At 57.3% G+C, this 46,482-nt stretch carries 42 protein-coding genes and 1 other RNA gene (1 of these 43 running past the window's edge); 14 read left to right on the forward strand and 29 right to left on the reverse strand.

What is annotated here, in order from left to right; all coding sequences use genetic code 11:
* The 12 genes from ligA to ccmA form a co-directional block, all read right to left on the reverse strand.
* Nucleotides 1-290, reverse strand: the beginning of a protein-coding gene (gene ligA / locus G565_RS0104395; protein ID WP_028669868.1) for an NAD-dependent DNA ligase LigA. Its footprint begins 1,750 nt before the window's first position; only the first 290 of its 2,040 coding nucleotides appear in the window; its start codon is at nt 288-290; the stop codon falls past the left edge of the window.
* 13 nt (nt 291-303) lie between these two features.
* Nucleotides 304-1,479, reverse strand: coding sequence for a cell division protein ZipA (gene zipA, locus G565_RS25790; RefSeq protein ID WP_051207323.1), 1,176 nt, complete (start codon nt 1,477-1,479; stop codon nt 304-306).
* A gap of 13 nt (nt 1,480-1,492) precedes the next feature.
* Nucleotides 1,493-4,996, reverse strand: coding sequence for a chromosome segregation protein SMC (gene smc, locus G565_RS0104405; protein ID WP_028669869.1), 3,504 nt, complete (start codon nt 4,994-4,996; stop codon nt 1,493-1,495).
* Between the two features lie 198 nt (nt 4,997-5,194).
* Nucleotides 5,195-6,409: a c-type cytochrome biogenesis protein CcmI gene (gene ccmI / locus G565_RS0104410; protein ID WP_028669870.1), complete on the reverse strand. Its 1,215-nt coding sequence runs from the start codon at nt 6,407-6,409 to the stop codon at nt 5,195-5,197.
* Nucleotides 6,410-6,414: 5 nt separating this feature from the next.
* Nucleotides 6,415-6,876 (reverse strand): cytochrome c-type biogenesis protein, encoded by a 462-nt coding sequence (locus tag G565_RS0104415; protein ID WP_028669871.1) that lies wholly within the window; start codon nt 6,874-6,876, stop codon nt 6,415-6,417.
* Nucleotides 6,863-7,396: a DsbE family thiol:disulfide interchange protein gene (locus G565_RS0104420; RefSeq protein WP_028669872.1), complete on the reverse strand. Its 534-nt coding sequence runs from the start codon at nt 7,394-7,396 to the stop codon at nt 6,863-6,865. The genes G565_RS0104415 and G565_RS0104420 overlap by 14 nt, the downstream gene beginning before the upstream one ends.
* On the reverse strand, nt 7,393-9,345 hold the full coding sequence (locus G565_RS0104425; RefSeq protein ID WP_028669873.1) for a heme lyase CcmF/NrfE family subunit: 1,953 nt from the start codon (nt 9,343-9,345) through the stop codon (nt 7,393-7,395). The genes G565_RS0104420 and G565_RS0104425 overlap by 4 nt, the downstream gene beginning before the upstream one ends.
* A gap of 8 nt (nt 9,346-9,353) precedes the next feature.
* Nucleotides 9,354-9,842: a cytochrome c maturation protein CcmE gene (gene ccmE / locus G565_RS0104430; protein ID WP_028669874.1), complete on the reverse strand. Its 489-nt coding sequence runs from the start codon at nt 9,840-9,842 to the stop codon at nt 9,354-9,356.
* On the reverse strand, nt 9,839-10,015 hold the full coding sequence (gene ccmD, locus G565_RS0104435) for a heme exporter protein CcmD (RefSeq protein ID WP_037337654.1): 177 nt from the start codon (nt 10,013-10,015) through the stop codon (nt 9,839-9,841). The genes ccmE and ccmD overlap by 4 nt, the downstream gene beginning before the upstream one ends.
* Nucleotides 10,015-10,716: a heme ABC transporter permease CcmC gene (gene ccmC, locus G565_RS0104440; RefSeq protein ID WP_425413965.1), complete on the reverse strand. Its 702-nt coding sequence runs from the start codon at nt 10,714-10,716 to the stop codon at nt 10,015-10,017. Before ccmC ends, ccmD begins: the two co-directional genes overlap by 1 nt.
* Nucleotides 10,717-10,824: 108 nt before the next feature.
* Nucleotides 10,825-11,502, reverse strand: a complete 678-nt coding sequence (gene ccmB, locus G565_RS0104445) for a heme exporter protein CcmB (RefSeq protein WP_028669877.1) — start codon at nt 11,500-11,502, stop codon at nt 10,825-10,827.
* Nucleotides 11,499-12,134 carry a cytochrome c biogenesis heme-transporting ATPase CcmA gene (gene ccmA / locus G565_RS0104450; protein ID WP_028669878.1) on the reverse strand — a complete coding sequence of 212 codons (636 nt, stop codon included), beginning with the start codon at nt 12,132-12,134 and terminating at the stop codon, nt 11,499-11,501. The genes ccmB and ccmA overlap by 4 nt, the downstream gene beginning before the upstream one ends.
* Before the next feature lie 278 nt (nt 12,135-12,412).
* Here ccmA and G565_RS0104455 point away from each other — a divergent pair, with 278 nt between their 5' ends.
* Together G565_RS0104455 and G565_RS22960 are read left to right on the forward strand one after the other, a co-directional pair.
* Entirely contained in the window at nt 12,413-14,332 is a 1,920-nt protein-coding gene (locus G565_RS0104455; protein WP_028669879.1) for a flagellar hook-length control protein FliK, read from the forward strand.
* Complete coding sequence (locus G565_RS22960) at nt 14,329-14,673, forward strand: EscU/YscU/HrcU family type III secretion system export apparatus switch protein (protein WP_037337657.1); 345 nt, start codon at nt 14,329-14,331, stop codon at nt 14,671-14,673. Before G565_RS0104455 ends, G565_RS22960 begins: the two co-directional genes overlap by 4 nt.
* A 2-nt stretch (nt 14,674-14,675) precedes the next feature.
* Here G565_RS22960 and G565_RS0104465 read toward each other — a convergent pair whose 3' ends face one another.
* The 14 genes from G565_RS0104465 to ffs form a co-directional block, all read right to left on the reverse strand.
* Nucleotides 14,676-15,635: an alpha/beta fold hydrolase gene (locus tag G565_RS0104465; RefSeq protein WP_028669880.1), complete on the reverse strand. Its 960-nt coding sequence runs from the start codon at nt 15,633-15,635 to the stop codon at nt 14,676-14,678.
* A complete protein-coding gene (gene hrpA, locus G565_RS0104470; RefSeq protein ID WP_037337660.1) occupies nt 15,632-19,558 on the reverse strand; it encodes an ATP-dependent RNA helicase HrpA in 3,927 nt (1,308 codons plus the stop codon). Before hrpA ends, G565_RS0104465 begins: the two co-directional genes overlap by 4 nt.
* A gap of 253 nt (nt 19,559-19,811) precedes the next feature.
* Nucleotides 19,812-21,476: an AMP-binding protein gene (locus tag G565_RS0104475; protein ID WP_028669882.1), complete on the reverse strand. Its 1,665-nt coding sequence runs from the start codon at nt 21,474-21,476 to the stop codon at nt 19,812-19,814.
* A 239-nt stretch (nt 21,477-21,715) separates the two neighbouring features.
* Nucleotides 21,716-23,980, reverse strand: a complete 2,265-nt coding sequence (locus G565_RS0104480) for a VWA domain-containing protein (protein ID WP_028669883.1) — start codon at nt 23,978-23,980, stop codon at nt 21,716-21,718.
* A 139-nt stretch (nt 23,981-24,119) separates the two neighbouring features.
* Nucleotides 24,120-24,785: a YEATS-associated helix-containing protein gene (locus tag G565_RS0104485; RefSeq protein WP_028669884.1), complete on the reverse strand. Its 666-nt coding sequence runs from the start codon at nt 24,783-24,785 to the stop codon at nt 24,120-24,122.
* A 160-nt stretch (nt 24,786-24,945) separates the two neighbouring features.
* Nucleotides 24,946-25,314 carry a hypothetical protein gene (locus G565_RS0104490; protein ID WP_028669885.1) on the reverse strand — a complete coding sequence of 123 codons (369 nt, stop codon included), beginning with the start codon at nt 25,312-25,314 and terminating at the stop codon, nt 24,946-24,948.
* A 64-nt stretch (nt 25,315-25,378) separates the two neighbouring features.
* Entirely contained in the window at nt 25,379-25,819 is a 441-nt protein-coding gene (locus G565_RS0104495) for a YcgN family cysteine cluster protein (RefSeq protein ID WP_028669886.1), read from the reverse strand.
* Nucleotides 25,819-26,127, reverse strand: coding sequence for a YcgL domain-containing protein (locus G565_RS0104500; protein ID WP_037337663.1), 309 nt, complete (start codon nt 26,125-26,127; stop codon nt 25,819-25,821). Before G565_RS0104500 ends, G565_RS0104495 begins: the two co-directional genes overlap by 1 nt.
* Nucleotides 26,111-27,250 (reverse strand): ribonuclease D, encoded by a 1,140-nt coding sequence (gene rnd / locus G565_RS0104505; protein WP_028669888.1) that lies wholly within the window; start codon nt 27,248-27,250, stop codon nt 26,111-26,113. Before rnd ends, G565_RS0104500 begins: the two co-directional genes overlap by 17 nt.
* Nucleotides 27,243-27,854: a recombination mediator RecR gene (gene recR, locus G565_RS0104510; RefSeq protein WP_028669889.1), complete on the reverse strand. Its 612-nt coding sequence runs from the start codon at nt 27,852-27,854 to the stop codon at nt 27,243-27,245. The genes rnd and recR overlap by 8 nt, the downstream gene beginning before the upstream one ends.
* A gap of 15 nt (nt 27,855-27,869) precedes the next feature.
* Nucleotides 27,870-28,196 carry a YbaB/EbfC family nucleoid-associated protein gene (locus tag G565_RS0104515; protein ID WP_028669890.1) on the reverse strand — a complete coding sequence of 109 codons (327 nt, stop codon included), beginning with the start codon at nt 28,194-28,196 and terminating at the stop codon, nt 27,870-27,872.
* Nucleotides 28,197-28,317: 121 nt separating this feature from the next.
* The gene (gene dnaX, locus G565_RS0104520) at nt 28,318-30,555 is read right to left on the reverse strand and encodes a DNA polymerase III subunit gamma/tau (protein ID WP_028669891.1); all 2,238 of its coding nucleotides are present in this window, start codon (nt 30,553-30,555) and stop codon (nt 28,318-28,320) included.
* Nucleotides 30,556-30,590: 35 nt separating this feature from the next.
* Entirely contained in the window at nt 30,591-30,758 is a 168-nt protein-coding gene (locus G565_RS26710) for a hypothetical protein (RefSeq protein ID WP_157599999.1), read from the reverse strand.
* Nucleotides 30,753-30,849: signal recognition particle sRNA small type (gene ffs / locus G565_RS26295), an RNA gene on the reverse strand. The genes G565_RS26710 and ffs overlap by 6 nt, the downstream gene beginning before the upstream one ends.
* A 206-nt stretch (nt 30,850-31,055) precedes the next feature.
* On the opposite strand from ffs, the gene G565_RS22965 reads away from it, so the two are divergent.
* The 12 genes from G565_RS22965 to queE all read left to right on the forward strand — a co-directional run bounded on the left by G565_RS22965 (nt 31,056) and on the right by queE (nt 44,077).
* Nucleotides 31,056-32,687, forward strand: a complete 1,632-nt coding sequence (locus tag G565_RS22965) for a methyl-accepting chemotaxis protein (protein ID WP_157600000.1) — start codon at nt 31,056-31,058, stop codon at nt 32,685-32,687.
* An 84-nt stretch (nt 32,688-32,771) separates the two neighbouring features.
* A complete protein-coding gene (locus G565_RS0104535) occupies nt 32,772-33,722 on the forward strand; it encodes a YbgA family protein (RefSeq protein ID WP_028669892.1) in 951 nt (316 codons plus the stop codon).
* A 75-nt stretch (nt 33,723-33,797) separates the two neighbouring features.
* The gene (locus G565_RS0104540) at nt 33,798-35,180 is read left to right on the forward strand and encodes a cryptochrome/photolyase family protein (RefSeq protein WP_028669893.1); all 1,383 of its coding nucleotides are present in this window, start codon (nt 33,798-33,800) and stop codon (nt 35,178-35,180) included.
* 78 nt (nt 35,181-35,258) lie between these two features.
* The gene (locus G565_RS0104545) at nt 35,259-35,675 is read left to right on the forward strand and encodes a nuclear transport factor 2 family protein (protein ID WP_028669894.1); all 417 of its coding nucleotides are present in this window, start codon (nt 35,259-35,261) and stop codon (nt 35,673-35,675) included.
* Nucleotides 35,676-35,842: 167 nt separating this feature from the next.
* A complete protein-coding gene (locus G565_RS0104550; RefSeq protein WP_028669895.1) occupies nt 35,843-37,108 on the forward strand; it encodes an NAD(P)/FAD-dependent oxidoreductase in 1,266 nt (421 codons plus the stop codon).
* Complete coding sequence (locus tag G565_RS22970) at nt 37,099-37,920, forward strand: DUF1365 domain-containing protein (protein ID WP_037337666.1); 822 nt, start codon at nt 37,099-37,101, stop codon at nt 37,918-37,920. The genes G565_RS0104550 and G565_RS22970 overlap by 10 nt, the downstream gene beginning before the upstream one ends.
* Nucleotides 37,917-39,167, forward strand: coding sequence for an SAM-dependent methyltransferase (locus G565_RS22975; protein ID WP_051207327.1), 1,251 nt, complete (start codon nt 37,917-37,919; stop codon nt 39,165-39,167). The genes G565_RS22970 and G565_RS22975 overlap by 4 nt, the downstream gene beginning before the upstream one ends.
* Nucleotides 39,164-39,682, forward strand: coding sequence for a DUF2878 domain-containing protein (locus G565_RS25795; RefSeq protein ID WP_051207329.1), 519 nt, complete (start codon nt 39,164-39,166; stop codon nt 39,680-39,682). Before G565_RS22975 ends, G565_RS25795 begins: the two co-directional genes overlap by 4 nt.
* On the forward strand, nt 39,679-40,470 hold the full coding sequence (locus tag G565_RS0104570) for a hypothetical protein (protein ID WP_028669896.1): 792 nt from the start codon (nt 39,679-39,681) through the stop codon (nt 40,468-40,470). Before G565_RS25795 ends, G565_RS0104570 begins: the two co-directional genes overlap by 4 nt.
* The gene (locus tag G565_RS0104575; protein WP_028669897.1) at nt 40,467-40,814 is read left to right on the forward strand and encodes a hypothetical protein; all 348 of its coding nucleotides are present in this window, start codon (nt 40,467-40,469) and stop codon (nt 40,812-40,814) included. Before G565_RS0104570 ends, G565_RS0104575 begins: the two co-directional genes overlap by 4 nt.
* 70 nt (nt 40,815-40,884) lie before the next feature.
* Nucleotides 40,885-43,347, forward strand: a complete 2,463-nt coding sequence (locus G565_RS22985; RefSeq protein WP_169579613.1) for a bifunctional diguanylate cyclase/phosphodiesterase — start codon at nt 40,885-40,887, stop codon at nt 43,345-43,347.
* 58 nt (nt 43,348-43,405) lie between these two features.
* Nucleotides 43,406-44,077, forward strand: coding sequence for a 7-carboxy-7-deazaguanine synthase (gene queE / locus G565_RS0104585; protein ID WP_028669898.1), 672 nt, complete (start codon nt 43,406-43,408; stop codon nt 44,075-44,077).
* Nucleotides 44,078-44,167: 90 nt separating this feature from the next.
* Here the strand turns inward: queE and G565_RS0104590 are convergent, their stop codons facing one another.
* The 3 genes from G565_RS0104590 to G565_RS0104600 all read right to left on the reverse strand — a co-directional run.
* Nucleotides 44,168-44,941 carry a methyltransferase domain-containing protein gene (locus G565_RS0104590; protein ID WP_028669899.1) on the reverse strand — a complete coding sequence of 258 codons (774 nt, stop codon included), beginning with the start codon at nt 44,939-44,941 and terminating at the stop codon, nt 44,168-44,170.
* A 193-nt stretch (nt 44,942-45,134) separates the two neighbouring features.
* Nucleotides 45,135-46,157 carry a UDP-glucose 4-epimerase GalE gene (galE, locus tag G565_RS0104595; protein WP_028669900.1) on the reverse strand — a complete coding sequence of 341 codons (1,023 nt, stop codon included), beginning with the start codon at nt 46,155-46,157 and terminating at the stop codon, nt 45,135-45,137.
* Between the two features lie 45 nt (nt 46,158-46,202).
* On the reverse strand, nt 46,203-46,482 hold a 280-nt coding region (locus G565_RS0104600), incomplete at its 5' end, for a transposase (protein WP_028669901.1).

The raw sequence follows: 46,482 nt of genomic DNA on the forward strand, positions 1-46,482 counted from the left end.
AGATCCTCGTCACTGAAAGCATTGTCGAGCGACAGCATGGGCACTTCGTGCTGCACCTGGGTAAAACCCGCCTGGGGCTGCCCACCAACACGTTGTGTAGGGGAGTCGTCTCGGACCCACTCCGGATGCGCAGCTTCAATCGAGATCAGCTTCTGCATCAGTCGGTCATACTCCGCATCCGGTAAGCTGGACTCGTTGAGTACGTAATACTCGTAATCCAGCTGCCGTATACGCGTCACCAGGTCGTCGTGGTCATTACGGTTCGGGTCGGTTTGTTGTAAATCGGTCATCCGGTAGTTCTGATCATTCGTGTGCCTGAATCAGTTGTGAGCGAGCAAAGTTACGCAAGCGCTCGCGATAATGTTCGACCCGCTGCGGCGTGACCGTGCTGTGCTCTTCATCCAGCAGATCCGCATCCAGGTTCTTGCTAAGGTAAACCGCCATCTCGTACATATGATCGAACGACGTCATCATGTCGGCATGAAGCGGCAATTGCATAAAAATCGTAACACCGGGTGTCGCCATCTGGTCCATAGCGTCCGGGTTTAACGTGCCGGGTTGAACGCAGTTAGCCAGACTGAACTCCATCTGCCCCTGCGGATTGCGGTAATGGAAAATATCCAGCGGACCGAAACGCAGGCCGGCGCGCAGCAACAGTTCCAACAAATCGCCCCCGGCGATTTCACCCTTGTCACGCGCCATAACATGCATAATGACCAGTTCTTCAACGGGTCGAGTGTCTTCTTTGTATTCCGGTTCCGCGTTCTGTACGGCAGAGTCTGTCGGCTCATTGACCGGCTGTGGCTGCGGTTCGGCAAGCCCCGGATCCGGTGCGTCAACGTCGTCGACGTCATCCCGGGAATCCTCATCCTCTTGCCCGTGGCGGTCAGGGTCTTGCGCATCAATCGATGGCTCGCTGGCTCGCTCTTCCGTTTCATCGCCATGCATTTCCGGCACGGAGCCACCCCGGCTTTCATCCTCATCGACGGCGCTAAAGTGCCAATCGTTGTTCCAGTGCTCCGCCTCGTCTTTCGCTGAGAGTGACGGGTGCTCACTCTGGCGATCCGGTGTTACTGATGCTGCTCCGGTCGGTTCTTTCGGATCTTCTTTGAATTCGGGCTCACGATCAAAATCCAGAGCCTGCTGTTCTGCCCGGTCATTGAACGGCGCCGGGGCACTCCGGTCAGATTCGGGCTCGGCATCCACCGAATCCATCAACATGGGCACGCGTTCGCGCAAGTTCAGTTTTGAACTGATGACGTCGCGCTCCTCCTCGGTCATGTCGCGTATCCGGGCGCCGCCATTGGGCAGTTCACGGGCAAGCTCGGCTTTTTTCTTCTCTTCTTCCGGGTCTGGACCCAGATCCGTCACCGAGCGGCGAGGCTTGGGCTTGCGCAGCTTCATGCGGCGCACGCCGTCCCAAACGATCACGGCAATCAGCACGATGCCCAGTATGATCAGTACGTCACGCAATTCCATTCGCCGGTCCCCGTTACATGGCTGCCAGTTCGGCAGCCTCCTCAACGTTCACAGATACCAGACGCGACACGCCCGGCTCGTTCATGGTCACACCCATCAGCTGGTGTGCCATTTCCATCGCAATCTTATTGTGCGTGATGTAGATAAACTGCACGTGTTCGGCCATAGCCTCCACCAATTTTGCGTAGCGTCCGACGTTGGCGTCATCCAACGGCGCGTCGACCTCATCCAGCATACAGAATGGCGCCGGATTCAGCCGGAAAATACTGAACACCAGGGCAATGGCGGTCAGTGCCTTTTCGCCCCCGGACAACAAATGAATGGTGCTGTTCCGTTTACCCGGTGGCCTGGCCATAATCGCCACGCCAGTATCGAGCAGGTCGTCACCGGTCAGCTCAAGATACGCATGGCCACCGCCGAAGACCTTGGGAAACAGCTCCTGCAACCCCTGGTTCACCCGATCGAAGGTTTCCTTGAATCGGGTTCGGGTTTCACGATCAATCTTGCGAATGGCATTCTCCAGTGTCTCCAGCGCTCGCTGCAAGTCCTGATCCTGCTCATCGAGGTAACGTTTACGCTCACTTTGCGTCTGATACTCTTCAATCGCAGCCAGGTTGATCGGCCCCAGCCGCTGAATTTTCGCGGCCAGTCGCTCAAGCGCCTCTTCCCACTGGGCTTCATTGGCCTCTTCAGGCAGATTGGCGATCACCGTATCGAGATCAAACTGTTGTTCAGCCAGTTGCTCGGCCAACGTGGCACGCCGGGTAATCTGAGTCTGGGCCGCCATCTTGTGCTGTTCAAGCTCGGTACGAACCGACATGGCCTGCTGGTCGGCAACGACACGCTGCTGCTCCAATGAGCGCATTTCAGCGTCTGAGCTCTCCATGGCGGTGCGTTTTTCCTGCAGCGACTCTTCCAGCTCGAGTCGCGCTTCGAGTTTGATCTCTAGTGTCTCGCGCAAATCATCCAGCGGGTCCTGGCGATCGTCCTTCTGCGATTTCAGGCGCTCCAGCCGTTCCTGAGCCCGCTCTTTCTGCTGGCCGGCGCGCTCCAGTGCACCAGTCAGCGAGCTCACTTCTGTCTGCAAGGTCTGCTGCTTCAGTTGCATTTGATGTTGAGCGTCGCGGGCCTGACGCACGGCGTCGCGTTTTTCGTCAAGCGTGATTCGGTGTTCTTCACGCTCGGCCATCAAGGCTTCACGCTCATCCACATCTTCTTCCATGGAATCCAGCGACTGCTGAAGTTCCTCCCGGTCCATGGCCAGCGATTCACGTTCAGCGGCCATCTGGGTTTCAACTTCCTGAATGTCTTCATTCAGGCGCGCCCGTCGCTCACGCATTTGTTCGGCCTGAACACGGCGACCGCTCAGTTCAGACTTGGCATCAGCCAGTTGCCTCGACAATTGCTGGTTATCGCGCTGCACCTGCTCGCGCTCTTCTTCGATGGATTTTTGTTGCATCAGCGCCATGTTCAGGCTGACGTCGAGATCTTCCTCGACGGCCTCCAGTTCATCGAGCTCGTCGACCAGCGTTTCCAGCTCCTGCTGCTGGCTGAGTAACCCGTCTGAACCGCCCTCTCCGCGCTGGATACGCAGCCAGTTATGGCTGATCCAAACGCCATCCGGTGTAATCAGGCTTTCATGTGGGGCCAGGCTGTCACGTCGTGCCAACGCATCGTCAAGACTGGTAGCCGTGTACACGGACGACAGCCAGGGAGACAGATCACGATCGCATTGAACCTTGCCCAACAGTGACTGGCTGGTATCGGCTCCGTCGCGGGCACGCTCGGTCGACAACAGAGTCAGTGTGCCGTCCTGAAAACGGCTGATCGCACCGCTGACTGAATCCAGAGAATCAATGGCAATGGCCTGGAGGCGGTCGCCCAATACGGCTTCGACCGCCGCTTCCCAACCCGGCTCAACACTCAATTCTTGCGCCAGCCGGCGCGCCTCGCGCAGTTGGTGACTGGCCAGCCAGTCGCGCACGCCCTGGGCTTCATCGCCCATGGCCGCTTTAATCAGGGCCTGCAATGTTGCCTGCCTGCCCTGCTTCTGCTGCAGTTGCTGACGCACGCTGTCGTGTTCACGTCGCTTGGTTTCAGCTTGCTCGCGGCTTCGCTGCTGCTGCTCTGCCAGTTCATCCACACGCGTCTGGAATTGCTCGGCGCGCATTTCCAGCTCGTCCGTCTGATCGATCAGTGCTTCAAGGTTCTCGGCGTCAGGGTCGGCTGCGAGTTGGTCGCGCTCCCGATATAAAGTTTCCTGACGACGGTGCAACTGCTCGATGACGCGTTCCAGATGCTGAATGCGAGACTGAGCAACCTCTGCCTGGCGTTTCGGGCCCTGAGCGTTCTGATTAAACTGGTCCCAGCGGCTCTGCCAGTCTTGCTGGCGCTGCTCGAGATCAGCCAGTTCATCGGCCGCGAGCGCTACCTGTTCTTCGGCGGCTTCAAGCTCCGGAGCCAGCATTTCCAGCAGTTCCCGGGCTTCCTCTACCCGGTCGCTGTCGGACTGGCTCGCCTGAGTAGCTTCCTGAAGGGTACGCTCGGCGTCCTGAATATCCTGCACCAGTTGGTGGCTTTGTTCCTGGCGATGCTGCATGGTCTGTTCAAACCGCGCCACTTCGTTGCCAAGCTGGTAATACTGGGCCTGAACGTCATTAAAGGCCTCTGTTGCGGCATGGTGAGCCTCACGCAACGCTTCTATGTCGGCATCAATACGGCGCTGTTCAGTAACGAAGCTTTCATACCGGGTTTCAAACTCGGCAATGCGCATGTCCTGTTCAGACACTTCCCGGTCAAGCCCTTGCCAGCGCAAGGCAGACAGTTGAGCGCGGGTGGTTCGTTCTTCTTGCTTGAATTCTTTGTATTTCTCGGCTGACTGCGCCTGGCGGTGCAAGTGCTGCAACTGACGTTCCAGCTCTTCACGAATATCGGTGAGACGTTCGAGGTTTTCGCGGGTGCGACGCATCCGGTTTTCGGTTTCGCGGCGACGCTCTTTGTAGCGCGAAATGCCTGCTGCTTCTTCGATGGTATTGCGCAGGTCTTCCGGCTTGGCCTCGATCAGGCGTGAAATCATGCCCTGTTCGATGATGGCATAACTGCGCGCGCCCAAACCGGTGCCCAGGAACAGGTCGGTGACGTCCTTGCGACGGCACTTGGTACCGTTCAGGAAATAGGTGGACTGGCCATCCCGGGTAACCCGGCGGCGAATCGAAATTTCATTGAAGGCCGCGTACTCGCCTTTCAGGGAATGATCTGAATTATCGAACACGAGTTCGACTGAGCACTGGCCAACGGGTTTCCGGGCGTTACTGCCGTTGAAAATGACGTCGGTCATCGATTCGCCACGCAAGTGCTTGGCGGACGACTCCCCCATCACCCAGCGCACCGCATCGATGGTATTGGATTTGCCACAGCCGTTCGGCCCAACAATCGCCGACAGATTCGTCGGGAACGGAATGGTGGTCGGATCAACAAAGGATTTGAACCCGGCCATTTTAATACTTTTCAATCGCATAGGGCGATGTCTGTCCAGGGCTAGCGGGCCCGGCATCATGCCAGGCCCCACAATCGAATCAATGCATTCGATTCTAGCGTCAATCGCGGCTGGTTGAAACCGTCACCCGCCGTCGTTTTTTAGTGTCAGATCAAGGACTTAGATTTCCTGCCAAAAATGAGACGCCAGTCAAGCCGGAACCGGACCAAGGTCCCGCTATTAGGGTTGACGAACCTCCAGATCAACCTGGAAGTCACTCTGCTCGGTAAGATCAAGTATCACGTCTTCTGCTTCCCAGTCACCTGCCGCAGGTTCGGCAACCCCCTGAAATGACACCCGGGCGGAAATGACCACCTCGCCCTGGCCACTGAGACCGCCCATCCCGCCCATAGCGTCTGCGTCGGTCAACACGACCCTCATGTCACGGGAAGACACCGGCACACGCCTGACAGCCAGGGGCATTCGACTGCCATCCGGGCGAGCATAGACAAACAAAACAGCGGTTTCCGGCAATCCTTCCCAGGCCGTTGGCAGCGCCAGCCTGACGTCAATGCTGGGACCCAGATCGGCCTCATAGTCGATCCCCTGCTCCGACAGTGCAACCCGGGACCGGCCGATGAACTCATCAATCAGCCGAGTGTCCGCGGTATCGCCTGCCAATCGTTTCAGGCGCGTCCAATAATCAATGGAAGAGCGATAGGATTGGAGTTCAAACGTCAGGCGACCGGCAAAGCCGAGTGCCAGGGTGTTCTGAGCATTGTATTCAAGTGCCTCCTGAAACCGCTCCAGTGCGGGCTCAGCTTGCTCTTGCGCCCACAGGGTCTGGCCCAGATAGGCCAGAATCATCGATTCGTCTTCCGCATTGCGCGGTCCTTCACGCAGCAACGTCAGCACGCGTTCAAGCGTTGGCTGTGCCCGACTGAACTGACCCAGCTCCATTTGCATGTTGGCCAGCCGGAACCAGCCTTCCATATCGTCGGGGTGTTCCTGAAGCAAAGCTTCGTAACCATCAAGCGTTTCCATAAGATCGGCTTCGGTCGGGTCCGGATCAGACGCCAGTGCGATGAAATTATTGCGCACCTCGACTGCATCCGACGCGCCCCAAAACCCATAGAGCCCCCAGGCCGCACCAGACATAACGACGCCGGTGGCAACCACAACAAACAGCGGCACTGCTCGCCCGGGATCGGTATCACCGGCTTTGCGCGTATCTTCGAGCAAGGCGCGCTCGGTTTCTTCCTTGAACTGTTGGTAGTCGGTGTCTTCCAGATCCCCGCGCTGATGCTCTTCATCAAGCGCCTGTAAGCGGCTTTTGTGAATCTGGATGGACTCGGCAACCGAGTCACGCTCTGAGGCATTACCCCGTCGCCGTGCCAGCGTTGCAACAAACATCAACGCCACCAGCAACAGTGCACCAAATATAAAAATGGCCATAAAGGTTAAGAATCCTTTTCCAGCAGTGTCTGTAGACGGGTTCGCTCATCGGCACTGAGTTCATCCGGCGGCTCGCTTCCGGAACGCCTGGCCAGCCAGGTCACCGTGCCTGCACCGAGCAACAGGGCCAATACAGGCCCAAGCCAGAGCCAGACGGTGCCCCAGTCGAGTCGTGGCTGGTAGATCACAAATTCGGTATAGCGATCGATCATATAGCTAACCACCTGTTCATCGCTGTAGCCCAGGTGCAGTAGCTCATAGGTCTTATTACGCATATCGTCGGCAATGGGCGAGTTGGAGCCCGCGATGTTCTGGTTTTCGCATTTCGGACAACGCAGTTGCTGGGTGAGATCCAGATACCGCTCACGCAGTGTGTCGTTATCAAATATCAGAGTTTCTTGCTCGGCAACGGCAAACAGCGACATCATCAGCAAGCCCGCCACAAGCAATCGGTTACTCCATCGCATCGTATACCGCCTTTAACTTGTTCTCCCACAACGCCGAATCAATCGGGCCCTGAAACCGGTGACGAATGATGCCCGAGGAGTCGACGAAAAAGGTTTCCGGCGCTCCGGTCACACCCAGCTCGAACCCGAGGTCACCGTTGGGATCAAAGACGTCAATGTCATAGGGGTTGGCGTAGTCGCGCAACCAGGTGACCGCCAGGTCACGGTCATCTTTGTAATTAACACCGATGATGCGCACGCCCTCACTCGCCAGGCTATTAAGGTAGGGGTGTTCGAACTTGCACGACGGACACCAGGTCGCCCAGAAATTCATCAGGTAGGGGTCACCGTCGAGGTTCTCTTCAGTCAGCGTTCGCTGGCTGTCATTGACATCGGTGAGGCGAAACGCAGGCATTTCCCGGCCTTCCAGTGCTGAGTCCATTTCCTGGGGGTTAACCCCGGTTAACAGGGCAAAACCGAACAGGCTCATCATCACAGCGATGGCGATAAATGGCAGAAAGAAAACCAGTCGCTTACTCACAACGTCACCCCCGACTTTCTCCGGTAGCGCCTATCCAGTACCGCCACTACACCGCCCAATGCCATCAACAGCGCCCCGAGCCAGATCCAGCGGATAAAAGGTTTTACCTGCAACCGCAATGACCAGACCTGGCGGCTGTCATCCAGCGGCTCAGCCAAGGAGGCGTAGAGATCGCGGAACAAGCCCGCATCAATACCCGCTTCAGTCATGGTGTTGGACTGGACGGTATAAAACCGCTTTTCGGGCGTGAGAATAGCCACCTGACGATCATTCTTCAGCACCGCCAGACGACCCTGATCCCCCCTGAAATTTGAACCACTGATGACGTCGGTGCCTGCAAACTCAAAATCATAGTTGCCCATGGTTACCCGGTCTCCCGGACCCATGCGGTAATCACGCGTCACTTCGTAATTCGACACCAGCACCACGCCAATCACGGCAAAAACCAACCCCAGGTGCGCCAGCCACATTCCCCAGAATCCACCACCAGCTCGCGCCAGAGCACGCCAGGGGTTGCTCGCATTGCGGGTCCGGTCAAGCAGCAACCGAACCAGACCAGCCAACAACCAGAACGCCAGCGACAGGCCCAACCAGACTTGCCAGTGAAAGCGGCCAGCAACCAGCAATGGCAGCACCAGGCCGGCTACAACGGCCAGCGGAATACCGACTTTCAATAAGGTGGAAAGGTCCTGGCCCGGGTGTCGCTTCCAGCGCAACAGCTGCCCCACGGCCACCAATGACAGCAGAAACACCATAAAGAAATTGAACATGGCGTTAAAATAAGGGGCTCCGACGGATATTTTGCGCAGGTTCAACGCATCAAATACCAGTGGAAACAAGGTTCCCAGCAACACCATAAAGGTAATAACAACCAGAATGATGTTATTGAACTGCAGGAACGTTTCCCGCGACAACAAGCGGTATTCACCGGCAACGCGTATTTGAGAGGCGCGCACGGCATACAGCAGCAAAGAACCCCCAACGGTCACCAGAAGAATGGCCAGAATAAAGACGCCGCGTTCCGGGTCCGTGGCAAAGGAATGCACGCTGGTCAGAACACCACTACGCACCAGAAAGGTACCCAGCAAACTGAAGGAGAACGCCATAATGGCCAGCAACAGTGTCCAGGACTTGAACAGATTGCGTTTTTCAGTCACCGCCTGGGAATGAATCAGCGCGGTACCTACAAGCCATGGCATAAAAGACGCGTTTTCGACCGGGTCCCAGAACCACCAGCCGCCCCAACCGAGCTCGTAATAGGCCCACCAGCTGCCAAGTGCAATGCCGACGGTCAGAAACGCCCAGGCGACATTAGTCCAGGGGCGGGACCAGCGCACCCAGCCGGCATCAAAGCGACCGGTAATCAGCGCCGCGATGGCAAACGCAAAAGCGACCGAAAAGCCGACATACCCCATGTAGAGTGTCGGTGGATGCAGAATCAGCCCAATGTCCTGCAGCAGCGGGTTCAGGTCAGCACCGTCACCCGGCGGAATCGGTAACAATCGGTCAAACGGATTGGAGGTTTCCAGTAAAAACAATAAAAAGGCAACGGCGATGATGCCCATGACACCCAACACCGCGCTCTTCAATTCGAGTGACAGACTGCGAGCAAACAGACTGACCGCAACGGCCCACCCTGCCAGCATCAGTATCCACAACAGCATGGAGCCTTCGTGGTTACCCCAGGTGGCGGAAATCTTGTAGAACCAGGGCAGTCGCGTGTTCGAGTTTTCGGAAACAATCCGAACGGAAAAATCATCGTTCACGAAGCTGGCAACGAGCAAACCAAAGCCAACACACAGAAACACGAACAACCCCCATGTCCAGGCGGGGGCTGTGCGCTGATAGCCCGGATGCCCGGCAACGACACCGTACAAGGGCATAATGGCCAGACCCAGGGCCATCAGAAACGCCAGGATCAGGGAAAATTGTCCAAATTCCGGTAACATAATACTCCTCAGTAACCGTAGCTGCTGGTGGCATTGGCGCCAGAGGCGTCAGCACCGGTATTGTTGGAGGCCTGCTCTGCTCGCTCCAGCGCATCGGTAATTTCCACCGGCATGTAGGTTTCATCGTGCTTGGCCAGCACTTCACTGGCAACGACGATACCGGCACTGTTCAACTGGCCGATAGCGACAACACCATCACCTTCGCGAAACAGGTCGGGTAAAATGCCGTCGTATTCGACGGTGACGTCGGCGGCGAAATCAGTCACCACAAACTGCACTTTCAAGGTTTCATCTTCACGCGTGACTGACCCTTCGCGCACCATGCCTCCGGCCCGGATCTGACGATCCAGCGGCGCTTCACCGCGAGCGATGTCCGATGGTGAATAGAAGAAATTCATGTTTTGTCCCAGAGCAAACAACACCAGCAATACAGTGACCCCAACGCCACCGGTCCCGAGCAAAATCAGCATCAATCGTTGTTTACGTTTTGGATTCATCGTTGCTCCCGCCGCATCCGGCGCTTGTGATCGGAAATCAGTCGTTGGCGATGCAAACGCGGTGCGACCACGTTGAACGCGATCACCGCTGCACCCACGGCATAGGCAGACCAGACATAGACACCGTGGTCACCCATGGCCAGAAAGGCCGAAAAAGACTCAAAAGCACCCATTATTGGCCCTCTGAAAATCGGTTTAGCTCATCTTCAACCCAGCGTGACTTGCGTTCACGTTGCAGGATTTCGAGCCGGGTACGCATCAGTACCCAAGCCATGCTGGCCAGATAAAACCCCAGTATGGCCATCAAAAAAGGGATCAGCATACTGGTGTGCATGGGCGGCGCTTCCGTGAATTTCAGGGTGGCCGGCTGATGCAGCGTGTTCCACCATTCGACCGAAAACTTAATAATGGGTAAATTGACCACTCCAACCAGGGCCAGAATTGCAGCGGCACGATCACCACTCTCCGGACGTTCCATGGCGTTGTGCAGTGCCCAAAGACCCAAATAGAGTAAAAGCAGCACAAGCATCGAGGTCAGCCGGGCATCCCATTCCCACCAGGTTCCCCAGGTTGGCTTGCCCCAGATGGCACCCGTCACCAGCGCCAGCAGGGCCATACTGGCACCAACAGGAATGCACTGTTTGGCAACGAAAAACGCCAGTTTCATTTTCCAAACCAGACCCACAAGGCCCAAAACCGCAATGGCGGCGTAGATCGCTTGCGACAGAAACGCCGACGGAACATGGATAAAAATGATCCGGTAACTGTTGCCCTGCAGTCGCTCAACCGGTGCGAACAGCAGGCCCCAGACCAGCGCCGTGGCAATGATCAGCGTCGCCGCCCAGCCAAGCCAGAAACTCCAGGGTTGGCTCATGGTGTAAAACCACTTCGGCGACGACCATTTGTGAAACCACCGGACAAAGGCTTGCCACATGCTAGAGATACTCCCACCGTCCGGTCCATCCGGACGGCCTGTTCGAATTCAATCGCCCACCGCAATGCGCAGGGCGGCAACGGTCAGCAGGGGCGCCAGCGCCAGCGACCCGGTGGTCATGGCCGCCAGCATCGCCAATTGTGCCAGCCAGGGCAGACCCGCCACCTGAGCCTGAACTGCGCCCGTTCCAAAGATAATAACCGGCACAAACAACGGCATAATGAGTAGGGTCAATAATAAGCCGCCTTTTTGCAAACCCACCGTCAGTGCAGCGCCAATGCCGCCTATCAGACTCAGACTGAGCGTTCCGAGCGCCAGAGTCAGCATCAACAGCGGCAATGCACTACCGGGCAGCCCCAGCATCACCGATAATAACGGTGCCATAACAGTGAGCGGCAGCCCGGTCACCAGCCAGTGCACCCCAACCTTGCACACAACAAGAGACGTCGGTGGCAGTGCGGCCAGGAGCATCTGCTCCAACGAGCCGTCTTCATAGTCACTTCGAAACAACAGATCGAGTGACAATAAATTGGCCAGCAATGCACCGACCCACAACACTCCGGGGGCCATCTCGGCCAGTTTGGCCATATCCGGTGTTACGCCCAGTGGGAACAACACAACAACAATCAGGAAAAACAACAATGGGTTGGCCAGGTCTGAACGCCGCCGATAAGCCAACTGCATTTCACGACGGAACACGGAGCTGAGCAGGGGCAGAAGCGTCATGACCCGCCTCCCAGCGCCAGTGTTCTCACGGTTTCACTGTCAAGACCGTGGTGGCTGGTCATAATGACACTGCCCCCTGCCCGGGCGAATTCTATGATACGGGCTTTAAGGCGTTCGGTAGCCTCCACGTCGAGTGCCGTCAGAGGTTCATCCAACACCCAGGCGCGCACCCGATCCGGTTCCAGTGGCAAATAGAGCCGGGCCAGGGCCACTCGTCGCTGTTGCCCGGCCGATAACTGATGACTGGGTACATCTTCAAACCCCCGCAAGCCCACTGTGTCCAGCGCATCCCAGACGACCGACTCCGCGACACGAATACCATGCAACGCCAGCGCATAAGCCATATTTTCGAGCGGCGATTGTAACAACGTCACCGCTGGCCTATGGGCGATATACCAAATCTTTTCACAGGGTTCGCCGGTACTTTCCGGGGAATTCGGGAACCAGGTAACGACTCCTTCAACCACCGAACTGATGCCTACCAGGCGTCGCAGCAGGGTCGTCTTTCCGGACCCGTTCGGACCCGTCAGATGCAGGATTTCACCGCCTGATACGTCAAACGACAAATCCCTGAAAAGGTGCCGGTCATCGCGCTCGCAATCCAGTCCAACTGCGGACAACACTTGGGCCATGGTCTGTCTCTGAAAAAAGGTCGCGGGATTATACCCAGTCGGGCCCCGGAATACGAAAGTCTGACCGGTATTCGGTGGTTTCGGCGCTACAGTCTGTGGCCGCTGAGCCGTTAACCATTGTGGTTGAATTGGGTGTTGGCCACCTTAGCGAGTGCAGGCCTGCCCGGTTGCCTGCACGGACTAAAGGCACCGGTCAACCCCGCAAACACCTGGCGCCTGACTGGTATTTCCCGGCGACCGGGGTATGGTTAAATTTCCTTGAATGCACGGACCTGTAAATGGCTGGCATAGATCGCAGTGACGCGATAAAGCGTCCTACAGACAGCACACTGACACCGCGAACACTGGATCGTGGCAGTGAGCCTGTGATTCGCGTTCCGGCCGACGGCATAGAAGCACTTCGGCCTTCCCTGCCCGCGCTTGCTGTTGTCGTGGAACAAACGGTGATGGGCAGTCGTGACAAACCGCTCTACGATCTGGTGTTATCCCTCAATCAGCAGTGGGTGCGCGTGCAGAGTGAGCGCGCTATCCCGCCGGGTACGGTATTGATGGTGGAGGCAACACCAGAGAATCAGTTGAGGGTCCTCCCCCAGGTTGATGCCGCGCAACTGAACCGCATGATGCAAGCTTCCCTGCAATTCTGGCAGGCGCATTCGCTACCACGAGCCCATACCACGCAGATGCCAGCCCCACCCTCGGTCACAGCCTTGCAAACCCTGGCCGGTGGCGCCCCGGAGTTGCAGGCTATGGTGCAATGGCTCAGCCAGAAACCAGCACTCTCAGCCCAATCCATCGCGCAGTGGATGCAAGCATTCAGCCCACTGGCCCGGTTGCAACCGCCCGTTACCAGCCTATCCTCGACACCTCTGTTACCCGCTCAGTCACCGACGGTGACGAACGCCGTGACTGGCCAGCCATCGCCACTGCCCGGTTCTGTTACGACCACCATGGGCGCTCAGCCAATAGCACCCTTACTGCTTGCCAGTGCCTTGGTTCCTGGGGTAAGTACCAGTCCTATTGCCGCAGCTTCAGGGCTTATGAGGCCCGTACCCCACCCCGGCGCAACGGTCATGCTGATTCCACTTCCGGCCGGAGCGCCGTCATTGCCAGCCGGAACGGCCCTGGTGCTGCCAGTCGGAAGCGGTCAGGCTCATCGACCCGCGGCGACTCACCCTGGAATGCCAACGCCGCAGCCGGCCCAACCGGGTTCGCATCAAGTAAACCTGATACCCGCGGCCCTGGTAACCAGGCCGATATCACCGCCAACCTTGCAGTCGGCGATGACTGTACTGAATTCCGGTGCCACTGGAGCGGCTGCTCCGACCGCACTAGGCACTCCCCTCAAAGCACCTCAAAGCGCCTCAACAACGGTGCCACCGGGACAGTCGGGAACCACGCCCGTGAGCCTGAACCCAACCGCCACGCCCGCTGATCCGCTGCTGTCGACGACCCGATTCAGCACGTTACCCGGCCCGGCTGGCGCGCCCGGGCAGGCCAGCGGCGAACAACGCCAGCCCGTCCCGCTGGAAGTCCGGTTATCTCAATGGCTGGCGGTACTCGATAGCCGCATTCAGCAGCACCCGGCAAGCTTGCAACAGGCTCTGGCGCAACAGGCCCAGCGTCTGTTGAATACACCGTCGCCCGGTTACGCGCCTGGCGTCACCGTACAAAACCAGGCCGGGTCAGCCCCAATCAAACAGGATGACCTGCAGCCACTGTTGCAACTGAGAACATTGCTGGAGAGCATGCAAGGCAAGACCCAGAACAATGCTATTCAGCAGGCCCTGGGCAGCCTGGCCAACCCCGATGCACCGCCGGTTCAGCAGCTGAGCATTCCGCTGCTCTGGCTGGGGCCAAATCACTGGCTAAATATGGAATGGTGGCAGGAGAAACCCGACAGCGACGATACTGAGGCGGCCGCAGCGCAAAAGCACCCCTTCCGGTTTCGCCTGTTCTTTGAACTCACACCGCTGGCCCCATTGTGCGCTGACTTGCACTGGACACCCGACCACACCGACGTGATCTTCTGGTCGCAGGACCAGGGCACCCTCGGCATCATCAACAGTCACCTGGACACCCTGGAACAGTGGACCCAAGGGCTGGGCGAGCGCGCACTGCAAACTCGCCACGGCATGCCGCCCAAAAAGACGACCCCCGAACCCGACCAATTCAAACCCCTGGTGGACATTCGTACATGACCGATCAAAAAACCGGAACCAAGGCGGCCGCCCTGGAATACAAAGGCCAGAAAACACCGATCGTCAGCGCCCTGGGCACCGACGAAATGGCCGATGCCATCGTTGCCCTGGCTAAAGAACACGGTGTGCCGATCTATCAGGATGAAGACCTGGTCAACATCCTGACGCGCCTCAACACGGGCCAGGACATCCCCCCTGCCCTGTACGAATGGGTTGCCGGCATTCTGGCGTTCTCGTTCTTTTTGCGCGACAAAGTCCCGGAGGGTTTCTCACCCACAGCGACTCGCTCGGCTTATCAGAAAGTTCGGGAAGCGTATTCTGGATCAGACACTGATTCATGACCCTAACCGGAGCTATCCACCGACACAAGGTGACGGATTCTCAGGCCCTTGGGGAGTTGGCGCAGGCGTTCGTTGATCCAGTCAAGCAGGACCGGAAAGTGATCGACCCAGGCATCGTCGTTAATCAGCATTGATTGGGCGCTGTAATTGCGCAAGTTGCCATCACGTTTGCCCAACACCCAGAGTCGGCCGTTGTGGGTGCCCAACTCGCGCATGAATTCTCGCACGTCGGCAACGTGATCGGTGTAGCCACCATTGCGCCTGGCCAGGTAAAGGCTGGGTGGCCAGTCGAGGTGTTGCGCAGCGGCTGAATAGTCGAAACCACTGTCGTCGTTTGCTACCCAGGGCCCGTTCGACCAGCGCAGAAAATCCCGGTACAGCGTCAGGTATTCGGGCTCGGGCCCTTTGCCAAGCCAGCGCATCGGAACCGCACCTTTTACAGCGCCCAGGGCTGGCAACACAGAGTCTGTGACCAAACGGCCGAGAGTCGAATGGCGGATGCCACCCAGGGTGGCATTGCGGCGTGTACCCAGATGAATCATGCCCAGCACACCGGGACGGACGCCCGGCTCGCGAGCATAAGCCGAGGCCAGCAAAACACCACCAAAGCCCTGACCCACCAGAAAGATCGGCAAGCCATCTGCCTGGCGACGGGCTTCCGCCATCAGCCTGGGCAGGTCTTCGCGAATGATCAGATTGGCGTCATGGTCAAGCCTTCGGCTGAGGTTTGGCCAGCTTTGACCGTGGCCAATCAGATCCGGCACCAGGCAGTGAAAGCCCATATCAGCCAGGTATTGGGCCAGCCCGTGACCCTGGTGGCAAAAAACATCGCCCTTGTTGCCAAGGCCATGCAGCAACACCACCAACGCCTGAGGCTTTTCCGGCAAAAACTGACGAACAAACAATTGGCCGCCCTGCCAGGTCGGCACTTTCAGCCGGTATTCCTTGATACCCTGTTTCATTCAGCGAGAACCTGTTGCCATTGTTTTTCCAGTCGTTTAGCCGAGACCGGCACCCGAGTGCCCAGTGTTTGTGCAAACAACGAGACCCGGTACTCCTCCAGCAACCAGCGAAACTCTGTCAATGCTGGGCTGACCATCTGTTGTTCGGCCAATGTGCGCTGTTTGCTCTGATAGCGCTGCCAGAAACCGGCCAGCTCATCGACCCAGAATTGCTCCCGGGCAGGAATGCCACCCGCCCGGTTCAGGCGTCGATCCGCACCGTCCAGATACCTGGGCAGTTCGGCAAACCACTCGCCCGGTGTCGCACTGACAAAGCCCGGATAAACCAGTTGATCAAGCTGCGTTGCAACGTCAGCGTATAGGAAGGCCGTGGCAAAGGTCACGCGCCCTTTCAATTGTTTACGTACCTGATGGTGGCGATGCAATACGTCGTGTACCTGCCGCGCCAGCTGCTCCCCCTGCTCGACCAGATCACCGCGTCCGGCTTCAAGCCAGAGGGTAAATTCCGCGCGGGTGCGCGGCAGCTTCCCGCCCCGGTCCAGAGTCCGCAACAACGTCGCCCGCAGTATATCCTGGCGCAGTGGCTCGGCTTTGCCATAAGGTGCGAACAGCAAGGCGCTTTCCTTGAATGCAGGTAGCCGTTTGGCCAGGTAGGCCAGAGGTTGTTCGAACTCAAACCAGGCCAGGCGCAACAGGCCCTGACGATGCTGCTGTTCAGCCCAGGGTTGTTGCGTAAAGGACTCGACCGCAACCGCATTCACCTTGTCGACCAGTGCCGGGAACACATCAATGTGAATACCCGCCTGTATGCGGTGCTCTACTTCAGGCAAGTCGGAAAAAGACCAATCGGTGAAGTGCGCCGGGCCTTTCGCTTCCTCGCTGGCTCCCGAGGCCCTCGTCCGGTCTTTGGCAGCCTGGGCATTCGCTGGCGACTTCAGGGCATCAAGATCACGACCCGACGCCACGATCTTGCCTGCATCATCCACCACGTTGAAGCGAAAGCGGTGGTGAGCGTCGAGCTTATCCGGTTGCCATTCGTTCTCTGGCACGCGAATGCCGGTCATACGGAACAGGCGCTCGGTAACGGCTTTGGTCAGCGGCGTATCGTCTGGTGCCAGGCTGTTCATCAGAGCATCGGCAAAATCCGGTACCGGCACAAAGTTCCGCCGGTAAGATTTGGGTAATGCCTTGATCAGCGCAATGATCTTGTCGCGCAGCATGCCTGGCACCAGCCAGTCCAGCCGACCGGCTGGCAACTGAGCCAAAGCACCGGCCGGTACCGTCATGGTCACGCCATCGGCCTCTGTGCCCGGCTCAAACTGGTACTTCAATGGCAACTTCATGCGGCCCACGGTAATGAAATCCGGATATTGCTGAACAGTTACCTGATCCGCAGAATGCTGCATCAGGGCCTCAGGGGTCAGGTCGAGCGCGTCTTTGGGCTGCTGCTTGAGCCAGGCATGAAAACCAGCGGCGTTGACAATATCGCCCGGGATGCGCTGGTCGTAAAACGCCACCAACTGATCATCATCAACCAGGATATCGCGACGGCGTGCCTTATCTTCCAAACCCGTCACTTCAGCCAGCATGGCCCGGTTGCGTTGAAAGAACGCCGCTTTGGTCTGAAACTCACCTTCCACCAGGGCCGAGCGAATGAATATATCGCGCGCCAGTGGCGCGTCGATGGCCCCAAAATGCACCGGCCGTTGCGCCACGATGGGCAGCCCGTAGAGCATCAGCGTCTCTTTGGCGACTACCTGGCCGCGCTTCTTCTCCCAGTGCGGGTCGCTGTAATTGCGCTTGACCAGATGCATCGCCAGCGGCTCCAGCCAGGCCGGTTCTATGCGGGCGACCGTGCGCGCGAACACCTGAGTGGTTTCCACCAGCTCAGCCGCCACCAGCCACTTGGGGCCCTTGCGTGACAACGCCGATGACGGGTGAACCCGGCACTGGCGACCCCGGGCGGCGGTATACAGTTTGTCTTCCTTGTAGTTCGCAATCTGCGACAGCAGCCCTGACGCCAGTGCTTTGTGCACCTGCTCATAACTGGCGGTTTGATCGTTCAGGCGAAAGCCGAGTGATTTGGCCAACAGATGCAACTGACGGTGAATATCACGCCATTCACGCATGCGCAGGTAGTTCAGAAACTGCGCCTTACAGAATTTACGCAACTGCCCCTGGCTGAGTGTCTGACGCTCTTGTTCATAACGCTGCCACAGATTCCAGAAGGCGAGGAAGTCGGAGTCCTTGTCTTTATCCTGAGCGTGCTTTTCTGCAGCGGCCTGTTGCTTTTCCTGCGGGCGTTCGCGCGGGTCGGGAATCGACAGGGCGGCAGCGATCACCAGCACTTCACTCAGCGACTTCTGGCGATTGGCTTCAATCACCATCCGCCCCAGGCGCGGATCAACCGGCAAACGAGCCAGCTCTTTGCCCAACGGCGTCAAATGCCCCTGATCGGTCACCGCAGCCAGCTCGGTCAACAAGGTGTACCCGTCCCGAATCATCCGGCTGTCTGGGGGTTCCAGAAACGGGAAGTCTTCGACCTTGCCCAGGCGCATATGCAACATCTGCAGAATGACCGAGGCCAGGTTAGTGCGCAAAATTTCAGGGTCGGTAAAGGGCGGGCGCTGCTGAAACTCTTCTTCATCAAAAAGCCGAACACAGAGCCCGGGTGCGATACGACCGCACCGCCCTGCCCGCTGATTGGCCGACGCCTGGGAGATGGGTTCGATCGGTAAGCGCTGGATCTTGGAGCGGTAACTGTAGCGGCTGATGCGCACCAGGCCACTGTCGATCACATAATGAATGCCCGGCACCGTCAACGACGTTTCAGCAACGTTGGTCGACAACACGATGCGTCGCCCACTGTGGCTGGCGAAAATGCGTTGTTGCTCGCTGGCGCTTAAACGCGCGTATAAAGGCAATAACTCAGTATGGCGCAGTTGAGCGCGCTTGAGCGTATTGAAGGTCTCGCGGATTTCCCGTTCACCGGGCAAAAACACCAGGACATCACCCCCGCTGTTAGCCGTCTGACCCGCGCGCTCGCGTTGCTCTATTTCCTCGATGGCATTGAGCACAGCCCCGGGCAAGTCTGACGCATAATCGTCTTCATCGGGGCTCATCGGCCGGTACAGATGCTCGACCGGGTAGCTACGCCCGGCAACTTCAATGACCGGGGCCTTGTCAAAATGCGCTGAAAACCGATCGACATCAATGGTCGCTGACGTAATGATCAGCTTCAGGTCCGGGCGACGTGGCAGCAACTGCTTGAGATAGCCCAGCAAAAAATCGATGTTCAGGCTGCGTTCGTGGGCTTCGTCAATGATCAGGGTATCGTACTTATTGAGAAACGGGTCCTGTTGAATGTCATTCAACAGGATGCCATCGGTCATCAGTTTGATCAGCGTGTCGTCATTGGATTGATCGGTAAATCGGACCTGATAGCCTACCTGCTGTCCGAGCTCGACGTTCAATTCTTCCGAAATCCGGTCTGCAACCGAACGTGCAGCCAGTCGACGAGGCTGGGTATGGCCGATCATACCGGCACGGCCCAGGCCTGCTTGCAAACACAACTTGGGAATTTGCGTGGTCTTACCGGAACCGGTTTCACCGGCGATCACCACGACCTGGTGTTTGGCAATAGCGTCACGAATGTCGTCCGCACGTTCGGAGACAGGCAGGGTTTCGTTCAGACGGATCTCGGGGACGCGCCGCTCACGAGCCGCAAACCCTTCACGGGAACGGGCAAAGGCTTTCTCGATGGCGACAACCAGGGAAGGCGACGCCTCCCCTTTTTTGAGTTGCTGACGCCAGGTTTTGCAGCGTTGTATCAGATAATGCCGGTCACGGACAAGACACTGCGACAGGCTCTGAAGAACCAGATCGGGAGTAAGTTCCGTGTTTGATACTGCACTGGACGGCATGCCATGACCTGTCTGCCAAAAGGGACGGCATTATAGGCATCCTGCCGAAGGGATCAAAGGTGGCATCTTAAATTTACCCATCGTTCAACCAGTGAAATGCTCTCTCCCCCAATGGAGGAGAGAGGACTGCTGGGCGCGATGCCGCGAGCGACTGGCGATGGCAAAATTCAACCAACCAATCGCTCCCTCTCCCGTCCCACGGGAGAGGGCTGGGGAGAGGGTTCTACTCCAATTCCTTCATGCAAACTCAGGCTTAACTGTCGCTGTCCCTCAACTCCCGGCGCAGCACCTTGCCCACGTTGGTCTTGGGCAATTCATCGCGGAACACAAACTGCTTGGGTACCTTGTAACCAGTCAGGCTTTCACGACAAAAATCCGACAGCTCTTTTTCCTCAACCGGTCCGTTCGTGACCACAAAGACTTTAACCGCTTCACCGGTTTTCTCGCTCGGCACTCCAACAGCAGCACACTCGACCACTTTCGGATGACGCGTCAGTACGTCTTCGATTTCATTCGGGTAAACGTTAAAACCAGAGACCACAATCATGTCTTTCTTGCGATCAACGATTTTCAAATAGCCATCTTTCTGCAAGACAGCAATATCGCCGGTTTTCAGGAAGCCGTCTTCATCGATGGTTTTGGCAGTGTCGTCCGGACGGTTCCAGTAACCTTTCATCACCTGCGGCCCGCGCACTTGCAGTTCGCCCGCCTCGTCGAAGCCAAGCAACTTGCCATCGTCATTTGCAATCCGAACCTCGGTATTGGGCGCCGGAATACCAATGGTACCCAATTGCTGATAACCCGCCGGGTTAAACGAAATCACCGGAGACGATTCAGTCATGCCATAGCCTTCCGAGATCGGGCAGCCGGTCACTTCCTCCCAGCGCTCAGCTGCTGCTTTCGTCAGCGCCATGCCGCCGGAAATGGTCAGTTTCAGGGCACTGAAATCCACTTTCTTGAAGTCTTCGTTGTTCATCAACGCTACAAACAGCGTGTTCAAGCCGGCGAATCCGGTGAACCGGTGCTTGCCCAGTTCTTTGACGAAGCCGGGAATATCGCGCGGGTTGGGAATCAACAAGTTGTGGTTGCCGGTTAGCATGATGGTCATGCAGTTCACCGTAAACGCATAGATGTGGTACAGCGGCAACGGCGCAACGAAGGTTTCCTGTCCATCTTTCAGCGTCAGCTTGAAGAACTCATAACACTGCAGCATGTTCGCAATCAGGTTGCGGTTAGTCAGCATCGCGCCTTTGGCTACACCGGTGGTGCCACCGGTGTACTGCAGAATAATGGTTTCATCATGGGGCGTGGCCGTGCGCTTGTAAGTTTTGGTGCTGCCTTTTTTTAACGCATCACGGAAGGTGCCTACTTTGCTGGTGTCGTAAGCCGGCACCATTTTCTTGACCTTCTTGACCACGGTATTGACCAGAACCCGCTTCAGACCCGGGTGCAGGTCAGCGATTTCGGTGACAATAATGCGATTGAGTGGCGTCTTGGGTTGTACCCGAATCGCCTGGGCGGCCATACCGGCATACACCACCAGTGCTTTGGCACCAGAGTCATTCATCTGGTGCTCAAGCTCGCGGTCGGTATACAGCGGGTTGGTGTTAACAACAATCAAACCAGCGCGCAGGGCGCCAAATACAGCGATCGGATACTGCAGGATGTTGGGCAATTGCACCGCAATGCGATCACCGGGCTGCAAGTCCGTCTCATTTTGAAGATAGGCGGCAAAGTTACCCGACAAACGATCGATGTCGGCATAGGTAAGCGTCTGACCCATGCAGGTATAAGCGGGCTTGTCGGCAAATTCCTTGGTTTTCTGGTCGAACAGATCGAGCACGGTGTCAAAGGCTTCCGGGTCAACCGTGGCTTTCATACCGCCTGGGTATTGCGTATGGGTGTATACGTCGCTCATGGACACTCCTCTCGTTCTTATTGTAAATCGATGCAGGTAACGTTTGGCCAAGCACACCGTTGCCTGAACTGGAATGGTCTTCAGGCACACTTCATTCAAACGTTTGTTTTATTTCGTGAGCCGATTGTCTCTTTTTTACCGAGCAGAATTCAACTCTTTAATGAATAAAGCGCACAGAGAAAAGGCTATCTGTGAGTAAATAGCCTAGACCGATGTTCAAATTGCAGAGTTGCAGGCGCTCAACGGCTGGGAGGGTCATCATTGTCGTCACTGAACGGGTCGTCTTCATCGAGGTTCAAGTTCTCCAGGTCAGACAGGCCATCTTCCAGATTGCTGATGTCGAACAGGTCGTCGTCATCTCCGGCATCCAGATCGTCCAGCGGGTCGGGTTCGCTGTCCAGCTCTCCCCACACGTCTTCATCCAGTGCTCGGGTGTCCAGACTGTCTTCCATACTGACCCGAGGGGCTTCGGTCCGCTCGGGCGGCGATGGTTCGGGCACGTCATCCTCGAATACATCGTCGACGACCGGTGCATCCTGCTCATCCGCCTGGCCATCGCGACCATCGCCGACTCCCGAATCAAGACTGGGATCGTCCAGATCCGCGCTCAGTTCCAGGTCATTAAGTTCGTTCATCCCTACATCAGCCAGTCCGCGGTCTTCGGCCAGGAGATCCTCTGTTTCACCCTTGCTGCGACGGTCGAGTCGACGGTAGACCAAAAAGAAAGCGAGTAAAATCAACAGCCCCGGCACACTGAGCAACAGGTATCGAAGCCAGGGAGTTGGGTCGCTCTGCGGCAAGGGTTCTGACACAGGTTCAGCGTCCGGCTGATCGATGCTCACCGGTGTCTGAACACTCAACTCTTCAAACTCGGGCATCGGCTCTTTGACAAAATCTGCTTCGGGCTCAGGCTCAGGCATCATAGTGGGTTCTGCCGGCATTGCCTCCGGGTTTAGAATCCGGGGCCAGTCTGCCGGCAGTGGCAGAGACAGATCAATCGGTGCGACTCCGAACTGAGACACTCGCCGCTCGTTGACATCCGCGTCGCCGGTCAATGTCAGCCTATAGTCACCCTCAGGCAGGTCTGCGGGTAGATTCATATAAAAATACCCGCTGGCGTGCGTTTGAAAGCCCTGATTTTGAGTCACGGGCCCCTCAATCATGGCTTGCAGGCTCACCTGTTCAAACATCAGCCCACGGTCGGCCGGGTATAGCCGCCATTGAATTCCCGCATCGGTCACCAGCAGCTCCGAAAGCAAGGCGGGCCGATTGACCACGGTTTTGCGGATTTGGCGCTGGAATGTACCGCCATCGAGCGTGACTTCAAGTTGAATGTCAGCATCAGCGTAGGTATTGGGAACCTGGGCCCGCAGTTGTCGGCCATCCCAGCGTAAGCCATCGACCTGGCTACCATTGATGCGCAGGGTCGGGGTCATGACGTTGATCAATGCATCGGGAACAACGTCGCCACTGGCATCGGCAACGCCCAGCTCAAGAATGAGGGGCTGATCTTGCAGAACCACCGAACCCGAGGGCTGGGTCCAGTACAGATTGACATCCGAGACTACCTGAATGCTGCTGTCATCGTTGATGTCACCCAGCACTTCCCAGCGCCCGGCCGGGGGGGTGTCGATGCTGATCAGTGTATACCCCTGCCCGGCCTGCCAGCGCTGTGATCCGGGCGACGACACTGAATTCAGGGTGCCATTGGGCTGGCGCAGCTCGACCTGCCCATCGTCATGCATTACCAGGGCCGTCAGTTCGGTAACCTGGGCGTCAACCCTGAATTCCCGACCGTCAAACGGCAATTCATTACCGGGGCGAACCGAGTTCAGCACTCTAATGATGAAAGACTGCATTTCCGACGGCTGCTGGACTTCAGCAAACACACCGCCGGTTTGATTCGCCATCTGCTCCAGCAAGCCTGCATCTGCCGCACTGCCAAGCGCCAGCGTGTGAATGCGAGCGCCAGCGGCGGCAAACCGGGGAATCACCGTATCAAGAATCCGGTCGCGTTCTACCCGGTTTACGTCGGAATTGGGGGCAATATCAACCTGACCATCGGTAATCAGAATGACATCGGTTGGCGGGCTGTAGGTTGAAAAACCAAAGTCGTAAGCGGCATCGTCAAGTGCGGCACCCAGGTTGGTACGCTGGGCGATGGCCCGCAACTCAGCCACCCGGGTGCGCGCCTGGGCACGCCACTGGGCGTTGACCGGGTCATGGGGGACCAGTAGGTTCACGTAACGACCAAAACTCCAGATGCCAGCCGTAGCGTCACCGGGAATAGCGTCGATCAACAGATTAATCGCCGGTGTCCGGCGATTTTGGGGGTCGGTGTCGCGCATGCTGCCAGAAATATCGATCAGAATGCGGACGTCACTGGCCGCCGCTTCAGAGGGCGTCTCGGCCCAGGCTGGCGCCATCAATGCTACTGCCGCACCCACCAATATTGCACACACACCGGCACGGGTAAGGCGTGGCCGACCAGACTGTCCCAGCATAGCTGTCATCCAAAGGTTTTCATGGCTATATCATCGGCGACTTGTTGCCGTTCTTTACCGTTTGGGTCGCCGATGCGTGTCGTATCACACTGACACTGCAAGCAACGGGCCATGCCAAAAGTCCATCAGCCTCCTGGCGTCAGCCCATTCTGGCCAACATGCGCCGTCCCGCTTCGGTTATGTGCCAGCGCATACCGTGTTTGCCCATGATGCGGCCCGCCAGGTTCCGGGCGACCATTATATCGAGCGTTTTAACCATGGTGGCCTCAGTGGCCTCGGTTTCGTCGCACAGGCCCGGCAACGATCGAAAAATGTAGCGCCCGTTACCCAGTGTTTTCAATACCTGTGCGGTTGTGACATCCAACTCTTCATCCGGCGTCAGCGACTCGGATGGGACCGGCTGGTCATCCTCAGTTTCCGCTTCGATCAACGGCTTGATCTCAGCCTGAACCAGATAGAGCTCATGCATCACCCGGTCTGCCTGCTGACGCGCCGTTCTGGCTTCGGCCAGAATCTTGTCGGAGACACTGGTTACCACGAAGCGGCTGGCGATGGCCGCGATCAGACAGAACCCGGTAAAGATCAGAAAGCGACTTGAATCATCCTGGCTCTGCGCAATCAGATCACTGTTGACCAGCGCCAGCACCACAGGCACCAGGAAAGCCGCCCCGATACCAACCACCAGGCTGCGCGGCAGGCTGGTGGTATCCGGATCGTATTGGGACAACATGTAATAGTTGACCAGACCACCAAAAACGCCCGACATCAGCATTACGGCAATCAGAACGAAAATATGAAGGGCCATGCCTACTCCTTACCACCACTACGGGTATTTATTGTGGATTCCCCTGCCCGGCCATATCGGCTCAGGCAGCGGTACCATGAATCCATGAACGACGCCGAACATATCCGGCAGCCAATCAAACGGCGTGTAGATATAACAGACCTGACAGTACTTTTACACTTTAACCCGCTTCCCGGGGTGCCTCATCGGCCTGTTTCATACTGCGCAACCGCAATACGATGCCCAGAATCACGATAGCCAGCGTACCCACAACCATCGCTTGCAGCATGGGCATCACAATAGCCAGACTGGCCTGCATACCGACATCCATAAAGTCAAAAGCTGCCACAATAATCGCCGGCGCATAATAGGGCTCCGGTTCCGTGCCTTGCCAGGGGGTGAGCACCACGCAGAGGTATATCCAGGTAATCCACCAGCGCAGCGGTCGCCATGGCAGAAACCGCCCTATTCGCCACACCACCAGCCAAAAACCAATCACACCCAGGCCGTAAGCCACGGCTGCAGTCCAGTAAACGTCTTGATAAATCATGAGTCAGTTAACTTCCACACATTGCATTTATAGAACCCGTCAATAGCGCTAATAAGCTCTGAACCTACACGTTATCAATGATGTAATCTTCCCAGTCTTCTTCTGGTACTTCATTGTCGCGCACCGGCGCCAGATGCAGCACAGAGGCATCGACCGCATGAATCCGCTGGCTGTCCTGGGCCATCAGAGGGTGCCACTCCGGCAGATCTTCCCCTTCGGCGATCAGCCGGTAAGCACAGGTGCTTGGCAGCCAGAAAAACTGGTCTACATCCTCCGGTTTCAACCAAACGCAGTTGGGCACTTTCTGTTGCCGCTCCTGATAAACCGTACAGCGGCAATTGTCTGACAGATACTGGCATACGACACGGGTGTAGAACACCTCCCCGCTGTCTTCATCCTCCAGCTTTTGCAGGCAACATTTGGCGCATCCGTCGCAGAGTGACTCCCACTCCTGCGTGGACATTTGAGCCAGCGTCTTTCGCTTCCAGAAGGGTTGGGCAGCCATCAGAGGGGGTACACCGGTGTGGTTGGTTCACGGTACAGATCGAGCATGCCTTCTTCCCGGGGTGGCGGCATCTGCAGGTAATAGCCCTGCTCAACAATGCCGGACATGACCTTAATTACATTCACCCTGGCCAGCGCCCGGGTGGGCGTTAACAGTAAGTCCATTACCGGTATGGGCGTGCCGAAGCGCTCGCGAAGCGGCTCGGGCACCCGGGCAAGGCCCTCGTGGCGCGATACATAGAGGTACATATCCTGGCGAGCCGAAGACCGGTAAATACTGGCCAAAACCCGTTCAGTCGTTGGCTTCACGATGGTGCTCCTCAAGCAGGCGGGTCAACGGATCCACCAGCAATGGCTTGCGCCAGCCGGTCATCACGTCGGGCCACTCATAGTCGCCGGTGTAACAACCGCTGCGCACCAGTTGCTCCAGTGGTTTACGCCGGGCCAGCACCTCAGCCGGTATCGACGTCTCCTGCGCCAGGCCGGCAATCAGATCCTTAACCGACTTGTACAGGGCGGCCTGATCGGCGGGCAAGGGCCCGGCCAGGCGTTCGGGCCAGTATTCCCGGCTTGCATCATTGCAGCGCCGCACAATATCTACCACCGGGTCAGCGTAGAGCCGAACCTTGCGCGGATGCAGCCCTTTCAAACCCGACACGGCGCTGCGCTGGGTGGGCATTGCCTGTGCAATCTGAATCACCTCGGCATCCGACAAAATGCGCGAGCGGTTCACATCCTGCTCCCGGGCCTGCTGCTCGCGCCATTGCGATAACTGCTGCAAGCAATACAGCCGGGCCCCTTTCAGCTTCCAGGCGCCGCGCAGTTTCAGGTAATACTGTTCCGGGGTCGGCGGGAAACTGTCGAGCGCCGCACGCTGGCTGTCTTCCAACACCCAGTCGAACCGGTTCTGTTCCTGCAACCGGAGCGCAAAGCGCTGATACAGTTTCTCCAGCCAGTAAACGTCGGCGGCTGCGTATTGGCATTGCTCTTCAGCCAGCGGGCGAAGCAGCCAGTTGGACCGGGTCGCATCCTTGGGCAAGACCTCCCCCAGTTCCGCTTCAACGGCTCTGGCAAAGCCCATTTGCAGGTCATTCCCCAGCAGTGCTGCCGCGATCTGAGTATCAAATACCGGCGCTACCCGGGCACCGGTGCCGTTAAACAATACTTCAGCGTCTTCAGACAGCGAATGAAACAGCTTGATAATCGCCGGGTTTTCCAACACGGCGGCAAACCCCTGCCAATCATCAATGCCCAGCGGGTCAATCAGCCAGACCTCGCCGTCGAGCCCGACCTGAATCAGCCCCAGTTTGGCGAAAAAAGTTTCGGTGCGGACAAACTCGGTATCCAGAGCCAGTACCGGCGCCCCCTCCCAGCGCTGACAAGCCTGGCGCAGTGCGTCGTTGTCGCCCACCCATTGGTAGTGTTCAATCATGTTCAAAACCCAGTGTTTTGCGATCTTGCAGGGCCTGCGAGAGGCTGTGGCTGTCGATGCGTCCGAATTCAGAGCCGACCGGAATCCCCCGCGCTATGCGCGATACCGCGACGTTCAACGGTTGAATGTGCTCGGTCAGATAGTGCGCAGTGGCTTCCCCTTCCATCGACGCATTCGTCGCCAGAATGACCTCTTCAATAGCCCCACTATTTAGCCGCTCCAACAACAAGGGAACGCCCAACTCCTCCGGCCCGATGCCATCGATGGGCGATAAATGGCCCTGCAGTACAAAGTAGTCACCCTGGTAACCACCGGACACCTCGATCGCTTCGCGGTCTTGCGGGGTTTCCACCACACACAGCCGGCTGTGGTCACGATCGTTATCCTGGCACAGGTCACAGACCGCCTGTTCCGTCAGTACCCGGCACTGGCCACAGTGCATGACCCCATCGAGGGCTCGCTGTAAGGCCTGCGACAGCATCAGCGCCCCCTCCCGGTCACGCTCGAGCAGAGCCAGCGTCATGCGCTCGGCTGACCGTGAGCCTACACCGGGCAACACTTGCAGTGCTTCCATCAATTGTTCGGTAAGCGGGCTGTACGCCATGCCAGACCTCGTCCGTCAGAACGGCATTTTAAAGCCGGGGGGAAGCTGCATACCGGCAGTAGCCGACGACATTCGTTCCTGGCTCAAGGCTTCCACTTTGCGCACAGCATCGTTAACCGCTGCGGCGAGCAGGTCTTCCAGCATCTCTTTGTCTTCCTGCATCACCGATTCGTCCAGCGATACTTGCTTAACATCGTGCCGGCCATTCATGGTGACTTTAACCAGGCCAGCACCCGACTCACCGGTTACCTCGGCGCGCGCCACTTCTTCCTGCATGCGCTTCATGTCTTCCTGCATCTTCTGGGCCTGTTTCATCAGGTTTCCCATGCCACCTTTCATCATCGCTCAAGGCTCCTGTCGTAAAAGTTGTAGTCTCTAGCCAATTCAGTATGGCAGATCATCGATTGGGTTATTGGCGCTTTTGCCGGGCTATCGTCTGCCGCTCAAAACGCTCAGTGTTCAATCAGGGCGTCGACGGCAATGGACTGTAGGCAGCCTTCACCGTATCGGCCTGCAAATTTCCGTCATAGCGGGATACCAGCGACTGCACAAATGGATCCTGATGCAATGCGGCTACCGCCATGTCATAAGCCGCGTTGTGCAGCCGGTCAAACCAGGCCTGGGGAGTTTTCTCGGCGACCCCAAACTGATAATCAAGCCCGGTGACACCGGGCAAAAAATCCCCCAGCACGGCCATCAACCGTTCAATATGGGTCTCATTCATCAGTTTTCGATAGTTATCCGAGATAATCAGCTGTAAACGGCTGTTCTCGAAACCCGCCCAGGTCGAATGCGCAAAGAGTGTTTTGGTCATGCCCGACAGCCCGAGTTTATGCAAGGTCACCTGCCACCAAAACACCGGATCGGCCTGTCGGTCAGTGTCTGGCCAGCGCGCCGGGTTGGTTTCCGGGTGGATGAGCTGGTTCGGGTCATGCGCGACCGGCGAGCTGGGCTCAACAGACTGACGACTGTCGGCCACGAGCGACGCCTCGGTTTCGCTGACTGGCGCCGGGCTCTGCGGCTCAGCCGGCACCGTCTCCTCCGGTTTTGGGGTTGGCTTTTCTGCAACCGGTTCAGGCACGGCTGCTGGTTCGGCTGTTGCGGGTTGTTCGGCCAGCAAGTCGGCGACGGCATGGGGCGCAGGCGCCCAGTCGGCGTCATCGTCGCTACCTTCCCAGGGCGCCAGCTCGTCTTCGCCACTGGCTTGATCAGGCGCGCCAGTGCCCATGGCCTGCTCAGCAGGGCTGGCTGACTGTGCCGGTGTTGAGGCATGTGTGGCTGCTTCAGATTCTTCTGCCGGTGCCTCTGTCTCGGACAATCCGGGCCTGGTTTCAGGCTCTGCCGTCGTTGCAGCAGTCTGCTCTGGCTCCGGGGGCACTGCTTCGGTCTTGCCATTGCCATCCGCCTCTAATGGCTGTGGCTCGTTGCCGACAGCGCCCGCTTCAACGTCAGATACAACCGGCATATGGGGTTCGCTCTGGCGTTCGGGCTGAGGCGCTAACGGTGCATCCGGCTCCTCAGGCGCTTGCGGACCGGATTCCTGCTTTGGGGGCTCAACCCCCACCTCCGCGGCGACCCGGCTTTCCAGCGCGGGCAGGTCTGCAAGGCTACGAGCCGGACTTGGGCTGAACGCAAGCATCCGCAACAGCGCCATTTCAAAGCCAGCCCTTTCGCTGGGCGCCAACGCCAGGTCTTTCGCAGCCAGCGTACCGATCTGGTAAAACAGATGGATATCTTCCGCCTGTGCCTGAGTGGCCAGCGCCGAAATGGCCTCGCGGTCTCCCTTGCTGTTGTCTAGTGCAGACGGGGCGGCTTGAGCGATGGCCACCCGATGCAAGGTGGAGAGCAATTCATTCAGCAAGGTGCGATAGTCTGGCGCGTGCTCGGCGATGCCAGCAACCTGTTGCATCAGACTGTCGGCGTCTTTCTCGATCAGGCCTTTAACCAGATGCAACACGCGCTTGAGGTCGACCGTGCCTAGCATGGTGGCCACGTCGGTCTCGTTCAGTTCGCCCTCACCATAGGCAATGGCCTGATCGGTCAGACTCAGGGCGTCGCGCATACTGCCGCTGGCGGCCTCTGCCAATAGCCAGAGTGCCGGCTCGTCAAAGGGCACCTGTTCCTGACCCAAAATAGAGTTCAGATAACTGACAATGCTCTCGCGAGTCATGTTTTTCAGATTGAATTGCAGGCACCGCGACAACACGGTCACCGGCAGTTTTTGCGGATCCGTCGTGGCGAGCAGGAACTTAACGTGCGGTGGTGGCTCTTCCAGTGTTTTCAGCAAAGCATTGAAACTGCTGACCGACAGCATGTGTACTTCGTCGATCAGGTATACCTTGTATCGGCCTCGTGTCGGCGCGTACTGGACGTTTTCAAGCAGCTCGCGAGTGTCTTCGACCCGGGTGCGCGACGCCGCATCCACTTCAATCAGATCAACAAACCGGCCTTCGGCAATTTCAGTACACGCCGAACACTGACCACAGGGCTTGGAACTGACACCCACTTCGCAGTTGAGGCTCTTGGCTAACAAACGGGCGATCGTGGTCTTGCCCACCCCGCGTGTACCGGTGAACAGATACGCGTGGTGCAACCGCTGTTGATCGAGCGAATTAACCAGCGCTTTTAAAACGTGGGCCTGCCCCACCATTTGCTCAAAGGTGGCGGGTCGCCATTTACGGGCCAATACCTGATAAGACATGAAGGCTCATGAAACCGGAGAAACGAAACCGTATCCTAACTTGGAACACCCAGCGCTGCCAGAATAAAAAAAGAGCTGATAAAACAAGAGGTTAGCAAGCGGCCAAGATACAGATAACCCTGAATAACCGTGCTATCCAGGCTGTCATCAGCGCCCAGTTGCAGTTGCAGTTGCAGGAAACGGATATTGGGTGGCGGCTCCACCAGCCGCACCCCGGCACACGAGAAAGTCGCTACCGTTGCTCCCTTCCGGGCCTGGCGGAGTTTACGACCGTTCGTTGCGGGGGGACCGGCAGAGCCACCCTAACGCAGAGCGCGGCATTATGCCTGTGATTTAAAAAAACTCAAGGGTATGGCTGAAAACGATCTAATCTCACATGAGCTACAGTATTAATTGAACGGGTCGATAACCCGACTATCAGCCGTGTCGGGCCGCCTTAAGCGCCCGGAAATTCAGTCAATGCCCCAAATCACCCAGGGTTTCCTCGTGGAGAACACACCGTGAAATCAGGTTCTATTCAATTTCGTCTGCTCATGAGCATCATGCTCAGCATCCTGGCCATGGCCGTAGTCGCCTTCGCGGGCATCTTCTCCATGAACCAGTCCGTTAACCGCCTGGTGGGCGTTGCCCAGGGCGTAAAACAGCTGGAGAAACAAGCCGATACCGCTCATCTGGAATTCAAGACTCAGGTACAGGAATGGAAGAATGTTCTGCTGCGGGGCCAGGACAGCGAGCGAATGGACCGCTACTGGACAGCATTCAACGAACAATCCGACCAGGTCAGATCCCTGGTCTCAGAGCTGGCAACCGGACTTGAGCCTTACCCGGAACTGCAAGCCACCGCCACCGGGTTTCTTGCCGATCACCAAACCATGGCCACTGCCTATGCCGAAGGCCGCCAGGCATTCATCAACAGCGGCTTTGACCACACCGCAGGTGATGCGGCGGTGTCGGGCATAGACCGGGCGCCATCGGCTGCGATGACCGACCTTGGCAACGAGTTGTCACGACTCGCTGCTGAAGCCAATGCCGCCGCCCAAGCCAGCGCCAGCCAGACGGTCCAACTCGCCGTCGCGGTAGCGGTTGTCCTGACGCTGATCGTTCTGGCTGCCATTTTTCTTTTTGTACGCAGTGCCATTATCCGCCCCATTCACGGCCTGACTGACGGTGTTAACCACATCCGCAATGGCCGTTATGACCAGCCCATTGCCCTGAAACGACAGGATGAACTCGGCCAACTGGGGCAGACTCTCGACTATTTGCGCCAGTTCCTGCAAAACATGGTCACTGACCTGGAGCGCAACAGCAACGCCCTGCGCGATGCCACCGGTCGCCTCGACGTGATGTCGGGTTCGATCACCTCCGCCACAGCCCAGCAACACGACCTTAGCCAGCAAGTAGCGACCGCCATTGAACAAATGGAGGCCGCCTCACGGGAAGTGGCCGCCAATGCCGCCGATACCGCCGACTCCACTCGCCATACCGGGCAGTTGGCCGAACAAGGCAGTCAGGCCATGCACACGGCCCAAAGCACCATGGCCAAGCTGGCTAAAGACAACGAAACGACCGCAGGTTTAATCAACAGCCTGGCACAGGAGTCTGAAAACGTAGGATCAGTGCTCAGTGTCATACAGGGCATCGCCGAGCAAACCAACCTGCTGGCGCTGAACGCCGCCATTGAAGCGGCCCGCGCGGGCGACCAGGGGCGAGGTTTTGCCGTCGTGGCCGATGAAGTGCGCCAACTGGCGCAAAAAACCCAGCAATCGACGGTAGAAATCAGAGCCATTGTAGAGACCATTCAAACCGGCGCCCGCAACAGCAATCAGGCCATGGAGACGGGCCTGACCCAAACCCGGTCGACCGGCGAACACATCACCCAGGCGGAGCAACAGCTGACGGATATTCTGGCCGCCATCACCACCATTAACGATAAAAATCAGCAAATCGCCACCGCCGCCGAAGAGCAAACCAGTGTTGCCGGCTCCCTGGCCGAGCTGATCATCCAGATCCGGAACCTGTCTGAAGAGACCGCCACTGAGTGTCAGCAAGCGACGACACTCAGCGATACTCTGTCGACTCTGGCAAACGACTTTCAGGCCCAGTTGCAAAGCTTGCGTGCTGGCGCGCAGTGATCCGGGCTGGACACGGCCTGCGTAACGACCGACCATTACGTCGATCACGCAGCCACGCAGAAGCCGATAGGATTACTGAACGCAATGACACGACTCACACTGGGCGTCAGCAGTTGTTTGCTGGGCGACGAAGTCCGCTTTAACGGCGGACACAAACACCATCGCTGGCTGACCCAGACCTTTGGTCAATACGCCGATTTCGTGCCCTACTGCCCTGAGGTCGCCATCGGGATGGGCATACCGCGCAATCCGATCCGGCTGATCAGTACTGATCAGGGCACGAAAGCCGTCGACTCCGTTAATCTAACCGACGATTACACCGAACGGCTGCAGAATTACGCCGAAACCATCGTGCCCGAACTGGATGCACTCGACGGCTACGTCGTGATGCAGGGCTCACCAAGCTGCGGTATGGAGCGGGTAAAGCTTTACAACGCAAGCATGATTCCCGAGAAAATCGCCAGCGGGCTCTACACCGAAGTGCTGCAACGCCGCGCTCCGGCGCTGCCGTTTGAAGAAAGTGGCCGGTTGAGCGACCCGAATCTGGTCGAGAATTTCGTTCAACGCGTTTATGTCTATCACGACTGGCGAACCCGACAACCCTGGCGCACCGCCAAAGACCTGATTGATTTTCACGCGCGGCAAAAGTACCTGCTGATGATGCACGACTACCCAACTTACAAGCGTTTGGGGCAAATGCTCTCGAACCTGAAAGCCATTGAGGACCGGGAAGCCTTTGGGCAGACTTACCTGGTCGAACTGATGTCGGCGCTGTCGAACATTCCCAAGCGCGGCCACCGCGTTAACGTACTGCAACATGTGATGGGCTATTTCAAAAACCAGTTGTCCGAGAAGGAAAAGGCATCTCTGATACACTCGATTGACCAGTACCAGGCCAGTGAAGTGCCCTTTATCGTTCCGGTCTCCCTGCTCAAACACTACACCTTTTTGCATGGCGATCAGTTCCCCTACCTGATGAACCAAACCTTCCTGAACCCCTACCCGGAGGCCCTCGGGTTAAGAAACCCGATTTGAGACAACAATCTTTTTGAACCGACTGATCCTGATCAGCGTATCAACGGAACGTCTAACTTTAGTCTAGAGTTTTTAATGACCCATTTAGTCTGGTTCCGAAACGATTTGCGCGTCAGTGATCACAGCGCCCTTACCGAAGCCTGCAAGGCGCCCGGTGCTGACGTAAAAGCCATCTTCCTGTGGACCCCGGAACAATGGCAACAACACGACTACGGCCTGGCTCGCCAATACAGTATTCGCTCGGCTCTGGCCACCGTTGCACAGGATCTTGCCCAACTGGGCATTCCCCTGACCATTGTGCACGCAGACACCTGGTTGGCCGGGGTAGATCAGCTGATCGACTACGCCCGCAGCCAGAACGTCAGCCACCTCGCCTTTCACCGCGAATTTGGCTGGGATGAAGTGCAGCGCGACCAGTACACAATCGAACAGGCGCGAGCGGCGGGCATCGATACCTGGATCGGCGAAGACCGGGTCGGGTTCGATCCGGCCTCACTGCTGACCGGCCAGGGTGACATGTATCGGGTATTCACACCATTCAAGAAGCGCTGGCTGAGCCAGCACGCTGAAACGCCCCTGCCCAGGCCGTTACCGGTACCCTCCCCAGTCGCGCCGGCACTGACGGCTATACCGGATATCCCAGCGGTCAATTGGACCGGCACCGCCGAGTTGCCACTGAACGAACACGAAGCGCATGAGCATCTGAGCCACTTCACGGAGGCCATGCCCAACTACAAAGACCATCGCGACCTGCCCGCCGTTGAAGGCACGTCGCGCCTGTCTGCGGCTCTGGCCAACGGCGCCATCAGCCTGCGCCAGTGCATGCACAGCGCCTTCAGTCACCCCCGGTTTGACAGCGCCGGCGTGCAAACCTGGCTGTCGGAGCTGATCTGGCGTGAATTTTACCACTACCTGCTCTACTGGCGACCGGACCTAGCCCGTCATGAACCGTTTTACCCGCGCTGGGACGCCTTCCCCTGGAATCGGGATGATGCCGCGCTGCAGCGATGGCAACAAGGTCAGACCGGGGTACCCATCGTCGACGCGGGTATGCGCCAGCTCGCTCAAACCGGCTGGATGCACAACCGTGTGCGTATGATTGTTGCCATGTACCTGGTCAAGTTACTGAAAGTTGACTGGCGACAGGGCGAGCGCTGGTTTGCACAGCAACTGCTGGACATTGATTTTGCCAGCAACAACGGCGGCTGGCAGTGGTGCGCCTCAACCGGAGTGGATGCGGCCCCCTACTTTCGAATATTCAACCCCCACACCCAGTCAGAGCGCTTCGACCCCAAAGGCGATTACATTCGCCGCTGGGTACCCGAACTGGCCAGCGTCAACGCAGCAGCCATTCATCAACCCAGCCAAACGCTGGCGAAGCATCAGGGGTATTCGTTGCCGCTGATTGATTACAAACGGGCACGTGCAGAAACGTTAACGTTGTTTAAGAAGCTTTGAATTATGAGCTGCGAGCTGTTAGTTCAAAGCGAGTAGCTTATATCTCTAACCTCGCCGCTATCGTTCTAGGAGTTTTCCATGCTTGAGCAAATGCAAGACGTGTACAACCGGTTGAACCGGGATACCGTGAAAGACGGCTTGCTGGGCGATCTGTATGACCGGGACATCCTGTTCACAGACCCCCTGCATCGCATTGAAGGGCTGAACAACCTGCAGCGCTATTTCGAAGGCATGTACAGGAATGTCGATGAAATTTCATTCCGGTATCTCACCCAGTGGGAACAGAAAAACGAAGCCATGTTGCGCTGGGAGATGACGTTTCGTCACCCGAAACTCAACAACAGCGCGCCCATTCTGGTACCAGGGGTCACTTATCTGACGTTTGACGACAAAATCACCCACCATCAGGACTACTTTGACAGCAACCAGATGATCTTCGACCACGTACCGGTGCTGGGTTCATTGCTTGGTTGGCTGAAAGGTCGGCTAAACTGATTGGCACGTCAACAATCGACATACGGAACATTACCACCCTGGCGACAACGATGACGCTAACGTCATTGATGCCGTGAGTACTGCAATAATCACACTGTCTGCTTTCCGGGTTTTGGAAAAACAGACCCCCTTTTTCAACAAGGGTAAACAGCAACAAAGGACCGTCAATGACACAACGCATTGCCATCATAGGTACTGGCATCGCAGGCCTCACCACCGCCCGCATGCTGCACCCGCATCACGATATCCAGGTGTTCGAACAAAACGATTACATTGGCGGCCATACCAACACGCAGGATGTCACCATCGACGGCCGTACCTGGGGCGTGAATACCGGCTTTATCGTTTACAACGACTGGGTGTACCACAATTTCAACAAACTGATGGCCCCGCTGGCGGTAGAACGTGAAGCCACTGAAATGAGTTTCAGTGTGCGCGACGACGCCACCGGCCTTGAATACAACGGCCACAATATCGACACCCTGTTCGCACAACGCAAAAACCTGGTGAACCCCCGGTTTCTGGGCATGATTCGGGACATTCTGCGTTTCAACAAAGAAAGCCTCGACGACCTCGAAGCCGGCATCCTGACGCCAGACCTGACCCTGGGTGAGTACTTCACACAAAAAGGCTTCGGCAAGACGTTTATCCGCAAATACATCGTCCCCATGGGCGCCGCTATCTGGTCATCCGGTGAAACCGACATGGAAGCGTTTCCGGCGTTGTTTTTTGTTCGGTTTTTCAAGAACCACGGCCTGTTGTCGGTTAAGCACAGACCGCAGTGGTACGTCATACAGGGTGGGTCACGCGCCTACGTCGCACCGCTGACCGAACCCTTCAAAGACCGCATTCACCTGAACCGTGGCGTGACCCGTGTCGAACGCGATGCCGATGGCGTAACGCTTACGCTTGCCGACCAGACAACCGAACGCTTCGATCAGGTTGTATTCGCTTGCCACAGCGATCAGGCCCTGAACATGCTGGCCGCTCCGACCGATCAGGAACGCGATATTCTGGGGGCGCTGCCCTACAGCGACAACGATGTTGTCTTGCACACCGACGAAAGCCTGCTGCCGCGCCACAAAAAAGCCTGGGCGGCCTGGAATTACCACATTCCGAAGAATCCCGATGCCGCTGTTGGCCTGACCTACAACATGAACATCCTGCAGAACTTTACCGATGCCCCGGTCACCTTCTGCGTCACGCTGAACCGCACAGAAGACATTGATCCGGCCAAAATCATCGACCGCTTCAGCTACGCCCACCCGGTCTTTACCAAGGCCGGCATTGACGCCCAGAACCGTTACGATCAGATTGGTAACCAGAACCGCACACACTTTTGCGGGGCCTACTGGTTCAATGGTTTTCACGAAGACGGTGTCAACAGTGCCTTGCGCGTCGTATCCAGTTTTGGAGTTGATCCATGGCACTGAACAGTTGTCTTTATGAAGGCTGGGTTCGCCACCGCCGGTACAGCCCGGCAGAACACCGGTTCACCTACCCGTTGTTCATGCTGTATCTTGATCTCGATGAAATTGACGAGGTCTTTACCACCTCTCGTTTCTGGTCGGCCGAGCGCTTCAATTGGGCCAGTTTTCGCCGGGCCGATTACTTCGACCCAAGCATTCCCGACCTGAAGCAGGCGGTCATTCAGAAGGTGTGTGCGCACAGCGAGCTCGAACCCGCACAAATCGCCTCGGTGCGGGTGCTGACACACGTGCGCTACCTCGGCTATGTGTTCAACCCGGTGTCGGTCTATTACGTGTTCGATCACAACGACCGCTTGCTGGCGGTCATGCCTGAAGTCACCAATACGCCCTGGAAAGAGCGCCACGCCTACGTGCTGCTGGCCGAAGCATCCGATGCCGGAGCCACAGAGATAAGGCCCTATTACGAACCACACCGCGTTCATCGTCAGTACCGGGAATACCGGTTAAGCAAGGCGTTTCATGTATCGCCCTTCCTGCCGATGGACATGAACTACCGCTGGGTCTTCGGCTTGCCGCAACCGACCCTGCGCATTCACCTGGAAAACCACCGTGAACAGAACAAGGTATTCGACGCTACACTGGTTATGGAAGCCGCGCCGATCACCGCCCGGGCCATGCGCCGCGCCCTCATCCGTTTCCCGGCGATGACCGTAAAGGTGGTAACGGGCATCCACTGGCAAGCCTTCAAATTGTGGCTGAAGAAGGTTCCCTTCATTCCACACCCGAACAAAGAGAAAAAGGAAACAACGGCATGACAACGGCCACTCCGACGCGTTTTGACGGGACCCAGGGCCCGCTTGCTCAGCGGCTGCTTTTTAAAGCCCTGAACCGCTTTCACACCGGGTCACTGACGCTGCACGATCAGTCTGGCACCTACGTTTTCGGCAATCCGGATCAGGACGGACCACACGCCAGCGTTCACATTCACAACACGCGCACCTACCGCGAAATGCTAACAGGCGGCGCACTGGCGGCGGCGGAATGCTACGTCGCCGGTTTTTGGGATACATCGGATCTGGCGACGGTGGTGCGCGTATTCGCGGTCAACCTCGATACCACGTCAACGCTGAACAAAACACTGGGCATGGTCACCAAACCCCTGCTCAGAATGGCCCACTGGATAAACCGGAACGACAAAGCCGGCTCGCGCAAAAACATCCGTGCGCATTACGATCTGGGCAACGACTTGTTCGAAGCCTTTCTCGACGACAGCATGATGTATTCAAGCGCCATTTATCCGAGCCCCGACTCCACGCTCGAAGAAGCGCAACACCATCGGCTCGATCGCGTGTGCCAGAAACTGGATCTGAAACCGGGTGATCACTTGCTCGAAATCGGTACTGGCTGGGGTGGTATGGCCATCCACGCAGCGCGGCACTATGGTTGCCGAGTCACCACCACCACCATCTCCGACGAGCAGCACGACTACACGCGCAAGCGCATCGACGAGTTGGGTCTGGCCGACCAGATCACCCTGCTGAAACAGGATTACCGCGACCTCACCGGGCAATACAACAAACTGGTGTCGATCGAGATGATCGAAGCCGTTGGGCACGATTACCTGCCGAGTTACTTTAAAGTGCTGTCTGAACGACTGACGGACGACGGTGCCGCTCTCATTCAATGCATCACCATGCCCGATCAGCGTTACCAGGAATACCGTTCCTCGGTCGACTTTATTCGCAAGTACATCTTTCCCGGTGGCCACCTACCCTCATTGTCGATTTTAATGGACAACATGAAGCGTCACACCGACCTGCAAATGGTCCACCTGGAAGACATGACCGAGCATTACGCCCGAACCCTCAAAGACTGGCACCACCGTTTTGTGGCCGCCCGCGACCAGATACTGGCACTGGGTTACGACGACACCTTCTATCGTTTGTGGCGCTACTACTTTGCCTATTGCGAGGGCGGCTTTACCGAACGCGCCATTGGCACGCATCAGGTGATGTTCGCCAAAGACAAGAACCGCCAAACCTGGATTGACCCCGCCCAATGAAACTCAACGCAGGCAAAGCCATACTCAACTACGCCGGGTTCCAGATCGGCTGGTTCCTGCTGGTGCTCACCCAGTCGGCCTGGGCGATTCTTTGGGCGCTCGGTTTTGTGGCGATGCACGCTGCCTTGTTTGGCAACCGGCGAGAGTGGCAAGCGGTGATCCCGATCATGATCGGGGGGCTGCTGGTCGACTTTATCTGGCACCTGAGCCCCGCCGTTCAGTTTTTAGGCGCTGGGCAACCTGTCCCTCTGTGGCTTGTCGGGCTGTGGCTGATGTTTCCGCTGACGCTGAACCACTCTCTGGCCTGGCTGAAAGGCCGCCTAGCGCTGCAAATCCTGTTGGGTGTGTTCGGCGGTGGTGGCAGCTACGTCGCCGGCACACAGTTCGGGGCCGCCACCATGGAACCCTGGGCGCTGTTCGCCGTGCCGCTGGCCTGGGGGCTCTGGCTACCGCTATTCTACTGGTGGATTGACCGACCCAATCACACACACCCGACGCAGGTGACGGCCTTATGACAAACCCGACCCTTCTCCCACAAGCCAGGCTGGGATCAGCCTCAGCAGACCCTGAACCAGCGGCGTCGTTTGGCCGCAGCCAACCTCTGGCCGCCAAGCTGCTGTTTGGGCTGGTGCTGTCCGGGCTGGCGACAGTCGTTGTGGCCGAAGAAACCCGCCTCAGTGAATTCGTGGGCAAGGCCTATGACGCCGACTCCGGCACCTTGCTTTACACCGAACAGCACAGCCTTGAACTGGTCGACGGTGTCCCCCAGCAGGAAACCGTGCGCTATCTGACGCCCGATGGCGATGCCCTCGCCCAAAAAGACATGACCTACTGGCAACCGGCCCGCCCGGCCTACCGTTTGACGGTTGTCGACCCGCAACGCACCGAAACAGTCGAGCCAGAAGACAGCGGCGTAACCATAGAGTCAGTAGAGTCCGGTTTTCTCGACTGGTCAGATGCAGGCAATTACGTCATCGATGGCGGTTTTCACTACTTCATTCTCGATCACTTTGACACCTTGCTGGCCGGCGAGAGCGTCGAACTCCAGTTTCTGGCCCCGACTCGAACCCGCTGGCTGGGCTTGCGATTGCGCCCGGTCGAACAAGCCGATGGCCGGTTGCTGCTGGAACTCAACGTCCGCAATCGCCTGCTCAGCCTCGTGATCAGCGACATCGAACTGACTTACGACATTCAGAGCCAGCGTCTGCTGCGCTACGCGGGCCTAACCAACCTGCCCAAGCCTGGCGGGGGAAACTACATAGCAAACATCGACTATGAATACCCCGGGGATGAACAGCCATGAAACCGAATCGAGCTAAAGCCTGGCCAGCACTGGTGTTTTTAATCGTGGGCGCCACCCTCTCGGCAACGCTCGTCGCCTGGATGCTGCTCTATGACCCCTGGCCTCTGTTTTCCGAACAGGGCCGTTGGCTGAGCAGTCAGGTATGGGGCCAGATCTCACTGTTCGATCTGTACAGCGGCTTTTTCATCGCACTGGCCCTGGCCTGGCTGTTTGAACCCAACCCCTGGGTCCGGGTTTTACTGCTGGTGACACTGCCGACACTGGGCAACCCGGTACTGGCGATTTGGTGTGTAACTCGCTGGCAACATCTAAAACGCATGGCGGCATCCGCCGGTTTTGACTAACCTGTAAGCATTCAGTATGTTTGCGGCCCTTTCCCGGCCCCATGGTGGCGTTTAGCGGATGTCTTCACAGGTGTTCAAACCAAGATTTTTAAACCGCCTGTCGTTTCGGCTATCCCGCAGCGGCGTTATTCTGGCCCTGCTTGTCAGCCTGGTCAGTTCGGGCTATCAGGTTTACAACGATTTTAACGTCGAACGAAATTCACTCGGATCATCCATCGAGCGAGTCATGGACGCCTCCCGTTTTGCCGCCTCACGCGCCGTGCACACGCTCGACTACAACCTGGCCAGCGAAGTGGCCAACGGCATGTTCGTGTACGATTTTGTCACCTACGTTGCCATTATCGACGAACTGGGCTCCCCCCTGGCGGAGCGGTCCGCAGAACAGCAGCAGCGCCAGTCACACTGGTACGAGCTGTTCGTCACCAAACCTGTGCAAACCCTGGAAACCCGCCTTGAAACCAATGCCCTGGGCAGTGACGTCTTCGGCCTGCTGCGCATGGAAATCGATACCGTTCTGGCTTACCAAAGCTTTGCCGACCGGGCCATATCGACCTTTCTGCTGGGCGTGGTCAAGAACTTCATCCTGATTGTTCTGTTCCTGATCGTTTTCTACCGACTGGTCACCAAACCGATCAACATGATGTCCACCTCGCTGGATGCCATCGACGCCGAAAATCCCGACGGTCAGCGGCTGACACCTCCCAATGGTCATGAACGCGATGAACTCGGGCAACTGACCGCGCACATCAACCACTACCTGACCAATGCTGAGCGCCTGATCACCGACAAGACTCTGGCCAAGCACGAAGCTGAAGAGTCCTACACCAACATGCGCCGGCTGATCGACAACCTGCCGCATCTTATCTATGTCAAAAACCGGGAGGGTGAACTGGCCTTGGTGAACGAAGCCTTTGCCCGGGCTTTCCAGAGCACTGTTGAAGAGCTAACCGGCCAGCATCAGAGTCAGATACTGGGTGAGTACGACGAAAAATCCCGGCAACTGATCATCGAAGCCGACGAACAGGTAATGACCGATCAGAACAGCCTGTTCATCCCCGAATTGGACTGGATGAACAGCAACGGCACCCTAACCGCCCTGGAATTGCGCATTCTGCCCATCGAGTTTCGTGCCGAGCCCGCCATATTGTCTGTCGGTGTCGACATCACTGAACGCAAGCGCAACCAGTCACGCATGCAACACATGGCCTATCACGACCCACTGACCGACCTGCCCAACCGACACCTGTTTCTCGACCGGCTGGGTCAGTCGTTGCGCCGTGCAGAGCGCTCAGGTCAGTTCGGTGCTCTGGTATTCATCGACCTCGATAACTTCAAGAACATCAACGATTCCATGGGCCACAGCGCGGGCGACTCCCTGTTGCGCGAAGCCGCCTCCAGATTGATAGACGCCGTGCGCACCGAAGACACGGTATCGCGCCTCGGTGGCGATGAATTTGTGATCTGCATGGCTGACCTCGGGCAAGATAAAAGCGAAGTCAGCATTCTGGCTTACCAGCGCGCCGAACGGTTGCGCAAAGCCCTGGCCGAGCCATTTTTCATAGGCGGCCAACAACTGACAGTTACCGCCAGCCTGGGCATTGCCCTGTACCCGGATGGCCCCACCAGCGCTTCAGACCTGCTGCGCAATGCCGACACCGCCATGTACCAGGCCAAGGCGCATGGCAAAGACAACGCCATTCAGTTCGAGCAGGCGATGGCCGAAGCCACCGCCTTCCGCCTGAGCATGGAGAAAGATTTGCGCCTGGCCGTAGAAAGGCGCGAGTTCTACCTGACCTTCCAACCACAGGTCGATGTGCGCGACAACACCATTCTCGGTGCCGAAGCCCTGATGCGCTGGCAACACCCGACCCGGGGCACGGTATCGCCGGTGGAATTCATTCCGGTTCTGGAAAACATGGGGCTGATCGTCAAAGTCGGGGAATGGGCGCTGAATGAAGCCTGCGCCACCGTGCGCCGCTGGATGGACGCAGGCATCTGGAGCGAACACCAGGTACTGGGCATCAACGTCAGCCCCCAGCAGTTTTCTCAGCCGGAGTTCTTCGCCCAGGTCAAACAGGCGATCAAAGAGTACGGCATACCCGCGCGGTGCATCGATTTAGAGATTACCGAAGGCATGGTAATCAATGAGGTGGAAGAGACCATCGTACGCATGAACGAAATTCGCCAGTACGGTGTCTCCTTCTCCATCGACGACTTCGGCACCGGCTACTCCAGCCTGAGCTACCTCAAACGACTGCCGCTCGACGTACTGAAAGTCGACCAGTCATTCGTGCGCGATCTGACCACAGACAGCAACGACGCCGCCATTGTTGAAACCATTCTCGCCATGGCCCAGCACCTGAACCTGAAAACCATAGCCGAAGGCGTTGAAACCGAAGAGCAACTGACATTTCTGGAATCCATCGGCTGCTTGCGCTACCAGGGCTACTTGTTTTCAGCCCCGCTGAACACCGATGATTTCATGCGCCTTCTGGAAGACAACAATACCCAGGCAGCAGCGGCAACGCCCTAGCCCGCCGCTGCCAGGGTTTGTTCGAGCCAATTCACCCGATTTCCGAGATTCCAACCCCGTGACCTATTCCGTAAAAGAAATGTTCTACACCCTGCAGGGCGAAGGCGCCCAAACCGGCCGGGCGTCGGTATTTTGCCGCTTCACCGGCTGCAACCTCTGGAGCGGCCGTGAGGCCGACCGGGCAACCAGCATCTGCACCTTTTGCGACACCGATTTCATTGGCACCGATGGCGAAGGCGGTGGCAAATTCAGCGATGAAACCGCCCTGGCCGACGCAATAGCCGCACTCTGGCCAACCCCGACACCCTCAGTCAACTCCGGCGAAAAGCCCTATGTCGTGTTTACTGGCGGTGAACCGGCCTTGCAATTAACCGAAACACTGATCGACGCCCTGCACCAGCGCGGCTTCGAATGCGCGGTTGAATCCAACGGCACACGACCGCTACCGGCCAATCTCGACTGGGTGTGCATCAGCCCCAAAGGCCGCAGCGAAATCATCATAGCGCGCTGCGACGAGCTCAAACTGGTTTACCCCCAGCCCGAAGCCCCGCCGGAACGTTTCGCTCACATGGAAGCCAGCGTGCGCTACCTAAGCCCGCTCAACCCATTCGACATCGAAACCCTCCACCCGGCCCGCGAAACCAGCACCCAGGCCGCCATCGCCTATTGCCGCGCCCACCCCGAGTGGCGGCTGACACTGCAATCGCACAAAGTGGTTAACATCGCCTGAGGAAAAGAAAAGTGAACCCTCTCCCCAGTCCTCTCCCGCAGTGCGGGAGAGGGAGCAGTTAGTTGGTTGAAATACAACCAGCGTATCAGCTCATGCTGCTATAGCAGTCTTCCTGGCCAGCAACAAAACATAGCGCCCCAAATCCCGATACGGCGCCTGCTCACACAGGCGTTGCTCCATCTCAATGATGTCGTCATCGGAATACCACGACAACACCGTCGGTTCCGTTAAATCAGAAAAGGTGCGGATACCCGCCTGAGTGAGAATCTCAAACCCGGCATCCACCAATTGTTGGCGAACCGGCTCGGGGCTCAGGGGGGTTATGGGGGTAAGGCCGCCAGCCAAACCTTGCAACTGACCGGTCTTCACTTTTTCGAGGGTGCCACGCATCAAATTGCGCAATTCGAGCATATGGCGGTTATACACCATCACCCCAATCACGCCACCCGGGGCTACCCAGTTCATGGCCCGATCCAGCGCCGCCTGCGGGCGCTCCAGCCATTCAAGCACGGCGTGCACAATCACCAGGTCCCGGTCTGGCGCGGACTCAAAGTCGAACACCGAGGCCTGGCTTACCCGGCACTGACCGCTGGCAATCGATTCTGCTACGTCTTGCTCAACCTGAGCCACCAGGTCACCCGCGACATCGAAATACTCAACCCGGTGACCCATACCCAGCAGCCATTGCGTCATTTGCCCCAGGCCACCGCCAGCATCCAGAACACTCAGGTCCGGCTGACGCAACTCAGGCATGTACTTCGGATAGAGGGTTTCAAGCAGGGTTTGGCGGATACGACCTTTCAGGCTGCCGTATATATTCTTCGAAAACCGTTCCGCCAAAGGATCAAAATTAACGTATTCCATAAAGGTCCTGAAAAGACGTGGAACATGAAGGGACGTGAAACACCAAGGGACGTAAGACATTGAAAGACGCAACACATGAAGGGACGCAGGACAGGAACTGACGTCAGTTAGTGTTTTGCGTCTTTCAGTGTTTCGCGTCTTTTAATGTCTTACGTCAGTTAATGTTCCACGTCTTTTAATGTCCCACGTCTTTTCATAAATCGCGTCCTTTATATCCATCAGGATTCTGGCTTTGCCAGCGCCAGGAGTCGGCCATCATCTCGTCCAGACCAAGCCCGGCCCTCCAGCCCAGTTCTTGTTCGGCAAATTCCGGGTCGGCGTAGCAGCAGGCGATGTCGCCGGGGCGACGGTCCACGAGCTTGTAGGGAACCTTGCAGCCCGAGGCTTTTTCCAGCGCTTTCACCATGTCGAGCACGCTGTAGCCAACACCGGTGCCCAGGTTGTAGGCCACACAGCCCGGCTTGCTGTCCAGTTTTTCGATGGCTTTAACGTGGCCCTTGGCCAGATCGACTACGTGAATGTAGTCGCGCACACCGGTGCCGTCCGGCGTGTCGTAATCGCTGCCGAACACCGACAGTGCCTCGCGCTTACCAATGGCCACCTGGGTGATAAAGGGCATCAGGTTATTGGGAATGCCGTTCGGGTCTTCACCAATGGTGCCGCTTTCATGGGCGCCAACCGGGTTAAAGTAGCGCAGCAGCGCCACTTGCCATTCCGTATCGGAGGCATACAGATCGCGCAGAATGTCTTCGATCATCAGTTTGGAGCGGCCATAGGGGTTGGTGGCGCTGAGCGGAAAATGCTCCTCAATCGGCACCGTGTGCGGGTCGCCATACACTGTGGCCGATGAACTGAACACCAGATTCTTGCAGCCATGGCGCTTCATCACCTGAAGCAGGCACAGGGTGCCGTATACGTTGTTGTCGTAGTAATCGAGCGGCTTTTCGGTGCTTTCACCCACGGCTTTCAACCCGGCGAAATGCACAACCGACTCGATATCGTGCTCACTGAACACCCGGTCCAGCAACTCGGTATCGCGAATATCGCCTTCCACGAAATCGACCGGTTGCTTCACAATGGCTTCAACCCGGCGCAGCGATTCGGCCGAACTGTTCACCAGGTTATCCAGCACCAGCACCGTGTGCCCGGCCAAGATCAGTTCAATGCAGGTGTGGCTGCCAATGTACCCGGCACCGCCGGTCACCAAAACGGTCATAACAAACTCCTTTATTTTTGGCTCTTCGTAAAACTCTGTGGAACCCTATGGCAGCATATCCAGCTTTCCACAGTGAAACAATATGCTTGTTCTGAAGCCTTCGAAAGAACGATAGCCCCGAGCATTGGACTTTACCGTCTGGATCTTTGAGTTTAATCCCTCAGCGACGGCATTGCTGATCCGGTGATCGAAGTAATTCAACAAGCCATCCTTATGCGCTTTTAGCATTCTGGCGACTTTCTTAATCGGCTCCAAACGGCAACGAATAGCCCAGCTGTACCACTTCTCAAAATAGCGCTTCGCCCAACCTTTACTGCGGTAGTCC

It is taken from the genome of Saccharospirillum impatiens DSM 12546, assembly GCF_000423605.1.
In the GTDB taxonomy this organism is placed as follows: Bacteria; Pseudomonadota; Gammaproteobacteria; order Pseudomonadales; family Natronospirillaceae; genus Saccharospirillum; species Saccharospirillum impatiens.

Excerpts from the sequence above, each read along its gene's own strand:
- ccmD (WP_037337654.1), bottom strand. The coding sequence starts at position 10,015 with ATGGGTGCTTTTGAGTCTTTTTCGGCCTTTCTGGCCATGGGTGACCAC.
- G565_RS0104490 (WP_028669885.1), bottom strand. The coding sequence starts at position 25,314 with ATGATTTATCAAGACGTTTACTGGACTGCAGCCGTGGCTTACGGCCTG.
- G565_RS0104480 (WP_028669883.1), bottom strand. The coding sequence starts at position 23,980 with ATGCTGGGACAGTCTGGTCGGCCACGCCTTACCCGTGCCGGTGTGTGT.
- G565_RS0104485 (WP_028669884.1), bottom strand. The coding sequence starts at position 24,785 with ATGGCCCTTCATATTTTCGTTCTGATTGCCGTAATGCTGATGTCGGGC.
- hrpA (WP_037337660.1), bottom strand. The coding sequence starts at position 19,558 with ATGCCGTCCAGTGCAGTATCAAACACGGAACTTACTCCCGATCTGGTT.
- ccmE (WP_028669874.1), bottom strand. The coding sequence starts at position 9,842 with ATGAATCCAAAACGTAAACAACGATTGATGCTGATTTTGCTCGGGACC.
- G565_RS0104570 (WP_028669896.1), top strand. The coding sequence starts at position 39,679 with ATGACAAACCCGACCCTTCTCCCACAAGCCAGGCTGGGATCAGCCTCA.
- G565_RS0104540 (WP_028669893.1), top strand. The coding sequence starts at position 33,798 with ATGACCCATTTAGTCTGGTTCCGAAACGATTTGCGCGTCAGTGATCAC.
- G565_RS22975 (WP_051207327.1), top strand. The coding sequence starts at position 37,917 with ATGACAACGGCCACTCCGACGCGTTTTGACGGGACCCAGGGCCCGCTT.
- galE (WP_028669900.1), bottom strand. The coding sequence starts at position 46,157 with ATGACCGTTTTGGTGACCGGCGGTGCCGGGTACATTGGCAGCCACACC.
- G565_RS0104590 (WP_028669899.1), bottom strand. The coding sequence starts at position 44,941 with ATGGAATACGTTAATTTTGATCCTTTGGCGGAACGGTTTTCGAAGAAT.
- zipA (WP_051207323.1), bottom strand. The coding sequence starts at position 1,479 with ATGGAATTGCGTGACGTACTGATCATACTGGGCATCGTGCTGATTGCC.
- G565_RS22960 (WP_037337657.1), top strand. The coding sequence starts at position 14,329 with ATGACCGATCAAAAAACCGGAACCAAGGCGGCCGCCCTGGAATACAAA.
- G565_RS0104425 (WP_028669873.1), bottom strand. The coding sequence starts at position 9,345 with ATGTTACCGGAATTTGGACAATTTTCCCTGATCCTGGCGTTTCTGATG.
- recR (WP_028669889.1), bottom strand. The coding sequence starts at position 27,854 with ATGGCGTACAGCCCGCTTACCGAACAATTGATGGAAGCACTGCAAGTG.
- G565_RS0104475 (WP_028669882.1), bottom strand. The coding sequence starts at position 21,476 with ATGAGCGACGTATACACCCATACGCAATACCCAGGCGGTATGAAAGCC.
- ccmB (WP_028669877.1), bottom strand. The coding sequence starts at position 11,502 with ATGACGCTTCTGCCCCTGCTCAGCTCCGTGTTCCGTCGTGAAATGCAG.
- G565_RS0104465 (WP_028669880.1), bottom strand. The coding sequence starts at position 15,635 with ATGAAACAGGGTATCAAGGAATACCGGCTGAAAGTGCCGACCTGGCAG.
- smc (WP_028669869.1), bottom strand. The coding sequence starts at position 4,996 with ATGCGATTGAAAAGTATTAAAATGGCCGGGTTCAAATCCTTTGTTGAT.
- G565_RS0104545 (WP_028669894.1), top strand. The coding sequence starts at position 35,259 with ATGCTTGAGCAAATGCAAGACGTGTACAACCGGTTGAACCGGGATACC.
- ccmA (WP_028669878.1), bottom strand. The coding sequence starts at position 12,134 with ATGGCCCAAGTGTTGTCCGCAGTTGGACTGGATTGCGAGCGCGATGAC.
- G565_RS0104495 (WP_028669886.1), bottom strand. The coding sequence starts at position 25,819 with ATGGCTGCCCAACCCTTCTGGAAGCGAAAGACGCTGGCTCAAATGTCC.
- G565_RS0104415 (WP_028669871.1), bottom strand. The coding sequence starts at position 6,876 with ATGCGATGGAGTAACCGATTGCTTGTGGCGGGCTTGCTGATGATGTCG.
- G565_RS0104455 (WP_028669879.1), top strand. The coding sequence starts at position 12,413 with ATGGCTGGCATAGATCGCAGTGACGCGATAAAGCGTCCTACAGACAGC.
- ccmI (WP_028669870.1), bottom strand. The coding sequence starts at position 6,409 with ATGGCCATTTTTATATTTGGTGCACTGTTGCTGGTGGCGTTGATGTTT.
- G565_RS0104575 (WP_028669897.1), top strand. The coding sequence starts at position 40,467 with ATGAAACCGAATCGAGCTAAAGCCTGGCCAGCACTGGTGTTTTTAATC.
- G565_RS0104535 (WP_028669892.1), top strand. The coding sequence starts at position 32,772 with ATGACACGACTCACACTGGGCGTCAGCAGTTGTTTGCTGGGCGACGAA.
- G565_RS0104550 (WP_028669895.1), top strand. The coding sequence starts at position 35,843 with ATGACACAACGCATTGCCATCATAGGTACTGGCATCGCAGGCCTCACC.
- dnaX (WP_028669891.1), bottom strand. The coding sequence starts at position 30,555 with ATGTCTTATCAGGTATTGGCCCGTAAATGGCGACCCGCCACCTTTGAG.
- rnd (WP_028669888.1), bottom strand. The coding sequence starts at position 27,250 with ATGATTGAACACTACCAATGGGTGGGCGACAACGACGCACTGCGCCAG.
- ccmC (WP_425413965.1), bottom strand. The coding sequence starts at position 10,716 with ATGAGCCAACCCTGGAGTTTCTGGCTTGGCTGGGCGGCGACGCTGATC.
- G565_RS25795 (WP_051207329.1), top strand. The coding sequence starts at position 39,164 with ATGAAACTCAACGCAGGCAAAGCCATACTCAACTACGCCGGGTTCCAG.
- G565_RS0104515 (WP_028669890.1), bottom strand. The coding sequence starts at position 28,196 with ATGATGAAAGGTGGCATGGGAAACCTGATGAAACAGGCCCAGAAGATG.
- G565_RS22970 (WP_037337666.1), top strand. The coding sequence starts at position 37,099 with ATGGCACTGAACAGTTGTCTTTATGAAGGCTGGGTTCGCCACCGCCGG.